Source organism: Kribbella lupini, from assembly GCF_039529595.1.
In the GTDB taxonomy this organism is placed as follows: Bacteria; Actinomycetota; Actinomycetes; order Propionibacteriales; family Kribbellaceae; genus Kribbella; species Kribbella lupini.
Genome location: NZ_BAAANC010000003.1, coordinates 302,401 through 358,230, shown reverse-complemented (window position 1 = coordinate 358,230; position 55,830 = coordinate 302,401). Strand labels below are relative to the sequence as shown.

57 protein-coding genes (1 of these 57 only partly in view) are annotated in these 55,830 nt (G+C 70.0%); 31 read left to right on the top strand and 26 right to left on the bottom strand.

Annotated features, from left to right (window positions below):
- The first annotated feature begins 150 nt into the window (after positions 1-150).
- Positions 151-1,497, top strand: a complete 1,347-nt coding sequence (locus tag ABD235_RS27885; protein ID WP_344179472.1) for an HD-GYP domain-containing protein — start codon at positions 151-153, stop codon at positions 1,495-1,497.
- Positions 1,494-2,777 carry an HD-GYP domain-containing protein gene (locus tag ABD235_RS27880; RefSeq protein WP_344179470.1) on the top strand — a complete coding sequence of 428 codons (1,284 nt, stop codon included), beginning with the start codon at positions 1,494-1,496 and terminating at the stop codon, positions 2,775-2,777. The genes ABD235_RS27885 and ABD235_RS27880 overlap by 4 nt, the downstream gene beginning before the upstream one ends.
- On the opposite strand, the gene ABD235_RS27875 is transcribed toward ABD235_RS27880, so the two are convergent.
- The 3 genes from ABD235_RS27875 to ABD235_RS27865 form a co-directional block, all read right to left on the bottom strand.
- Positions 2,739-3,320 carry a DUF5317 family protein gene (locus ABD235_RS27875; RefSeq protein WP_344179468.1) on the bottom strand — a complete coding sequence of 194 codons (582 nt, stop codon included), beginning with the start codon at positions 3,318-3,320 and terminating at the stop codon, positions 2,739-2,741. The genes ABD235_RS27880 and ABD235_RS27875 overlap by 39 nt on opposite strands.
- Positions 3,321-3,450: 130 nt before the next feature.
- A complete protein-coding gene (gene mctP, locus ABD235_RS27870) occupies positions 3,451-5,109 on the bottom strand; it encodes a monocarboxylate uptake permease MctP (RefSeq protein ID WP_344179466.1) in 1,659 nt (552 codons plus the stop codon).
- On the bottom strand, positions 5,106-5,369 hold the full coding sequence (locus ABD235_RS27865; RefSeq protein ID WP_344179464.1) for a DUF3311 domain-containing protein: 264 nt from the start codon (positions 5,367-5,369) through the stop codon (positions 5,106-5,108). The genes mctP and ABD235_RS27865 overlap by 4 nt, the downstream gene beginning before the upstream one ends.
- A gap of 84 nt (positions 5,370-5,453) precedes the next feature.
- Between ABD235_RS27865 and ABD235_RS27860 the strand changes: the two genes are divergently transcribed.
- Positions 5,454-6,521, top strand: coding sequence for an endonuclease/exonuclease/phosphatase family protein (locus tag ABD235_RS27860; RefSeq protein ID WP_344179462.1), 1,068 nt, complete (start codon positions 5,454-5,456; stop codon positions 6,519-6,521).
- A gap of 28 nt (positions 6,522-6,549) precedes the next feature.
- Here the strand turns inward: ABD235_RS27860 and ABD235_RS27855 are convergent, their stop codons facing one another.
- The gene (locus ABD235_RS27855; protein ID WP_344179460.1) at positions 6,550-7,458 is read right to left on the bottom strand and encodes a DUF2785 domain-containing protein; all 909 of its coding nucleotides are present in this window, start codon (positions 7,456-7,458) and stop codon (positions 6,550-6,552) included.
- A 97-nt stretch (positions 7,459-7,555) separates the two neighbouring features.
- Between ABD235_RS27855 and ABD235_RS27850 the strand changes: the two genes are divergently transcribed.
- Positions 7,556-9,031 (top strand): sensor histidine kinase, encoded by a 1,476-nt coding sequence (locus ABD235_RS27850; RefSeq protein WP_344179457.1) that lies wholly within the window; start codon positions 7,556-7,558, stop codon positions 9,029-9,031.
- Positions 9,032-9,272: 241 nt separating this feature from the next.
- Here ABD235_RS27850 and ABD235_RS27845 read toward each other — a convergent pair whose 3' ends face one another.
- Positions 9,273-9,524 (bottom strand): WhiB family transcriptional regulator, encoded by a 252-nt coding sequence (locus ABD235_RS27845; protein WP_012922773.1) that lies wholly within the window; start codon positions 9,522-9,524, stop codon positions 9,273-9,275.
- 627 nt (positions 9,525-10,151) lie between these two features.
- Between ABD235_RS27845 and ABD235_RS27840 the strand changes: the two genes are divergently transcribed.
- On the top strand, positions 10,152-10,430 hold the full coding sequence (locus ABD235_RS27840) for a hypothetical protein (RefSeq protein ID WP_344179454.1): 279 nt from the start codon (positions 10,152-10,154) through the stop codon (positions 10,428-10,430).
- Positions 10,431-10,435: 5 nt separating this feature from the next.
- On the opposite strand, the gene ABD235_RS27835 is transcribed toward ABD235_RS27840, so the two are convergent.
- Both ABD235_RS27835 and ABD235_RS27830 read right to left on the bottom strand, forming a co-directional pair.
- Positions 10,436-11,230 carry an RNA polymerase sigma factor SigF gene (locus tag ABD235_RS27835; protein WP_344179452.1) on the bottom strand — a complete coding sequence of 265 codons (795 nt, stop codon included), beginning with the start codon at positions 11,228-11,230 and terminating at the stop codon, positions 10,436-10,438.
- Positions 11,227-11,619, bottom strand: coding sequence for an ATP-binding protein (locus ABD235_RS27830; protein WP_344179450.1), 393 nt, complete (start codon positions 11,617-11,619; stop codon positions 11,227-11,229). Before ABD235_RS27830 ends, ABD235_RS27835 begins: the two co-directional genes overlap by 4 nt.
- Before the next feature lie 159 nt (positions 11,620-11,778).
- On the opposite strand from ABD235_RS27830, the gene ABD235_RS27825 reads away from it, so the two are divergent.
- Positions 11,779-12,120, top strand: a complete 342-nt coding sequence (locus ABD235_RS27825) for a cupin domain-containing protein (protein WP_344179448.1) — start codon at positions 11,779-11,781, stop codon at positions 12,118-12,120.
- Positions 12,121-12,179: 59 nt separating this feature from the next.
- Here the strand turns inward: ABD235_RS27825 and ABD235_RS27820 are convergent, their stop codons facing one another.
- The 3 genes from ABD235_RS27820 to ABD235_RS27810 are packed head-to-tail and all read right to left on the bottom strand — an operon-like array spanning position 12,180 to position 14,595.
- The gene (locus ABD235_RS27820) at positions 12,180-12,932 is read right to left on the bottom strand and encodes an amino acid ABC transporter ATP-binding protein (RefSeq protein ID WP_344179446.1); all 753 of its coding nucleotides are present in this window, start codon (positions 12,930-12,932) and stop codon (positions 12,180-12,182) included.
- Positions 12,932-13,753: an amino acid ABC transporter permease gene (locus ABD235_RS27815; protein ID WP_344179444.1), complete on the bottom strand. Its 822-nt coding sequence runs from the start codon at positions 13,751-13,753 to the stop codon at positions 12,932-12,934. Before ABD235_RS27815 ends, ABD235_RS27820 begins: the two co-directional genes overlap by 1 nt.
- Positions 13,750-14,595: an ABC transporter substrate-binding protein gene (locus ABD235_RS27810; RefSeq protein WP_344179442.1), complete on the bottom strand. Its 846-nt coding sequence runs from the start codon at positions 14,593-14,595 to the stop codon at positions 13,750-13,752. Before ABD235_RS27810 ends, ABD235_RS27815 begins: the two co-directional genes overlap by 4 nt.
- A gap of 303 nt (positions 14,596-14,898) precedes the next feature.
- On the opposite strand from ABD235_RS27810, the gene ABD235_RS27805 reads away from it, so the two are divergent.
- From ABD235_RS27805 to ABD235_RS27775, 7 genes are all read left to right on the top strand, one after another.
- Positions 14,899-16,101: an NAD(P)-dependent malic enzyme gene (locus tag ABD235_RS27805; protein WP_344181328.1), complete on the top strand. Its 1,203-nt coding sequence runs from the start codon at positions 14,899-14,901 to the stop codon at positions 16,099-16,101.
- Between the two features lie 182 nt (positions 16,102-16,283).
- Positions 16,284-16,871, top strand: coding sequence for a DUF1349 domain-containing protein (locus ABD235_RS27800; RefSeq protein ID WP_344179440.1), 588 nt, complete (start codon positions 16,284-16,286; stop codon positions 16,869-16,871).
- Between the two features lie 52 nt (positions 16,872-16,923).
- Positions 16,924-17,892: a zinc-binding dehydrogenase gene (locus ABD235_RS27795; RefSeq protein WP_344179438.1), complete on the top strand. Its 969-nt coding sequence runs from the start codon at positions 16,924-16,926 to the stop codon at positions 17,890-17,892.
- Entirely contained in the window at positions 17,893-18,408 is a 516-nt protein-coding gene (locus ABD235_RS27790) for a GNAT family N-acetyltransferase (RefSeq protein ID WP_344179435.1), read from the top strand.
- A gap of 63 nt (positions 18,409-18,471) precedes the next feature.
- Positions 18,472-19,347: an AurF N-oxygenase family protein gene (locus ABD235_RS27785; RefSeq protein WP_344179433.1), complete on the top strand. Its 876-nt coding sequence runs from the start codon at positions 18,472-18,474 to the stop codon at positions 19,345-19,347.
- A complete protein-coding gene (locus ABD235_RS27780) occupies positions 19,348-20,523 on the top strand; it encodes an FAD-dependent oxidoreductase (protein WP_344179430.1) in 1,176 nt (391 codons plus the stop codon).
- 136 nt (positions 20,524-20,659) lie between these two features.
- Positions 20,660-20,959: a WhiB family transcriptional regulator gene (locus ABD235_RS27775; RefSeq protein WP_344179428.1), complete on the top strand. Its 300-nt coding sequence runs from the start codon at positions 20,660-20,662 to the stop codon at positions 20,957-20,959.
- 55 nt (positions 20,960-21,014) lie between these two features.
- Here the strand turns inward: ABD235_RS27775 and ABD235_RS27770 are convergent, their stop codons facing one another.
- Entirely contained in the window at positions 21,015-22,247 is a 1,233-nt protein-coding gene (locus ABD235_RS27770; protein WP_344179425.1) for a sodium:proton exchanger, read from the bottom strand.
- A 114-nt stretch (positions 22,248-22,361) separates the two neighbouring features.
- Here ABD235_RS27770 and ABD235_RS27765 point away from each other — a divergent pair, with 114 nt between their 5' ends.
- Together ABD235_RS27765 and ABD235_RS27760 are read left to right on the top strand one after the other, a co-directional pair.
- The gene (locus ABD235_RS27765; RefSeq protein ID WP_344179422.1) at positions 22,362-22,715 is read left to right on the top strand and encodes an ArsR/SmtB family transcription factor; all 354 of its coding nucleotides are present in this window, start codon (positions 22,362-22,364) and stop codon (positions 22,713-22,715) included.
- Between the two features lie 325 nt (positions 22,716-23,040).
- Complete coding sequence (locus ABD235_RS27760) at positions 23,041-24,324, top strand: multidrug effflux MFS transporter (protein WP_344179421.1); 1,284 nt, start codon at positions 23,041-23,043, stop codon at positions 24,322-24,324.
- 40 nt (positions 24,325-24,364) lie between these two features.
- Here the strand turns inward: ABD235_RS27760 and ABD235_RS27755 are convergent, their stop codons facing one another.
- From ABD235_RS27755 to ABD235_RS27740, 4 genes are all read right to left on the bottom strand, one after another.
- Positions 24,365-25,084 carry an AAA family ATPase gene (locus ABD235_RS27755; RefSeq protein ID WP_344179419.1) on the bottom strand — a complete coding sequence of 240 codons (720 nt, stop codon included), beginning with the start codon at positions 25,082-25,084 and terminating at the stop codon, positions 24,365-24,367.
- Between the two features lie 25 nt (positions 25,085-25,109).
- The gene (locus ABD235_RS27750; RefSeq protein ID WP_012922754.1) at positions 25,110-25,286 is read right to left on the bottom strand and encodes a DUF6104 family protein; all 177 of its coding nucleotides are present in this window, start codon (positions 25,284-25,286) and stop codon (positions 25,110-25,112) included.
- A gap of 1 nt (position 25,287) precedes the next feature.
- Positions 25,288-29,124, bottom strand: coding sequence for a multifunctional oxoglutarate decarboxylase/oxoglutarate dehydrogenase thiamine pyrophosphate-binding subunit/dihydrolipoyllysine-residue succinyltransferase subunit (locus ABD235_RS27745; RefSeq protein ID WP_344179416.1), 3,837 nt, complete (start codon positions 29,122-29,124; stop codon positions 25,288-25,290).
- A 414-nt stretch (positions 29,125-29,538) separates the two neighbouring features.
- Positions 29,539-29,949 carry a DUF3052 domain-containing protein gene (locus ABD235_RS27740; RefSeq protein ID WP_344179414.1) on the bottom strand — a complete coding sequence of 137 codons (411 nt, stop codon included), beginning with the start codon at positions 29,947-29,949 and terminating at the stop codon, positions 29,539-29,541.
- Between the two features lie 52 nt (positions 29,950-30,001).
- Here ABD235_RS27740 and ABD235_RS27735 point away from each other — a divergent pair, with 52 nt between their 5' ends.
- The gene (locus tag ABD235_RS27735; RefSeq protein WP_344179412.1) at positions 30,002-30,673 is read left to right on the top strand and encodes a FadR/GntR family transcriptional regulator; all 672 of its coding nucleotides are present in this window, start codon (positions 30,002-30,004) and stop codon (positions 30,671-30,673) included.
- 155 nt (positions 30,674-30,828) lie between these two features.
- On the top strand, positions 30,829-32,409 hold the full coding sequence (locus ABD235_RS27730; protein ID WP_344179410.1) for an ABC-F family ATP-binding cassette domain-containing protein: 1,581 nt from the start codon (positions 30,829-30,831) through the stop codon (positions 32,407-32,409).
- 155 nt (positions 32,410-32,564) lie between these two features.
- Here the strand turns inward: ABD235_RS27730 and ABD235_RS27725 are convergent, their stop codons facing one another.
- Positions 32,565-33,266, bottom strand: a complete 702-nt coding sequence (locus tag ABD235_RS27725) for an 8-oxoguanine DNA glycosylase OGG fold protein (RefSeq protein ID WP_344179408.1) — start codon at positions 33,264-33,266, stop codon at positions 32,565-32,567.
- Positions 33,267-33,332: 66 nt separating this feature from the next.
- Positions 33,333-33,635 carry a hypothetical protein gene (locus tag ABD235_RS27720; RefSeq protein ID WP_344179406.1) on the bottom strand — a complete coding sequence of 101 codons (303 nt, stop codon included), beginning with the start codon at positions 33,633-33,635 and terminating at the stop codon, positions 33,333-33,335.
- A 272-nt stretch (positions 33,636-33,907) separates the two neighbouring features.
- On the opposite strand from ABD235_RS27720, the gene ABD235_RS27715 reads away from it, so the two are divergent.
- On the top strand, positions 33,908-35,185 hold the full coding sequence (locus ABD235_RS27715; RefSeq protein WP_344179404.1) for a neutral zinc metallopeptidase: 1,278 nt from the start codon (positions 33,908-33,910) through the stop codon (positions 35,183-35,185).
- Positions 35,186-35,224: 39 nt separating this feature from the next.
- Here ABD235_RS27715 and ABD235_RS27710 read toward each other — a convergent pair whose 3' ends face one another.
- From ABD235_RS27710 to ABD235_RS27700, 3 genes are read right to left on the bottom strand one after another with little or no spacing between them, the layout of a single operon-like run.
- Positions 35,225-36,190 (bottom strand): aldo/keto reductase, encoded by a 966-nt coding sequence (locus tag ABD235_RS27710; RefSeq protein WP_344179403.1) that lies wholly within the window; start codon positions 36,188-36,190, stop codon positions 35,225-35,227.
- Between the two features lie 51 nt (positions 36,191-36,241).
- Positions 36,242-36,994 carry an SDR family NAD(P)-dependent oxidoreductase gene (locus tag ABD235_RS27705; RefSeq protein WP_344179401.1) on the bottom strand — a complete coding sequence of 251 codons (753 nt, stop codon included), beginning with the start codon at positions 36,992-36,994 and terminating at the stop codon, positions 36,242-36,244.
- Positions 36,991-38,307, bottom strand: coding sequence for an L-fuconate dehydratase (locus ABD235_RS27700; protein WP_344179400.1), 1,317 nt, complete (start codon positions 38,305-38,307; stop codon positions 36,991-36,993). Before ABD235_RS27700 ends, ABD235_RS27705 begins: the two co-directional genes overlap by 4 nt.
- A gap of 138 nt (positions 38,308-38,445) precedes the next feature.
- Between ABD235_RS27700 and folP the strand changes: the two genes are divergently transcribed.
- The 3 genes from folP to ABD235_RS27685 are packed head-to-tail and all read left to right on the top strand — an operon-like array spanning position 38,446 to position 40,725.
- Positions 38,446-39,321, top strand: coding sequence for a dihydropteroate synthase (gene folP, locus ABD235_RS27695; RefSeq protein ID WP_425553207.1), 876 nt, complete (start codon positions 38,446-38,448; stop codon positions 39,319-39,321).
- Positions 39,321-40,049, top strand: a complete 729-nt coding sequence (locus ABD235_RS27690; protein ID WP_344179396.1) for a pyrimidine reductase family protein — start codon at positions 39,321-39,323, stop codon at positions 40,047-40,049. The genes folP and ABD235_RS27690 overlap by 1 nt, the downstream gene beginning before the upstream one ends.
- Before the next feature lies 1 nt (position 40,050).
- A complete protein-coding gene (locus ABD235_RS27685; protein WP_344179393.1) occupies positions 40,051-40,725 on the top strand; it encodes a class III extradiol dioxygenase subunit B-like domain-containing protein in 675 nt (224 codons plus the stop codon).
- 34 nt (positions 40,726-40,759) lie between these two features.
- Here the strand turns inward: ABD235_RS27685 and ABD235_RS27680 are convergent, their stop codons facing one another.
- Positions 40,760-41,422 carry a hypothetical protein gene (locus ABD235_RS27680; RefSeq protein WP_344179391.1) on the bottom strand — a complete coding sequence of 221 codons (663 nt, stop codon included), beginning with the start codon at positions 41,420-41,422 and terminating at the stop codon, positions 40,760-40,762.
- A 10-nt stretch (positions 41,423-41,432) separates the two neighbouring features.
- Entirely contained in the window at positions 41,433-42,407 is a 975-nt protein-coding gene (locus ABD235_RS27675; RefSeq protein WP_344179388.1) for an ABC transporter substrate-binding protein, read from the bottom strand.
- A gap of 127 nt (positions 42,408-42,534) precedes the next feature.
- On the opposite strand from ABD235_RS27675, the gene ABD235_RS27670 reads away from it, so the two are divergent.
- The 8 genes from ABD235_RS27670 (at position 42,535) to egtD (ending at position 50,425) form a co-directional block, all read left to right on the top strand.
- Positions 42,535-43,530 carry a FecCD family ABC transporter permease gene (locus ABD235_RS27670; RefSeq protein WP_344179385.1) on the top strand — a complete coding sequence of 332 codons (996 nt, stop codon included), beginning with the start codon at positions 42,535-42,537 and terminating at the stop codon, positions 43,528-43,530.
- Positions 43,527-44,555 carry a FecCD family ABC transporter permease gene (locus ABD235_RS27665; RefSeq protein ID WP_344179382.1) on the top strand — a complete coding sequence of 343 codons (1,029 nt, stop codon included), beginning with the start codon at positions 43,527-43,529 and terminating at the stop codon, positions 44,553-44,555. Before ABD235_RS27670 ends, ABD235_RS27665 begins: the two co-directional genes overlap by 4 nt.
- Positions 44,556-44,558: 3 nt before the next feature.
- Positions 44,559-45,335, top strand: a complete 777-nt coding sequence (locus tag ABD235_RS27660) for an ABC transporter ATP-binding protein (protein ID WP_344179381.1) — start codon at positions 44,559-44,561, stop codon at positions 45,333-45,335.
- A complete protein-coding gene (locus ABD235_RS27655; protein WP_344179380.1) occupies positions 45,332-46,009 on the top strand; it encodes a (2Fe-2S)-binding protein in 678 nt (225 codons plus the stop codon). The genes ABD235_RS27660 and ABD235_RS27655 overlap by 4 nt, the downstream gene beginning before the upstream one ends.
- Before the next feature lie 150 nt (positions 46,010-46,159).
- A complete protein-coding gene (locus ABD235_RS27650; protein WP_344179378.1) occupies positions 46,160-47,386 on the top strand; it encodes a glutamate-cysteine ligase family protein in 1,227 nt (408 codons plus the stop codon).
- A complete protein-coding gene (egtB, locus tag ABD235_RS27645) occupies positions 47,383-48,717 on the top strand; it encodes an ergothioneine biosynthesis protein EgtB (RefSeq protein ID WP_344179376.1) in 1,335 nt (444 codons plus the stop codon). The genes ABD235_RS27650 and egtB overlap by 4 nt, the downstream gene beginning before the upstream one ends.
- Before the next feature lie 11 nt (positions 48,718-48,728).
- A complete protein-coding gene (gene egtC / locus ABD235_RS27640; protein ID WP_344179374.1) occupies positions 48,729-49,463 on the top strand; it encodes an ergothioneine biosynthesis protein EgtC in 735 nt (244 codons plus the stop codon).
- Positions 49,460-50,425: an L-histidine N(alpha)-methyltransferase gene (gene egtD, locus ABD235_RS27635; RefSeq protein ID WP_344179373.1), complete on the top strand. Its 966-nt coding sequence runs from the start codon at positions 49,460-49,462 to the stop codon at positions 50,423-50,425. Before egtC ends, egtD begins: the two co-directional genes overlap by 4 nt.
- Positions 50,426-50,467: 42 nt before the next feature.
- Here egtD and ABD235_RS27630 read toward each other — a convergent pair whose 3' ends face one another.
- Genes ABD235_RS27630 through ABD235_RS27620 form a run of 3 tightly spaced genes read right to left on the bottom strand, consistent with a single transcriptional unit; the run spans position 50,468 to position 53,574 of the window.
- The gene (locus ABD235_RS27630; RefSeq protein ID WP_344179371.1) at positions 50,468-51,766 is read right to left on the bottom strand and encodes an ABC transporter substrate-binding protein; all 1,299 of its coding nucleotides are present in this window, start codon (positions 51,764-51,766) and stop codon (positions 50,468-50,470) included.
- A gap of 7 nt (positions 51,767-51,773) precedes the next feature.
- A complete protein-coding gene (locus ABD235_RS27625; RefSeq protein WP_344179369.1) occupies positions 51,774-52,691 on the bottom strand; it encodes a carbohydrate ABC transporter permease in 918 nt (305 codons plus the stop codon).
- Positions 52,672-53,574 (bottom strand): carbohydrate ABC transporter permease, encoded by a 903-nt coding sequence (locus ABD235_RS27620; protein ID WP_344179368.1) that lies wholly within the window; start codon positions 53,572-53,574, stop codon positions 52,672-52,674. The genes ABD235_RS27625 and ABD235_RS27620 overlap by 20 nt, the downstream gene beginning before the upstream one ends.
- Before the next feature lie 166 nt (positions 53,575-53,740).
- Between ABD235_RS27620 and ABD235_RS27615 the strand changes: the two genes are divergently transcribed.
- Complete coding sequence (locus ABD235_RS27615) at positions 53,741-54,763, top strand: LacI family DNA-binding transcriptional regulator (RefSeq protein ID WP_344179366.1); 1,023 nt, start codon at positions 53,741-53,743, stop codon at positions 54,761-54,763.
- Positions 54,764-54,823: 60 nt separating this feature from the next.
- Here the strand turns inward: ABD235_RS27615 and ABD235_RS27610 are convergent, their stop codons facing one another.
- Positions 54,824-55,516 carry an SH3 domain-containing protein gene (locus ABD235_RS27610; RefSeq protein WP_344179364.1) on the bottom strand — a complete coding sequence of 231 codons (693 nt, stop codon included), beginning with the start codon at positions 55,514-55,516 and terminating at the stop codon, positions 54,824-54,826.
- A gap of 96 nt (positions 55,517-55,612) precedes the next feature.
- Between ABD235_RS27610 and ABD235_RS27605 the strand changes: the two genes are divergently transcribed.
- A protein-coding gene (locus ABD235_RS27605; protein ID WP_344179362.1) for an NBR1-Ig-like domain-containing protein crosses the window boundary here: on the top strand, positions 55,613-55,830 show its beginning. The gene runs 466 nt beyond the window's last position; the window shows 218 of its 684 coding nt (coding positions 1-218); its start codon is at positions 55,613-55,615; its stop codon lies beyond the right edge, outside the window.

The following is a 55,830-nucleotide window of genomic DNA, read 5'->3' as shown; positions in this document are numbered from 1 at the left end:
AAACTTAAGACTAGTCAGCGAGTGCTGTCTGCCCCCTGTGACTGCTTTCCGGCGATCACAAGACCGCGAGCCGCTGATCGGAGGTGTTTGATATGCCAGACTTCTGGGAGTGGTGAGCCGACTGTCGTGGACGGAGCAGGTGGTCGAGGCATGAGGAAGCACGTCCTTCACGTGTTTGTCGCCTCGTCGGCGCTTCTCGCTCTTTCGGTTCTTGTACTGGCCATCAGCCAGGTCGCAGCCAGTTGGACGCTTTTGGCCTTGTGCCTGCTCATGCTCGTCAGCGCGTTTCTGCGTTTCTCCGTGACGCCGAACTACCCCGCTTCGCTGGACTCCGTCGTGCTGATGGCTGTCTATGTTGTCGCTGGGCCCTGGGCGGCACTGATCGCAGTCGCCGCCTACATCCCCCAGATCGGTCACGGCAGCCCGCCGATTCGCCGGGTCTTCAACATCGCGCAGCGGATCCTGGCCACCGCTGCCGGTGGTCTCGCTTACACACTGGCCTCCGGCCCGGTTGGTCTCGACGCGCTCGACCACGAACTGCGCGCCATCGTGGCAACGATGGCCGCTACCGCGGCGACGCACGTTGCGAACGCGGCGCTGGTCAGCCTGGTGATCTGGATCGACGGCAAGGCCAACCCGATCGAGTTCTTGAAGCGAGTGGTCGTCCCCACCTTCTTCCCGATGGCCGGGTACGGCTTCCTCGGTCTGTTGCTCGCGGTGGTCTGGCTCGGCGGCCTGGGCCCGTTGGCGGGTCTTCTCGTCCTTGTCCCGCTGCTGGTCGCCAGGTGGGCGTTGTCACAGTACGAAGTCGAGAAGCAAGCCCAAGCCGCCACCCTGCGCGCGTTCATTCACGTCATCGAAACGAAGGACCTCTACACCAGAGGGCATTCGGAACGGGTGAGCGAAGGCGTCGGGCTTCTCGGCCGAAAGCTCAACCTCGGCGACGATCGGCAGACCGCCCTCGAGCATGCCGGGCTCCTGCACGACGTCGGCAAGGTCGGCGTACCGACCAGCATCATCCAGAAGCCCGGCCGGCTCGAGGACTTCGAGATGGACGCGATCCGGCTCCACCCCGCGCGGGGTGTCGAGCTGATCGGCAACATCCCGTTCCTGGAAGAAGTGAAATCGGCGGTGCTGCACCACCACGAGAAGTTCGACGGAACCGGGTACCCGGCCGGGCTGAGCGGGCAGAACATTCCGTACTTCGCCCGGATCATCGGCATCGTGGACGCGTTCGACTGCCTGACGTCGACCCGCTCCTACCGGCCGGCGAAGAGCATCGACGAGACCCTGGCGATCCTGGTCCAGGACAAGTACACGCACTTCGATCCGCATCTGGTCGATGCGTTCGTCGACGTGATCAAGGTCAACGGCTGGAAGTCTGCCGAAGCCGACCAGCCGGCACCGGACTCCACGATCGCGGCGGCCATCGACCACGACGACCTCAGCCTCGGGAGCGGCGGCGGCGCCTCGGGGTCCGCTGCGGGTCCCGCATGAGCCAAGGCGTCGACACCGAAGGGGTCGAGCTGCGCAGACTCGGTTCCGGTGTGGTCATCGTGCTCGCCGGGGTCGTGCTCGGGCTGGCGGCGGTACTGATCACCGCTCGCAACGGGGTCACCGAGTGGCCCTTCGTCCTGGTCTTCGGCCTCCTGATCGCGCTCGGCGAGATGGTGCAGTTCAAGGTCGACCGGAGCCGGAACCGGGCCCCGATCGCGACGAGTGCGGCACTCGCGTACGCGATGCTTCGCGGGCCGTCGCTGGAGATCGCACCGGACGTGGCCCAGGTCATCGCCGTGACATCTGTGGCCACTCTTCTCGGCGTGGCGCCGCGCGCGATCGCCGGGCTGCGGTGGGATGTGGTGGTTTCCTGCCGCAGGGTGCTGTCCGTTGCGTGCGCCGCGGCAGTCTTCTCGGCGGTCATCCCGGGCGATCTGTGGTGGAACGGGTCCTGGCGGCACGCCTTCCCGTTGGTCCTGGCCATGTTGCTCGGGGTGCTGACGGCTGGAGTCGTCGACGCTCTGGTCGGTGCGGGACAAGCGACCGAGCGCTACAACAAGCCGTTCCCGGCATCGCTGCGGGACGAACTGAAGGTGATGGCGCAGATCGGCATGGCGATGGGGATCGGTGGCGTGCTGCTGGCCGCCGGTACGTCGTTGCTCGGTCTCTGGGCACCGCCGTTGGTGATCGTGCCGTTGTTCCTGACCCAGTTGGCGTTCCGGCGGTTTGCTTCGGCACAGCGGACTTATCGCGCCACCGTCCGGTCGATGGCGCGCAGCACCGAGATCGCGGGGTTCAGCAGTCCCGGCCAGAACGCCCGCACCGCCGCGCTCGCCGTCGCTTTGGGCAACGACCTCGGCCTGAAGCCCGACCGCATGGAGGCTCTCGAGTACGCCGCCTTGCTGTCGGGCGTCGGGCAGCTCGCGTTGGCGGATCCGAGCCCGGGCGGCGCCTCGCTCTTGCGGAACAGGGCCGAGCGGCAGCGGGCGGCCGAGATCGGGGCTTCGGTGATCGAGCGGTCCGGCGTACTGGATCACGTGGCGGAGATCGTTCGGCACTCCAACGATCCCTACCGGCAGGGGCGGGCGAACAACTCGCAGATCCCGGTCGAGAGCGGGATCGTCAACGTCGCGCTGGCGTACGAGCAGCTGGTCGGTGAGGGGTCAGGGCAGACGCCGGAGAAGGCGATGGAGTCGATCGGGCTGGGGATCGGTGCGGAGTACGACCCGGTGGTCGTGGAGTCACTGCGCCGGGTGGTCGGGCGCGGGTTCCGCTTCTAGGTCGGCCCAGCTGGGCGTGGAGTCGGTCGGGACGCGGCCGGTGCCGCCCAGGCCGGCGTACAGGAGGAGACCGGCGCCGGCGGCGATCAGGACGTCGCCAGGGCTGACGGCCTGACCGACCCAGGGGAGTGCGACCGGTACGACGTCGCCAAGCCAGGGGAGCAGGGTCTGCGGGCCGGACAGCTCGTGGCGTGGGTCCTCGACGAAGGACCGCAGTCCGGCCTGTGCGAGGGCGTCACGGGAGACCGGCATCGCGCCGTTCAGTACGACGACCAGGGCGTTGGCCGCAAAGCCCAGAGCGAGCAGCGCGACGCCGGGACGGCGAAGGTTCTGGCGCAGGAACACCGCGATGCAGACCGCCGAGCCGAGCAGGCCGACCGGGTACGCGATGCCGCCGGTGATCGAACCGAGCAGCTGACCGATCGCCGCGGCCACGAGCCAGTGCAGGCCGGACAGGCCGTTGTCGGCGAGGGAGACGAGGCGGCCACCGGTGAGCAACGCCGCCCCGGCGGCCAGCACCAGAACGAGGAGGACCAGCAGCACCCTCGCGATTCTGCCCCGCGCGTTGCCCGAATCCGGGCACCGCCGGACTTCCGAGCGTGTCGACATAACCGCAAAGCGTGACGGGCGGCCTCCCGCGATGGGAGACCGCCCGCCGGAAAAGCCGGTCAGGTCAGGGCTTCGCGGCCGCCGGGCCGGTCCCGCCACCTTCCAGCAGCTCGTCCAGGTCCTTCACGCCCGGGTCCCCGGCGTCGGCCAGGTAGTCGGTCTTGTGCGTCGAGTCCTTGCCCTCAGCCACCTTCAGGGCCCGCAGCACCAGCGTCAGCACGATGACCACGACCAGGTTGAGCCCGAAGGCGACCAGCCCGATGTAGGCCTTGGTGTCGGTGAACGGGATCATCGCCAGCGAGCCGCCGAAGTGCTTGCCGGTCGCCGGGTTCACCACGTTGTACGCCGTGATGGTGCCCCAGACCATGCCGACCGCCCAGCCGGCCAGCAGCGCCCAGCGGTGGAACCACCGGGTGAACAGGCCGACCACGATCGCCGGGAAGGTCTGCAGGATCCAGATCCCGCCGAGCAGCTGCAGGTTCAGCGAGATGGTCTTGTCCATCCCGAGCACGAAGACCAGCGCGCCGAACTTCACCAGCAGCGACGCGAGCTTGGAGACCTTGGCCTCCTGGGCCGGCGTCGCGTCCTTCTTCAGGAAGTCGCGGTAGATGTTGCGGGTGAACAGGTTCGCCGCCGCGATCGACATGATCGCCGCCGGCACCAGCGCACCGACCGCGATCGCCGCGAACGCGATCCCGGCGAACCAGGCCGGGAACTCCTGGTCGAACAGCCGCGGGATCGCCAGCTGCGGGTTGGCCAGGCCGTCCAGGCCCTTGATGTTCACGTTCGCCTTGATCGCCATGAAGCCGAGCAGCGCGAGCAGGCCGAGCAGCAGCGAGTACGCCGGCAGGATCGCCGCGTTGCGCCGTACGACGTTGCGGTTCTTGGTCGACAGCACCGCGGTCACCGAGTGCGGGTACATGAACAGCGCCATCGCCGAACCGAGCGCCAGCGTCCAGTACGACGAGTAGCCGGCCTCGCCCGGGATGAACGCGCCGACCGGCTGGCCGGTCGTCGGCGACGTCGACTCCATCTTGGTCTTGGCCGCGTCGAAGATGCTGTCCCAGCCGCCGAGCTGGCCCGGCAGGTAGAGGATCGCGGCGCCGATCACCAGGTAGATCAGCCCGTCCTTGACGAACGCGATCATCGCCGGCGCCCGCAGGCCGGAGGAGTAGGTGTACGCCGCGAGCACGGCGAACGCGATCAGCAGCGGCAGGTCCTTGGCCAGCAGGTTGTCGCCGCCGAGGCCCATCACCTCGAAGACGGCCTGCATGCCGACCAGCTGCAGCGCGATGTACGGCATCGTCGCGAGGATGCCGGTCACCGCCACCGCGAGCGACAGCCCGCGGCTTCCGTACCGGCCGCCGACGAAGTCCGCGGGCGTCACGTAGCCGTTGCGGTGCGAGACCGACCACAACCGAGACATGAACACGAAGATGATCGGGTAAACCACGATCGTGTAGGGCACCGCGAAGAAGCCGCTGATCGCACCCGTCGCGTACATCGCGGCCGGGACCGCGACGAACGTGTACGCCGTGTAGAGGTCCCCGCCGAGCAGGAACCAGGTGATGAAGGTGCCGAAGCCCCGCCCACCCAGGCCCCACTCGTCCAGGCTGTCCAGCTCACCGGTCTTGCGCCAGCGGGCCGCCATGAACCCCATCACGGTGACCGCGACGAAGATCACCACGACGATGATCAGCTGGACCCAGTCGACGTCGTTCACCGGTCGTCCTCCTTGACTGCGCCGAGACCCTCGGCGGCCCGTCGTTTCTTCTCCACACCGATCACCAGCCAGTACGAGATGCTCACCGTGATCGCGGAGATGAACACCCACAGCAGCTGGTACCAGTAGAAGAACGGGAAGCCCCACAACCGGGGTTCGTCCTTGGCATAGGTGGAGACCAGGAGAGGAACCACGACTGAGGCCGCCAGCAGAACGCCGGCGATCCAGTACGCGGGTCTCACCGCGGACAGCTTGGACACAGCTACCTCCTCGGGACACGGGCTGGCGCAACGCTGAACGCTACCGTTCGTTGGCAGACAGGCACTAGATGGAGGGGGCCACCGATGGACAACGAAACCGCGTGGCGGGTTCGCAGTGTCGTACTGTCCACGCTCTTCCTGCTGGTGGTTGCCGTGCCGCTCTATCCCGAGCTGTTCGGGCTGGACGAGGTGACGCCGTTCCCGCAGCTGGTCGCGTTCCGCCCGCAGCTGCTCGCCGTCGTGCTGCTCCTCGCGCTCGTGATGCTCGTACGACGGAACTGGCGGCTGGCGTCGGCCCTCGTCGTGCTGCTCGTGCTGACCGGCGCCGTACTGACCGCTCCGCGGGCGATCTCCGACCCGAACCCGCCCCAGCCCGGGTCACGAGCACTGACCGTGATGGTCGCCAACGTGCTCGGCGGCGGCGCCGACCCGGAGCAGGTCGGCAAGCTGATCCGGTCCCAGCGCCCCGATCTCGTGTCGTTGCCCGAGGCCCAGGTCAACGTGCGCGAGCGGATCCAGGAGGAGCTCAAGGGCCTTGGTTACAACGGGTACACGGTCCAGGCCAACTCCGCGCCGGAGAGCGCGACCAGCGTGCTGGTGTCGGCCTCGCTCGGCAAGGTCGAGTTCACCGCGGACACGCTCGACCCCGGCCGGGTGAACGCCTCGGTGGGCAGCACCGAGCCGGAGACCGGCAAGCCCGAGCCGGACAAGGCGGGCGTCGTGCAGCAGACGACGACGCGCTTCGGGCACATCGTCGTGACCGGCGGGACGCTCGGCAAGCTGCGGCTGATCGCCTACCACGGCTACCCGCCGCTGCCGTCGGAGGTGACCACCTGGAAGCAGGACCTCGTCGTACTGCGGAAGTGGTGCTCGTCCGGCGTACCGACGGTCGTCGCCGGGGACTTCAACGCGACGACCGATCACGCGGACTTCCGGGACGCGCTCGGCAAGGACTGCCGCAGCGTCGGGCCGGCCGTGGGGGAGGGCCTGCAGGGGACCTGGCCGGCCGACCGGCCGGCGTTCGCGCGGACGCAGATCGACCACGTCGTCGCCGGCGTGGGCGTGGAGCCGAGCCGCTTCAAGACCTACGAGCTCGACGGGTCCGACCACCGCGCAGTCGTCGCGACGGTCGCCGTCGCGAAGGCCGGCTAGCCGCCGTCGCCAAGGCGGGCGGAGCCGGTCAGCTGGAGGACGGGGCCGGCCGGTAGATGTAGGGCTGCGACGCCCTGACCGCCTCGGTGACCATCAGCAGCAGGTCGGCGCGGGCCTCGATCGGGCGGCCGAACAGGTCGTCGTCGCCGGGGATCGGGAAGCCCTTCACGCCGATCGCGAGCTGGCTGAGCAGCACGTGCAGCACGCCGCGGGCGTTGAACACGTTCGGTGTCGGCCACTCCGGCAGCGTCTCGTGCATCATCGGCTGCTGGGCCGCCGTTGCCGCCACCGGCTTCAGCCAGCGCTCCAGCTCGTCGCTGGTCAGCATGTTGCGGTGCAGGATCGTCATCACCGCGTGGGCGACCCGGTCGTGCTCCTCGTGCACCCACCGGTACTGGGTGTCCTTGACGATCCGGTCGGCCAGTACGTCGAGCAGCGCGCGCAGCACCCCGGCGTCGCAGTGCCGCGAGCGGGCCAGCGCGCCGATCGCGTCGGCGCCGTGCGCGACGGCGTGCGCCCAGCCGCAGTCCGCGACGTACCCGCGCAGGTCGCGCTCGCGCAGCAGCCAGGTGGCCAGCCGGTCGCCCCACCGCATCACGACCTCGTCGTGCACCAGGAACTCGGCGTTGTCGCGGTGGATGACCTCGGCCAGCGTCAGCGCGGTGAACGAGCGCCGGAAGACCGTGTCGGTGCCGTCCTCGCCGAGCCCGTAGTTCAGCCCGGCGCAGAGGCCGTCACCGAAGCCGGGCAGCAGGTCGTCGTACACGCCGCGTTCGAGCCAGGTGGCCAGCGTGGGGTAGGCCAGGGCGTCGCGGATCTGCGGGTTGGTACTCGCCAGGCCGCGGACGAGCTCCTCGGTGAGGTCGGTCAGCGCACGGTCGTGGGGTACCGCATAGTCCGCGGCCATCACGTCCTGCCAGTACGACGTCGACTCCACCGAGACATCCTTTCACTCGCGTCCTGGTTCGGCACAGATCAATCAACACCCAATGCGCAAATCTGTCGAGCCGGGCCCAACGGATAGTCTCAACGACGTGCCCTCGCTGAGTGACGTGGCCCGCAACCACACGACCCTGGACGCCGCCGACCTGGACCGGCTGCAGTTGCTGGTCTCGGACTGGCAGATGCTGGCCGACCTGTCCTTCGCCGACCTGGTCCTCTGGCTGCCCGACACCGAAGGCCTCGGGTTCTGGGCCGGTGCGCAGATGCGCCCGACCACCGGGCCGACGGCGTACCTGGACGACATCGTCGGCAGCTTCATCCCGCGCGACCGGCGGCCGCTGCTGGACCAGGCCTACGACGGCGGCCGGATCTGCCGCGAGGGCGATCCGGAGTGGCGCGACGACGTGCCCGTGCGGGTCGAGACGATCCCGGTCCGGCGCGGCGACCGGGTGATCGCGGTGATCGCCCGCAACACCAACCTGCTCGGCGTCCGGACGCCGTCGCGGCTGGAGATCGCCTACCTGCAGAGCGCGACCGACCTGGCCCGGATGATCACCGACGGCATCTTCCCGTACGGCGGGGAGCGGCTGCTGTCCACCACGCCCCGGGTCGGGGACGGGTGCATCCGGGTCGATCGGCACGGGATGGTGACGTTCGCCAGCCCCAATGCGTTGTCGGCGTACCGAAGGATGGGACTGGTCACCGATCTGGTCGGCAGCCGGCTCAAGGACGTCACCGGCGAGCTGCTGCACACCGGGCACAAGGTCGACGACGTGCTCGCGTCCGTGCTGACCGGGCGGGCGGCCAAGGAGCTGGAGATCGAGAACGCCGACGCGACGCTGTTCCTGCGCGCGATCCCGCTGCGGGCCGGCGGTGAGCACGTGGGCGCGCTGATCCTGCTCCGCGACGTCACGGAGCTGCGCAGCCGGGAGCGGGAGCTGGTCACCAAGGAGGCGACCATCCGGGAGATTCACCATCGTGTGAAGAACAACTTGCAGACCGTCGCCGCGTTACTCCGGATGCAGGGCCGGCGCATCACGGTGCCCGAAGGGCAGGCGGCGCTGGCCGAGGCGGTCCGCCGCGTCGGGTCGATCGCGATCGTGCACGAAACGCTGTCGGAGTCCTTCGACGAGCACGTGGACTTCGACGACGTCGCGGACCGGGTGGCGGCGATGGTCGCGGACGTGTCGACGGTCGCGACCTCGGTGGAGATCCGGCGGAGCGGGAGCTTCGGCGTACTGGACTCGGAGGTCGCGACGCCGCTGGCGATGGTGCTGACCGAGCTGATGCAGAACTCCGTCGAGCACGCATTCGGCGCCCGCGACGGCGAGGATGCCACCGGCACGATCGAGCTGGAGGCGCACCGGGCGGTCGGGCGGCTGCACGTCGTCATCACTGATGACGGCAAGGGTTTGCCGGCGGACTTCGACTCGGAGACGTCGGGCAACCTCGGGCTGTCGATCGTGCGGACGCTGGTCCTCGGCGAGCTGGACGGGACGCTGGACTTCCAGGCCCGGACGAGTGGGCCGGGTACGACGGTGACGCTGGACCTGCCGATCAAGGACTGACGTCGGCGGGTGCGGGGCAGGGGCTGGGGTTGCTTGTCGGCTGATCGGCTGGCTTAGGTCGCTTGCCTGTGACGGCCGGGGGTGTTCGTTGGCTGGGAACAACCGTGGGGGGACTCAACTGTTGGTGGTCACCCATGGTTCTTCGCAGGCTACGTCGGGTGCCTGGGGCAACCGGCTGGGGTCGATCGCCTGGAAATCAAAAGGCCCCGCGGATCCCGCGGGGCCCCATCGTGTAGCTGCGTCAGGCGGTACGGATGCGGGCGCGGGCGTTGCGGCGCTTCAGCGCACGACGCTCGTCCTCGCTCAGGCCGCCCCAGACACCGTGGTCCTGGCCGGCTTCCAGTGCCCAGGCGAGGCACTGCTCACGCACGTCGCAACGACGGCACACCTGCTTGGCCTCCTCGATCTGCATGATCGCGGGCCCGGTGTTGCCGATGGGGAAGAACAGTTCCGGGTCCTCATCGAGGCAAACGGCCCGGTGGCGCCAATCCATGGCGGATCCCATCTCTCTCGGTAGTCGAATTACGCTGAAGGCTGGTCTGTGCCCGATCAGCGGTGAAGTAATCGCACGGGGGGTGGTGCGAAGCGTTGTGAACGTTTTCACGAACGACACCATGTTCCCAATCTCGCGCTGGCGAAACAAGGGTTATGGACTTGTCGATCCGATCACAACGCTTCCTTTACACTTCGAACCGGTGCAGAGCGGACCGCCACGTCCGTTATCCGAACGCGGGGTTCGAGCTGCGATCACCCGTTCACTGCAAGTAACCGATCGAACAGCCTCGGGGTTACGCAAAACCTGGAATCCCTGTGGGGAAAGGCTCTCCGACCCACCACCGCACCTGAGGCAAGGTGGGCCCAGGTACGACGTGCCCTGCGCCGGGCTGCTCCTCACAGCAGCCCGCCGGGGCGTCGAGTTGCCACGCGACGGACGTTCCGCCGGACCGGCGAACCGCACCGGTCCGTCCGAACCTCCGCCGCGTAGGCTTGCGGTGTGCCGACCGATTCCTCTGCAGCCGCACCGCGTCCGCTCAAGTTAGCCGCGGCTGTGGTCGCTGCGGAAGGGCTTGTGGTCGTCGTTCTCGGATTTGCCGAAGCGTTAACGCTCGACTCCGGACGGTTGGTACTCGGACTGACCACGACCCTGTTCCTGCTCGCGTACGGCGGCGGCCTGCTGCTGGTCGCGCGCGGACTGTTCCGCGCGTCGACGTGGAGCCGCGGGCCGGCGGTGTTCACCCAGCTGATCCAGGTCCTGATGGCCTACAGCTTCTGGGGCGGTTCGACCAAGGCGATCTCGGTGGTCCTCGCGGTCGCGGCCGTCGGCGTACTGGCCGCGATCTTCCAGAAGGCCTCCACCGAGGCCCTCCGGGACGACCCGACCCACCCGCCGGTGCTCTGAAACCCCTACTCCTTCAGCAAGCCTGCCCTCAGCTCGGTCAGCGTCCGGGCCAGCAGCCGGGAGACGTGCATCTGCGAGATGCCGATCTCCTCGGCGATCTGGGACTGCGTCATGCCCCGGAAGAACCGCAGGGTCAGGATCCGCTTCTCCCGGGTGTCCAGCTGGGCCAGCAGCGGCTTGAGGGACTCCCGGTACTCCACGCTCTCCAGCGCCTCGTCCTCGCCGCCGAGCCCGTCCAGCACGGTCGTCGCGTCGGCCTCGTTCTGGTCCGGGGCGTCCAGCGAGAGCGTGTTGTACGCGTTCGCCGACTCCAGCCCCTCGATCACCAGGTCCGGGGCGAGCTCGAGACGGGTCGACAGCTCCGCCACCGTGGGCGCCCGGCCGAGCTCCTGGGTCAGCTCGGCGGTCGCCGCGGTCAGCGACAGCCGCAGCTCCTGCAGCCGGCGCGGGACCCGGATCGCCCAGCCCTTGTCGCGGAAGTAGCGCTTGATCTCGCCCAGGATCGTCGGCGTCGCGTACGTCGAGAACTCGACCCCGCGCTCGAGGTCGAAGCGGTCGACCGCCTTGATCAGCCCGATCGTCGCGACCTGCACCAGGTCGTCGTACGGCTCGCCGCGGTTGCGGAACCGGCGGGCCAGGTGCTCGACCAGCGGCATGTGCAGCGAGACGAGGCCGTCGCGGGCCAGGGTGTGGGCCGGGTCGCCGACGGGGGCGGCCCCCAGTGCGGCGAAGAGTTCGGCGGTGCGGGTACGCAGGTCGGTAGGTTCCTGGGGTTCACCCAGGAATCGGTCGTCGGTCACGCCTTCTCCGCGGCGGTGGCGGTCGCCGTCACGGTGATGGTCAGGCGGCCGTCCACGGTCTCCGCCCCGGCCGACTCCACCAGCGCGGTCAGCACGGTCCACCCGAACGAGTCGGTGTCCGGCGTCCACCCGGCCGGTACGGCGGCCGACGTGCGCACGGTGAGCTGCGGCGGGTCGATGGCGAAGACGCACTCCAGCACACCGTCGGTGGCCTGGGGGAGCAGCAGCGAGCAGGCCTCGTCGACGGCGATCCGCAGGTCGTCGATCGCGTCGACGGTGAAGTCGTTGCGGGCCGCGAGGTTGCCGGCCACCGAACGCGGGACGGCGATGTAGGCGCTGTCCGCGGGAATGCTGAGGCGTACCTCGGCGGCTGGTCCGATGCTGCTCACTGTGTTGCCTCCCTGGCGGGCTGAACTCCTGGGCGGTCGGCCCACCGCGTACATCTTCCCCGCTCCAGGCCGCCTATGCACACCGAGGCCCGGATCTCCTGGGAAAACCGTCCCGGTCGACCGATCCCGCCCCGAGGCCGGACCGTGTTACTTTGCGGAATGGACCTCGACCCCGTCGTCACCAACCCCGACGCCTACCGCGTCCTGTTCGAGAACGACCGGGTCCGGGTGCTGGAGTACCGGGACACACCCGGCCACCGCACGCAGCCGCACCGGCATCCCGACAGCGTCATGTACACGCTGAGCTCGTTCCGCCGGCGTCTCGGGTCCGGCGACCGTGAGGTCGATGTCGAGCTCCCGGCCGGCGAGGTCCGGTGGCTCGGCGCGCAGGAGCACTACGGCGAGAACACCGGCGACACCGAGACGCACACGATCTTCGTCGAGCTGAAGGAGCCGGCCGCGCCGACCACGGGCGACCAGCCGCTCGGTCCGGCAGACTGACGACAGCGCAACGGCCGGCCCCCTGGCAGGGGACCGGCCGTTCGTCGTACGGCGAACGACTACGTCGGCTCGACGTGGGTCGGGTTGAGCACCCGGCGCAGGAAGTCCTGCGTCCGCTGCTGCTGCGGGTTCCCGATCACCTCGGCCGGCGGGCCCTGCTCGACGATCACGCCGCCGTCCATGAAGACCACCCGGTCGGCCACCTCGCGGGCGAACGCCATCTCGTGGGTGACCACCAGCATCGTCATCCCGTCCAGGGCGAGCTTGCGCATCACCGTCAGGACGTCGCCGACCAGCTCCGGGTCGAGCGCCGAGGTCGGCTCGTCGAACAGCATCAGCGCCGGGTCCATCGACAGCGCCCGCGCGATCGCGACTCGCTGCTGCTGCCCACCGGACAGCTGCGCCGGGTACGCCGTGACCTTGTCGTCCAGGCCGACCCGGGACAGGTTCGCCCGGGCGATCTGCTCGGCCTCGGACGCCTTGCGCCTCAGCACGGTCGTCTGGGCGACCATGCAGTTCGCCAGCACCGACAGGTGCGGGAACAGGTTGAACTGCTGGAACACCATCCCGATGCCCTGCCGGGCCGCGTCCAGGTGGCAGTCGGGGTCGGTGATCTCCTCGCCGCGGACGATCACCTGGCCCTCCTGCGGGATCTCCAGCAGGTTGACGCAGCGCAGCAGCGTCGACTTGCCCGAGCCGGACGGCCCGATCACGCAGACCACCTCGCCCTGCTCGACGGTGAAGTCGATGCCGCGCAGGACGTGGTTGCTGCCGAACGACTTGTGCAGGTTCTTGATCTCGACCAGTGCCATCAGCGCGCCCTCGCAGCCTTCGCCTCGAGCCGGCGGACCAGCAGGCCAAGCGGCAGCGTGATGACCAGGTAGCAGAACCCGGCCGTGACCAGTGGGGTCAGGTTGGAGTACGTGTTGGCCAGGTCCCGGCCGAACCCGGTCAGCTCGTACGCCGACGCCGTCGTACCGATGATGAACACCAGCGACGAGTCCTTCACCAGCAGGATCAGGTCGTTGGTCAGCGGCGGCAGCACGATCCGGAACGCCTGGGGCAGCACGATCTTGCGGGTCGCCAGTCCCGGCGGCATGCCGAGCGAGCGGGCCGCCTCGACCTGCCCCTTCGGCACCGCCTGGATGCCGGCCCGGATCACCTCGGCCATGTAGGCGGCCGCGACGATGCCGAGCGCGAGCCAGACCGTGCCGTACGGGTCGAGCGGAATGGTCATCCCCTCGAAGGCCAGCGGCAGCAGGCTGAACGCGATGAACACCACGATCGCCGGCAGGCCGCGGAAGAACTCGATGTAGGCCGTCGAGATCCACCGGTACGGTCCGACGCTGGACAGCCGCATCAGCGCCAGCAGCGTCCCGCCGAGCAGGCCGATCACGAACGCGCCGGCGGTGTACTCCAGCGTCTTCAGCAGCGCGGTCAGCAGACCGTCCTGGAACGCCGACTTGATGTACTGCGGCTTGAAGAAGACGCTGCCGATCTGGCCCCAGTCGGCGGAGAAGGCCGCGACCAGGACCAGCACGATCAGTACGCCGTACTGGATGTACCGGGAGCGCTGAGACCGTTGCCGCGGACTCAGCCCCTTACGGACGACCGTGTCGTTGGGTGTGCTCACTTCTTCGGCTCAACCCCGAACCACTTCTTGTAGATCTCGTTGTACTTGCCGTCGGTCTTGGCCGCGGCCAGCAGCGTGTTGAACTTCTCCACCAGCTTCGGGCCGCTGCCGTCCTTGAGCGCGCCGAACCCGTACTGCTCGCCGGTGTTGAACTCGGCCACCACCGCGGTGTCGGGGTTCTCCTTGACGAAGTCGTACAGCACGCCGTTGTCGTTGATGCCGGCGTCCACGCGGCCGGACTTGACGTTGTTCTCCTGCAGCGCGAGGTCGTTGAACACGACCACCTCGAAGCCGATCTTCTTGGCCTGCTCGGTGGCGAAGTCCTTGCCGGTGGTGTCGGCCTGGACCCCGACCTTCTTGCCCTTCAGGTCCTCCAGCGACCTGTACGGCGCGTCCTTCTTGGTCAGCAGCACCTGGGTGGCGTCCATGTACGGGGCGGTGATGCTGATCGCGGCCTTGCGCGAGTCGGTGATCGTCATCGCGCCCATGCCGACGTCGCACTTCTTGGCCTGGAAGGCGGCTCCCGAGGTGACCTGCGCCCACTCGATGTTGACCACCTCCTGCTCCAGCCCGAGGTCCTTGGCCAGCAGGTCCAGCAGGTCGACGTCGAACCCGACCACCTTGGTGCCGTCCTTGTATTGGAACGGCTTGTACGGCAGGTGGGTGCAGATCGTCAGCTTGCCCGGCTTCACCAAGGTGATGCCGGCGGCCGCGGCCTTGTCCTCGCTACCACCGCTGCCCGAGTCGTCGCTGCCGCAGGCGGAAAGGGCGAGCGCGAGCGCGGCGACCGTTGCGGTGGCGGCCGCGAAACGACGTTTACGGAGGGTGGGAACGATGTTCATCGCGAATACTCCTCGACACTGGTTGTAGTCGTCCTGTGCCGGACGTTACCGGCCAGGATTCCCGCATCCTGACACAGCAGGCAGCACACTGTCGGCCGGTAACCCCGCCCGAGACTCGATCGTCACCCCGCCGTTGCTCTGTGGGGGGCCTCACAGAGCAGACCAGTGCTCGCTGTGGTTTACTCGTGGCGACGGGTGACCCCCTGACCGCGGCGTTGTTCGAGCACCCTTTCCGAACCGCCACCCCGCACACTCTCCGCGCACGCCTGCCTGCTCTCCGCCGGGCTGATGAAGGGTCTCCTCATGGTTGCCGAAGCCGTTCCCACCGAAACTCCCGTCTCCGATCCGTACGCCGGCGATCCCGTCTTCGAGCTGCACCGCGGCGGCAAGATCGAGGTCACGTCGTCGATCCAGGTCCGCGACGCCGACGACCTGTCGATGGCCTACACGCCGGGCGTGGCCCGGGTCTGCACCGCGATCCACCAGGACCCGTCGCTGGTCCGCACGTACACCTGGAAGTCGAACGTGGTCGCCGTGGTGACCGACGGGACCGCCGTCCTGGGCCTGGGCGACATCGGACCGGCCGCGGCGCTGCCGGTGATGGAGGGCAAGGCGCTGCTGTTCAAGGAGTTCGGCGGCGTCGACTCGGTGCCGATCGCGCTGGACTGCACCGACGTGGACGAGTTCGTCGACACCGTCGCGCGGATGGCGCCGACGTTCGGCGGGATCAACCTCGAGGACATCTCCGCGCCGCGCTGTTTCGAGATCGAGCGCCGGCTGAAGGAACGGCTGGACATCCCGGTCTTCCACGACGACCAGCACGGTACGGCGGTCGTCGTCCTGGCCGCGCTGCGCAACGCGCTGCGGGTGACGGGCAAGTCGATCTCGGACATCCGCGTGGTGATCTCCGGCGCGGGTGCGGCCGGGGTCGCGTGCGCGCGGATCCTGCTGCAGGCCGGCGTCGGTGACCTGGCCGTTGTCGACAGCAAGGGTGTGCTGCACGAGGACCGCGCCGACCTGAGCCCGGTCAAGCTGTCGCTCGCCCGCGACACGAACACCGCCCAGCTGTCCGGCCGGTTGGTGGACGCTCTGGATGGCGCGGACGTCTTCCTCGGCGTCTCCGGCGGAACGGTCCCGGAGGACGCGATCGCGCGGATGGCGCCCGGCGCGATGATCTTCGCCCTCGCCAACCCGAACCCGGAGGTCCACCCGGACCTGGCCCACCGCTACGCCGCGGTCGTCGCCACGGGCCGGTCGGACTTCCCCAACCAGATCAACAACGTCCTCGCCTTCCCCGGCATCTTCCGCGGCGCCTTCGACGCGAACGCCGGCCGAATCACCGAAGGCATGAAACTCGCCGCCGCCGAGGCCCTCGCCGCCCTGATCGCCGACGACGAGCTGCGCCCCGACTACATCATCCCGTCCCCCTTCGACAAGCGCGTGGCCCCGGCGGTCGCCGCCGCAGTCGCCAAGGCCACCCACCAGGACGGCGTAGCCCGCGCCTGACGCGCGCGGGTAGGCCGGGCCTGGCGCGTGCCCGGCTCTGCCGGCACCGCCGGTCCAACCTGGCCCCGCCGCGGTCGGCCCAGGCCTCACGCCCGGGCGCTGGCTCTGCATTCCGCCTTCCTTCCCTTCCCGCTCCTCCTTCGCCGCAGGCGAAGGAGGAGCGGGTGTTCTAGGGTTGGCTCGTGGAGAACCGGCGTGCGATCGAGTGGTCCGAGGCGGCGTGGCTGAACCCGCCTGAGGGTGTGCTTGCTGATGGCAACGACTTGCTGGTGTCGGCGCGGGAGGGGAGCGACTTCTGGCGGACGACGAGCTACGGGTTCGTGCACGACGACGGGCACGCGTTGCTCACCGACTTCCCTGTGGACACGGCGATCGAGGTCGGGTTCGTGGCCGCGTTCGACGAGCTGTACGACCAGGCGGGTGTACTGATCCGGGTCGACGAGGAGAACTGGATCAAGGCCGGTGTGGAGTTCACCGACGGAGCACCGCAGTTGGGTGCCGTGGTGACGCGCGGGGTGTCGGACTGGTCGATGGCGCCGGTGCCGGACTGGGCCGGGCGCGAGGTGACCATTCGCGTGAGCCGCTCGGGCGACGCGGTGACCGTCCGGGCACGCGTCGAAGACGAGCCGTGGCGGATGGTGCGACTGGCACCACTCGACCCGAGCGCCGAGGCCGCAGCGGGCCCGATCTGCTGTGCGCCGACCCGCAGCGGCCTGACCGTCCGCTTCACGTCGTACGCCGTGACCGATGCCGACGCCGGCCTGCACTGAGCCGGTGACGTTGCTAACTGACGGAGTGCAGACCAGCGCTTAGTGTGGGCTCATGCTTGCTGCCTACGCCGCCAAGTTCAACGCCGACGACCCGGTGTCCGCGCTCGAGGTCGGGGAGCGTCCGGAGCCGGTGGCTCCGGACGGGTGGGTGACGATCGACGTGAAGGCGTCGGCGCTGAACCACCACGACCTGTGGTCGCTGAAGGGTGTCGGCCTGGCCGAGAAGAGCCTGCCGATGATCCTCGGCTGCGACGCCGCGGGCGTCGACCCGGACGGCAACGAGGTGGTCGTGCACGCGGTCATCTCGGATCCGTCCTGGAAGGGCGACGAGACGCTCGACCCGAAGCGCTCGCTGCTGAGCGAGCGGTACCAAGGGACGCTGGCCGAGAAGGTCGCCGTCCCCGCGCGCAACGTCGTACCGAAGCCGGCCGGGCTGAGCTTCGAGCAGGCTGCTTGCCTGCCGACGGCGTGGCTCACGGCGTACCGGATGCTGTTCACGCAGTCCGGGCTCAAGCCCGGCGACACCGTGCTGGTGCAGGGCGCCGGCGGCGGTGTCGCGACCTCGCTGATCACGCTGGCGCGCGCGGCCGGGATCCGGGTCTGGGCTACCAGCCGGGACGACGCCAAGCGGACCAAGGCGCTGGAGATCGGCGCCCATGACGTCTTCGAGTCAGGCGCGCGGCTGCCCGAGCGCGTGGACGCGGTGATGGAGACCGTCGGTGAAGCGACCTGGTCGCACTCGCTGAAGTCGCTCAAGCAGGGCGGCACCGTGGTGATCTCCGGCGCGACCTCCGGCCAGGCGCCGAAGTCGGCCGAGCTGAACCGGATCTTCTTCCTCCAACTGCGCGTCCAGGGCTCGACGATGGGCACCCGGCAGGAGCTGGCCGAGCTGGTCCAGTTCATGGCGAACGCCGGCATCTCGCCGCACATCGACACCACGCTGCCGCTGTCCGAGGCCCGCACGGGCTTCGCGAAGATGAACGAGGGCGACGTCTTCGGCAAGATCGTCTTCACTGTGTAGATGGACTTCGAGATCCGCCGCGCCACGGTCGACGACGCCGAGGCCGGCGCCTGGTGCCACCTGCTGTGCTGGCAGGAGGCGTACGCCGGTCTGCTCGACCCGCAGCGCCTGAAGGAGAAGACCGACCCGTCCGGCATCGGCCGCCGCACCGAGCGCTGGCGCGGCGCGATCGAGGCCGGCGTGGTCCGCTGGCTCGCCTTCAATCCGGGGCAGGACGTACCGATTCAGGACCGCGTGATCGGTTTCTCGTCACCCGGCCCCGGCCGCGACGACGATGCGCCGACGCCGCTCGAGCTGTACTCCGTCTACGCCCGGCAGGCGTGGTGGGGGAGCGGCCTCGGTCAACGCCTGCTGGACGTCGCGATCGGGAAGGAAGCGGCCAGCCTCTGGCTGCTGGAGGGCAACGACCGGGCGCTGGCCTTCTACCGGCGCAACGGCTTCGTCGAGGACGGGGCCCGGGCGGACGAGGAGTTCTTCGGCGTTCCCGAGATCCGGATGGTCCGATCCAAGCAGTAGCTCTTGCGGATCAATACATCACTCATGTTACATTGAGGATGTATCGATTCCCGGAGGTGCGTCATGCACGGCACGGACGAAACCGCACATCGCCTGCTCGCCTCGGCGGCGCAGCTGTCCCGCGACCCGGAGACCGAGATCGACTGGGATGCACCCGTCGGCGACGGCTACGGCCTCAGTCCCGAGTGGAGCACGCTCTACGGCACGCCGTATTGGGACGAGCTGACCGAGCCGCAGCGCCGCGAGCTCACCAAGCACGAGGCGGCGTCAGTCGCCTCGACCGGGATCTGGTTCGAGCTGATCCTGCAGCAGATGATCCTGCGCGACGTGTACGACGAGAGCCCCGCGAGCGCGGAGTTCCAGTGGGCGCTGACCGAGATCGCCGACGAGTGCCGGCATTCGATCATGTTCGCCAAGGCCTCGGCCCGGCTGGTCGACGCCCGGTACCGGCCGGGGCTGCTCGCCCGCGAGCTCGGGCGCGGCTTCAAGACCATCGCGACCGGCGCCACGGCGTACGCCGCGATCCTGGTCGCCGAAGAGGTGCTCGACGTGATGCAGCGCGACTGGATGCGCGACCGCCGGGTCGCGCCGCTGGTCCGGACGGTGAACCACATCCACGTCGTCGAGGAGTCCCGGCACATGGTGTTCGCCCGGGAGGAGACCCGGGACCGGATCGCCGGCGCCGGGCCGGTACGGCGCTGGGTCAGCGCGCTGGTGATCGCGCTCGCCGCGGACATGATCGTCAGCAGCATGGTCAGCCCGGCCGTCTACCGGAACGCGGGCCTCGAGGTCGGGAAAGCTGTCCGCCTGGCCCGCGGCAACGAGCACCACCGGTCGCTGCTGCGGTCGAGCTGCGCGAACCTGATGGACTTCCTGGCCGAGGTCGGCCTGCTGACGCCGGCCGCGCGGCGGGTCTACCGGCGTACCGGGCTGCTCTGAATGACGTACGCGATCAGCGGGGAGTGCTGCTCGGACGCGAGCTGCGTCGCGGTCTGCCCGATGAACTGCATCCACCCGTCGCCGGGGGAGCCGGGCTTCGGGACGACCGACGGGCTGTTCATCGATCCGCGGACGTGCATCGACTGCGGCGCGTGTGCCGACATCTGCCCGGTGGACGCCGCGAAGCCGGCCGATCGTTCGGCGGCGGTCGACGTGCAGCTGAACGCGTCGTACTACAAGGAGCGGCCGGTGCTCGACGGGCTCGACCTGGACAGCTGGGAGCCGCCGCGCTTCGACCCGTGGTCGGACGGGCCGCGGCGGGTCGCTGTGGTCGGGGCCGGGCCTGCGGGGATGTACGCGACGCGGGAGCTGCTGCAGCGGAGCAAGGCGGAGATCACGCTCTTCGACCGGCTCCCGGTGGTCGGCGGCCTCGCTCGGTACGGCGTCGCTCCCGATCACCCGCTGACCAAGCAGATCGTGGAGACCTTCGAGCGGATCGTCGACCATCCGCGCGTCTGCTGGCGGCCCAGCACGTCGGTGAGTGTTGACGAGCTCGAGGGCCGGTACGACGCGGTGGTGCACGCGTCGGGTGCTTACGAGAGCCGCCGGCTGGGGATCCCGGGCGAGCTGACCGCGGACGAGGTGGTTGCCTGGTACAACAACCGCCCGGGCGCGCGGCGGCCCGAGCTGAAGGGGCCCCGGGCAATCGTCGTCGGCAACGGAAACGTGGCGCTCGACATCGCGCGCCTGCTGATCACCGTCAGCAGTGTCACCGAAGTCGTGGTCGTCGGTCGCCGTGGGCCGGAAGCTGCTGCCTACACCGCTTCGGCGTACCGGGAAGTCGCCGAGCGGACAGACATCGTCTTCCGGTACGACACGACACCGGTCGCCTGGGACCACCGCGGGCTGACCACGGCCGACGGCGAGCTCATCCCCGCCGACACCCTGATCACCGCGATCGGCTTCACCGGCCGCCCGATCCCCGGGCTGCCCTTCGACGAGCTCCGCGGCGTGGTGCCGAACGTCCGCGGCGCCGTCGTCGGCAAGCCGGGCCACTTCGTCACCGGCTGGATCAAGCGCGGCGCCCAGGGCGGTATCGGCGTCAACAAGGCCTGCGCCCAGGAGACCGTCCGCACACTGCTCGCGGAAGCGTCGGTGTCAGCGGCACTGATGTGACACCTGCTGGCGTGTGACGTTTCATGCCTGAAACATGGACGTCGCACCGGGGCAACGACTCAGGCTCAAGCTGGTGGTGGCGCGGGAAACCCCCGCGCACTCGATCCGCCCGATCGAACGACGAGCAGGAGTGCCCATGAGGCCGACCTTGACGGTGATCGCCGACCCCGCCGACCGCTGGATGTCGAAGGCCGCGTGCGTCGGCATGTCACCGGCGTACGACGAGACCGCGACCCAGTGGGAGCAGCGCAAGGCGCAAGCGGTCTGCCTGACCGCGTGCCCGGTGCTGGAGGAGTGCCGTGCGTGGGCCCGCCGGACCAAGTTCACCGGCACGGCCGCGGGCGAGAAGTTCCTGGACGGCCGCCGGCGTGGACGCCCCGGTCCGACCGAGCGCCGCCGTCCGCCGGTCACCGTCGAGGAGCAGCAGGCCAGCTGACCAGAGCAACCGAAAGGGCCCGCGGAGATCCGCGGGCCCTTTGTCAGTGGGGGAGTCAGACGCCGACCAGCTCGTCCGAGCGCTCCTCGGCGGCCTTCTTCGTCTGGCGGAACGGCCCGGTGAGCGTAGGGACGATCTCCCGCCGGTGGTGCACGAACGCGGCGATCGCCAGTACGGCGTACACGGCGGAGATCACGTACCGCCCGGTCTGACCCGGTACGGCGAACTGCACGGCGAACAGCCCGAGCAGCGTCCAGGCGGCCCAGCGCGGGAAGCGCAGCGCCAGCAGGATCGCGATGCCCAGCATGGTCTGCGTCGCGGTGAGCAGGAACTCCTCGACCTGGCGACCGTCCAGCTGCAGCGCGGGCCCGCCGCCACCGATGCCGTAGGCGATCGGGAGGCTGCCGATCAGCAGGGTCCACTGGTTCACCTTGGCGGAGATCAGCAGGCCGAGCGCGGCCGCGCCCTTGCCGCGCCAGGCGAACAGCAGCGCCACGATGAACTCCGGCGCCTCGGACGCCAGCGGCGCCAGCCACTGGACCAGCAGGAACTGGTCGACGCCGAGCGCGTGCCCACCTTCCACCAGCGAGTCCGCGAACGGCTCGGCCGAGAACAGGATGACCGTGGCGGCCGCCGCGAACATCGCGATCACCGTGATCCGGCGCTGGACCTTCGGCAGGCCGCCGATCCGCGCGGCCGGGCCGACCAGGTCGGGCTCGTCGCCGTGCTCGCTGGCCGCGGCGCGCCACAGGTAGTAGGCGAAGAAGGCCAGCAGGGCGATGCCGAGCAGCAGGTGGATCTGGCCGGTCAGCGGGATGATGAACGCGACCACACCGGCGATCAGCAGGAAGCCGAGCTCGCGCTTGTAGCCCGAGTCGAGCACCAGGGCCTTGACCGTGCGGCCGCTGCGCTTGCTGGCGACGTACAGGCTGAGCAGTACGACGCTGGACCACCCGAGGCCGAGCAGGAGCCGGTTGGAGCCGGTCATGTTGGCGGCGGCGTACTGCACGTACTCCGGGTTGCTGCCGGCGGTGTGGGCGAAGTAGAGGTCCACCGCGTACTCCGGCAGGACGGCGATCACCGCGAGCAGGGCGATCGCGAGACCGCCGGAGATGTCCATCTCCGCGGCCTCGGCGGCCCAGGCCAGGACGAACGACGCCGCGACGACGCCGAGGCCGAAGACCAGGATGCCGAGCGGGGCGAACGGGTGGGTGCCGCTGAGCCGCAGGACGACCGCGGGGATCGCCACGGCGAGAAGGAGCAGCACGGGGCGGAGAGCTCTTGCCATGCCTCCAGGCTGCCACCATTTCGATACTTTCGCAATTGCGAAAGTGTGAGACCGTGCTCACCTTCGGCCTGCCGCCTCCTCAGGACCCGGTGGACCGGTCACAATGACCGCGAGATGACGACCTTCCCCGAACCGACGAAGGCGCAGCTGGAATCCGCCGCCGGCACCTTCGCGATGCTGTCCGCCCCCGTACGGCTGCATCTGGTCTCGCTGGCGGCCCAGGGCGAGTACGACGTGGGCACGCTGGCCGACCGCGTCGGAGTCAGCATCGCCACCGCCAGCCAGCACCTCGGCAAACTCCGCCTGGCCGGCATCATCACCGCCCGCCGCGAGGGCCGCCGCCACATCTACACCGTCGACGACCCCCACGTCCTGAACCTGGTCGACCAGATCTTCGAACACATCGCCCCGGACGGTTCGCTGGCCCCCGACCCACCACTGCGCCGGAGACCACCCCACACCGACTGACCCCCGCTCCACGGGCGGAAGCGGAGGGGAGAGGGGGAGCCGCGCCCCTCCGCCTGCGCTTCGCGCGGCTCAGATCACCCGCGCAACCCGCGCAACCCGCGCACCCGGCGCCCGCTCCGCAGCCGGGAGCGGAGGGGAGAGGGGGAGCTGCGCCCCGCCGCCTGCGCTTCGCGCGGCTCAGATCATTCGCGCAACCCCCGCGCCCGTGCTGGTCCGCAGGGTGGATCGGCGCCGCGCGCTGGGAATAGCACGTGCGGGTGGGTCGTTGTCGGTGGCTGGCGACAGTGACGTCGCGTTCTGTTCGCATGCCCATCATGAGGAACCCATGGCGATCTCTGATCCTCCGACGACGCCCGCTGCCGTGGCGGTCGACGACCCGATTCACCCGATCGGCCGGATTCGGCTGGTGCTGACGCTCGGCTTCATCGTCGCGCTCGGGCCGCTCACCATCGACCTGTACCTGCCGGCGCTGCCGTCGATCACCACCGACCTCGCGGCCTCCGCGACCGCGGTCCAGTTCACCTTGACCGGGACCTTCGCGGGCCTCGCCGTCGGTCAACTGCTGGTGGGTCCGCTCTCCGACACCCTCGGCCGCCGGCGGCCGTTGATCGCGGGAGCGGGGCTGCACGTGCTGGCCTCCGTGCTCTGCGCGGTCTCGCCGACCGTGGAGATGTTGTCGGTGTTCCGGGTCCTGCAGGGGGTCGGCGCCGCCGCGGGCTCCGTGGTCGCACTGGCGATCGTCCGTGACCTGTACGTCGGCCGCGCGGCGGCGACCTTGCTGTCGAGGCTGATGCTTGTCATCGGCGTCGCGCCGGTGTTCGCTCCCACCGTCGGTGGCGCCCTGCTGGTGGCGCTCCCGTGGCAAGGCCTGTTCGTCGTACTGGCCGTGCTCGGCGTCCTGCTGATGCTGCTGGTGGCGCTGACGCTCCCGGAGACCCTGCCGCCGGCCGGCCGTCGGCCGTTCGGGCCGGCGCAGATCGCTCGCACGGCTGGACAGTTGGTCCGCGACCGGGTCTTCGTCGGGCTCACTCTCGTGGCCGGTCTGGCGATGACCGGCGTGTTCGGGTACGTCGCGGGAGCGTCGTTCGTGTTCCAGGAACAGTTCGGCGTGAGCAGCCAGACCTTCGGACTGCTGTTCGGCGTGGGCGGGCTGCTGCTGGTCGCGGCGACCCAGCTCAACCCGGTGCTGCTGAAGCGCTGGGAGCCTGAGCAGGTGCTCACCGCGGGCGCCGTCCTCGCCGCACTGGCCGGGGTCGCACTGCTGCTGACCGCGACCCTGAGCGTGGGCGGTCTGGTCGGCATCCTCGTCCCGGTCTGGGCGGCCCTCTTCGCCGCCAGCCTGGCCCTTCCGAACGCGCCGGCGCTGGCGCTGTCGCGCCACGGCGAGGCGGCGGGCACCGCGGCGGCCCTGCTGGGCGCGGTCCAGTTCGGTATCGGCGCGGTCGCCGCACCACTGGTCGGTGCCCTCGGCACCGACGCGGTCGCGATGGCCGTGGTGATGTCGGGCGGCCTGGCCCTGTCCCTGATCACCCTGCTCGCTGTGGTCAGGCCCTGGCAGCGCGAGTTCCAGCCGCAGCCGGCGGACCAGCAGGTCGTGGTCGTCCACTGAGCACAGGGCGGCACTCCCACCAGGCGCGGCGCCGGACGACTTAGAGGATGTGCCGCAGGTACTGCTCGGGGTGCCGCAGGTAGGCGCGCCAGTTCTGGACCAACTGCAGGTCCTCCCAGGCCGACTCCCGGATGCCCCACTCGCCGACCTCGAGGATCGTCGCCCCCGGCAGGGCGGCGATGACGGGGGAGTGCGTCGCGCACAGCACCTGGGACTTGCTGTCGGCCAGCTGCTTCAGAACGCCGACCACCGCGAGACTGGACGAGAACGACAGCGCCGACTCGGGCTCGTCCAGGCAGTAGAAACCCCGGCGGGTGAAGCGGTCCTCGATCAGCGACAGGAAGCTCTCGCCGTGGCTCAGCTCGTGGAACACCGGTTCCGGGCGCTGACCCGGGTTCTGCTCCAGGTACGTGTAGAAGTTGTGCATCGTCTCGGCCCGCAGGAAGAACCCGGCCTTCGAAGCGCCGGCGCCCCGCGTCAGCACGAGGTCGTCGGACAGTGACGACTCGCTCGCCCGCGTGGTCAGCCGCGCGCCCGTCGACCCGCCCTCCGGCGACATCCCGAACCCGACCGCCACAGCCTCCACCAGCGTCGACTTCCCCGCGCCGTTCTCACCGACCAGGAACGTGACCCCCGGCCCGAGGTCCAGCCCGTCGGTCAGCAGTTGCCGTACGGCGGGAATCGTGTGCGGCCAGGCCCCGGACAGCGAAACGCCCTCCGCCGCGGCCACCCGGCGTACGGGATGGTCGGCGAAGGGCATTCGCTCACCCTACAAACGGAACAGCTCAGTCGTCCTCGTCGTCGAGGCGGGCCAGCCAGGTGGCGAACCGCTCGATCGGCGTCTCGAACTCGGGATTCAGGTCGACGAACTCACGCAGCCGCTCGGCCACCCAGGCCAGCGAGACATCCTCCTCGCCACGCCGGCCCTCGAGCTCCTCGATCCCTCGGTCGGTGAAGTACACGTCAGCTGAACGCCTGCTTCAGCAGCGTCTGCTGCTCGGCCTGGTGCGCGCCCATCGAGCCCACCGACGTCGCCGACATGGCCGGCCGGGACACCCGGTAGAACGGCTTGCCGCCCAGGTGCTCGGTCAGGTTCAGCGCCATGAACGGCCACGGACCCTGGTTGGCCGGCTCGTCCTGCACCCAACGGACCTCGGTCGTGTTCGGGTACTTGGCCAGCTCCGCCTTGATCTCCTCGGCCGGCAGCGGGTAGAGCTGCTCGACCCGGACCACCGCGGTGCTGATCTTGTCGGTCTCGGTCTTCTTCCGCTCCGCGAACAGGTCGTACGCGATCCGGCCGGACGACAGGATGACCCGCTCGACGGTCGCCGCGGTGGCCTCGGCCTCCGTGTCGCCGAGCACCGGCCGGAACGCGCCGCTGGTCAGCTCCTCGGGCTGCGACACCGCTTCCTTGCGCCGCAGCAGCTGCTTCGGCGTGAAGACGATCAGCGGGTTGTGCTCCTCGCCGAGGGTGTGGCGGCGCAGCAGGTGGAAGTACGACGCCGGCGTCGACGGCTGCGCCACGGTCATCGCGTTCTCCGCGCACAGCGCCATGAAGCGCTCGATCCGGGCCGAGGAGTGGTCCGGGCCCTGGCCCTCGTAGCCGTGCGGCAGCAGCAGCACGACACCGGACTTCTGGCCCCACTTCGCCTCACCGGCCGAGATGTACTCGTCGATGATCGACTGGGCGCCGTTCACGAAGTCACCGAACTGGGCTTCCCACAGCGTCAGCGCGTCCGGCCGGGCCACCGAGTAGCCGTACTCGAAGCCGAGGGCGGCGTACTCGCTGAGCAGCGAGTCGTAGACGTAGAAGTTCGCCTGGTTCTCGTCCAGGTTCTGCAGCGGGACGTAGTCCTGCCCGTTGACCCGGTCGATGACGGCCGCGAACCGCTGCACGAACGTGCCGCGGCGGCTGTCCTGACCGGCCAGCCGGACCGGGCGACCGGCCAGCAGCAGCGAACCGAACGCCGTCATCTCCGCGCTGGCCCAGTCGACCGGGCCCTGCGTGATCGCGGCGGCGCGGCGCTGCAGCTGCGGCATCACCTTCGGGTGCGCGGTGAAGCCCTCCGGCAGCGTGGTGTACGCGTCGGCGATCTTCTTCAGCACCTCCGGCGTGGTCGCGGTCGCGTCCGGGCCCTCCGGCTTGTCCGGGTAGACCGGGACGGTGACGTACGGCGCCGGGGTGTCCGGCTGGCTCTTCGCCTCGCGGACCTCGGTGAACACGCGCTCCAGCCGCTGCTGGAAGTCGCGCATCGCCTGCTCGGCCTCCTCGACGGTGATGTCGCCACGGCCGATCAGGGCCTCGGTGTAGAGCTTGCGCACCGAGCGCTTCTGCTCGATCAGGTCGTACATCAGCGGCTGGGTGAACGACGGGTCGTCGCCCTCGTTGTGACCGCGGCGGCGGTAGCAGACCAGGTCGATCACGACGTCCTTGTTGAACGCCTGGCGGTACTCGAAGGCCAGGTCGGCGACCCGGACACAGGCCTCGGGGTCGTCGCCGTTCACGTGGAAGATCGGCGCCTGGACCATCCGCGCGACGTCGGTGCAGTACATCGACGAGCGCGACGAGGCCGGCGAGGTGGTGAACCCGACCTGGTTGTTGACGATCACGTGGATCGTGCCGCCGGTGCGGTACCCGCGCAGCTGCGACAGGTTCAGCGTCTCGGCCACGACGCCCTGGCCGGCGAAGGCCGCGTCACCGTGGACGAGGACCGGCAGCACCGGGAACGCGGCGCCCTGGTCGAGGATGTCCTGCTTGGCCCGGACGATGCCCTCGAGCACCGGGTCGACGGTCTCCAGGTGCGACGGGTTGGCCGCCACCGACACCTTGATCTTGTCGCCGAACTCCGAGACGAACTCGCCCTCGGCGCCCAGGTGGTACTTGACGTCACCGGACCCCTGGACCGTCCGCGGGTCGATGTTGCCGTCGAACTCGCGGAAGATCTGGCCGTACGACTTGCCCACGATGTTCGCCAGCACGTTCAGCCGGCCGCGGTGCGCCATGCCGATCACGACCTCGTCGAGGCCGGCGCCGGCGGCCTCCTCGCAGATCTCGTCGAGCAGCGGGATGGTCGTCTCGCCACCCTCCAGCGAGAACCGCTTCTGGCCGACGTACTTGGTCTGCAGGAAGGTCTCGAACGCCTCGGCCTCGTTCAGCTTGGCCAGGATCCGCAGCTGCTCCTCGCGCGGCGGCTTGGTGTGCGGCCGCTCGATCCGCTCCTGCAGCCACTTGCGCTGCTCGGGGTCCTGGATGTGCATGTACTCGATACCGGTGGTGCGGCAGTACGAGTCGCGCAGGATGCCGAGGATCTCGCGCAGCTTCATGAACCGGCGGTCGGTCGCGGCCCCGAACGAGCCGGTCGCGAACTCGCGGTCCAGGTCCCACAGCGTCAGGCCGTGGGTCGCGACGTCGAGGTCGGGGTGGCTGCGCTGCTTGTACTCCAGCGGGTCGGTGTCGGCCATGATGTGGCCGCGCACGCGGTAGGCGTGGATCAGCTCCAGGATCCGGGCCTGCTTGCTGATGTCCTCCTCGTGGCTGTGCGGGAGGTCGGCGGCCCAGCGGATCGGCTCGTACGGAATCCGCAGGCTCTGGAAGATCTCGTCGTAGAAGCCCTCGGCGCCCAGCAGCAGCTGGTGCAGGCGGCGCAGGAACTCACCCGACTGCGCGCCCTGGATGATCCGGTGGTCGTACGTCGAGGTCAGCGTCATCACCTTGCTGACCGCGAGCTTGGCCATCGTCTCCTCGGCCGCACCCTGGTACTCGGTCGGGTACTCCATCGCGCCGACGCCGATGATGCAGCCCTGGCCGCTCATCAGCCGCGGCACCGAGTGCTGCGTGCCGATCGTGCCCGGGTTGGTCAGGCTGATCGTGGTGCCCTGGAAGTCCGGCAGCGCGAGCTTGTTGTCGCGGGCCCGGCGGACGATGTCCTCGTAGGCCATCCAGAACTCGGCGAACGTCATCGACTCGGTCGCCTTGATCGACGGCACCAGCAGCTGGCGGGTGCCGTCCGGCTTCTGCATGTCGATGGCCAGGCCGAGGTTGATGTGCTCGGGCTGGACCAGCGTCGGCTTGCCCTCGGTCTCGTCGTACGACGCGTTCATCTCCGGCAGCGTCTTGAGCGCCTTGACCAGCGCCCAGCCGACCAGGTGGGTGAACGAGATCTTGCCACCGCGAGCGCGCTTGAGGTGGTTGTTGATGACGATCCGGTTGTCGATCAGCAGCTTGACCGGCACCTGGCGGACGCTGGTCGCGGTCGGGACCTGGAGGCTGAGCTCCATGTTCTGGGCGGTCCGGGCCGGCGCGCCCCGCAGGATCTTCCGCTCCGCGTCCGTGCTGGTCGCGGGAGCGGGCTTGGGCTGCGCTGTGGGCGGTTGGTTCACCGTTCCTCCGGTCGGGGCGCCGCCGGCCGCGGGCGCGGTCTGCTGCTGGGCCGCTGCTGCGGGCTTGGTCTGGGCTGGCTGGGTCTGGCTCTGGGTCGCGGTCGTCGCCGGCGCGGCCGGGGCCGGCGCCGCGGCGGCGGCCTGCGCGGCCGGCTTGCTCGCGGCGGGCGCGGTCGCCGCCGTACCGCGGCCGGCGGCCTCGGGCGTCTTGTTGTCGGACACCGCATCGGGTCGGGGAGCGTCGGACGGGGCGGTGTTCACCGGCTTCGCGTCACCCGGGCTGTAATCCTTGAAGAAGTTGCTCCACGCCGGATCCACGGACTTCGGATCCTGCTGGTACTTCTCGTACATCTCGTCGACCAGCCATTCGTTCGCTCCGAAGGCTGCAAGGGGATTTGTGTCTGATGGCTCGGTGGCCACTGGGCAGTTCGCCTCTTCCGATTGCGGGTCCGGTACCACTGTTATGACTACGGGAGTTATGGGGGTGCTCCCGAGGCAAGGCTAATAGCAGCAGCAACCGATCTACAGCCCGGGACCACCGGACCAGTGTGTCGAGTGGTTCCGCCGCCGTGCGTTGATCGACCGAGCCCTGGAACACCTGTGTTTCGGGTGTTTCAGCGTTGTTGCCCGCGGCACCGCCGCCGGCGCCGGTTTCGTGGGGCGGCCGGACTGCGGGACGCGTTGCAGACGTGGGGTTCCAGGGGTGTTCGCCGATTGTTCCGGAGCCTGCGCTACGCCTGGGTGCCCACTGTATGCAACTGCGCGTTCGCCCCGGGTGATGACCGAGCGTGCGCAAAAGTGTGGTCAACGTCACGCAGCGGATCAGTCCAGTTCTCACCGATTGGCCAGTCGCCGGACCAGTTTGAGCCCGGACCAGGTGGCGTCGACCGCGCACACTTTCACGTCCACGACGCCGAGCGGCAGGGCCAGTTCGCGAACGCCGTTCTCGTCCAGATCGGTCGGTACGCCGGACGACCGCTTCGGCCAGGCGACCCAGATCGTCCCGTTCGTGGTGGTCCTGGCCAGCAGTTGCGGGAGCCGGGTGGCGAGGCGCTTGCGGTCCGGGCAGAAGGTCAGGGTGAGGTCCAGCTCGGCGCGGCCCGGCCTGGTGAGCGGGGTGACGCCGTCCGGGAGTCCCTCGATCACGAAGCCCTCGGGCGCGTGGTCCAGCAGCACGGCGTACCCGGGCTTGATCCCGAGCTTCGCGGCCAGCGGTTTGCCGGAGTAGCCGGGACTGGTCACCACAACTCGATGGTAGGTGCGGGTGACGGCGCCGGTGCGGCGGCATACTGATCCGATGGCGCTGACGGATGAGGCGATCGTCAAGATCAAGGAGATGATCACCTCCGGCGAGCTGGGCCCAGGGGACCGGCTGCCGAAGGAGGCGGACCTGGCCGCCCGGCTCGGCCTGTCGCGGAACTCGCTGCGCGAGGCGGTCAAGGCGCTGACGCTGGTCAACGTGCTCGACGTCCGGCACGGCGACGGCACGTATGTGACCAGCCTGACGTCGGCGCACCTGCTCGACGCGCTGAGCTTCATGGTCGACCTGCACCGCGACGACTCGGTCTTGCAGTTCTTCGAGGTACGCCGACTGCTCGAGCCCGGCGTCGCGGCGCTCGCGGCGGCCCGGATCTCACCGGAGCAGCTCACCAACCTGCGGCTGCTCACCAGCGACCTGTCACCGGCCGCGGACGTCGACGAGCTGGTGGTGAACGACCTGCGCTTCCACCGCGGCATCGCCGAAGCGACCGGCAACGCCGTCGTCTGCTCGCTGCTCGACGGCGTCTCCGGCGCCACCCAGCGCGCCCGCATCTGGCGCGGCGTCACCCAGGCCGGCGCCGTCGAACGCACCCTCGCCGAACACACCGCCATCCTGGACGCGCTCGAACAGGGCGACGCGGAAGCCGCCCGGGCGTGGATGACCGCCCACATCGCGGGTGTCGAGTCCTGGCTCCGCAAAGCGCCGTAAATCTCTTGGCCGGTCGACGTCTGCCTCGCTAGCCTTGGTGGTGTCCTGTTGTCCATGTCAGGGGTGCGGGTTGTCGAACTGAGGTCTCTCTTCAGCAGCGGTTGATCGCCACCGGTCGGTGCGCGGTCTCGTTCGAGATCTCGGAGTACACCCTGATGACTGTCTCTTTGACGTGCAACGACCTCTTCTTCGCCTGGCCCGACGGTGACGTCCTGTTCGACGGCCTGTCCTTCGCCGCCGGACCGGCGCGCTCCGGACTGGTCGGCCGCAACGGCGCCGGCAAGTCGACGCTGCTGCGGCTGATCGCCGGACGCCTGACCCCACAACGCGGCGCGATCCGCGTCAGCGGCGAGCTCGGCTACCTGCCGCAGGACCTCACCCTCGACACCTCGCTGCGCGTCGACGCGGCGCTCGGCATCGCCGACGTCCGGACGGCGATCAGCGCGATCGAGTCCGGCGACGCCTCCGAGGCGAACTTCGCCCGCGTCGGCGACGACTGGGACGTCGAGGAGCGCGCCGAGGCGATGCTCGGCAAGCTCGGCCTCGGAGCGATCACCCTCGACCGTTCGGTCGGCGAACTGTCCGGCGGCGAGACGATCCTGCTCGGCCTGGCCGCCGAACTGCTCCGCCGCCCCGACGTCCTGCTGCTCGACGAACCCACCAACAACCTGGACCTGCGCGCCCGCCGGCACCTGTACGACGCGGTGGACGCGTTTCGCGGCGCGCTGCTCGTGGTCAGCCACGACCGCGAGCTGCTCGACCGCGTCGACCAGATCGGCGAGCTGCGCAAGGGCGACCTGACCTGGTACGGCGGCAACCTCACGGCGTACGAGGAAGCCGTCGCCGTCGAGCAGGAGGCGGCCGAGCGGATGATGCGCGCGGCCGAGTCCGACGTGAAGCGCCAGAAGCGCGAACTCATCGAGGCGCGGACGAAGATCGAACGCCGCCAGGCGGGCGGGCGCCGCGCCTTCGAGTCGGGCAGCGTGGCGAAGATGGCCGCCGGCGCGATGAAACGCTCGTCGCAGGTGTCGGCGGGCAAGCACCTCGGCATGCACAGCGAACGGCTCGAAGCCGCCCAGGACGCGCTGGCCGAGGCCGAGGAGAAGATCCACGACGACGACCACATCCGGGTCGATCTCCCCGACACCGCGATCCCCAACGGCCGCGTCGCCCTGCGCCTGCGGGACCTGGAGCTCCGCACCGGTTTGATCGCGAACCTGGAGATCCGCGGCCCCGAACGGATCGCCCTGACCGGCCCGAACGGCGCCGGCAAGTCCACCCTGCTCCACGCGATCGCCGAGCAGCACCTCCCGCTCGTCCCGTCGCGCCTTCTACCGCAACGCCTGGACCTCCTCCAGGACGACCTCTCGATCGCCGACAACCTGGCGATCCTTGCCCCCGGCACCGACAACAACGACCGGCGAGCACGCCTCGCCCGCTTCCTCTTCCGAGGCCGCTCCGCCGACCAGCCCGTCAGAACCCTCTCCGGCGGAGAACGCTTCCGGGCCACCCTTGCCGCCCTCCTCCTCGCCGAGCCCCCACCCCAGTTCCTCATGCTCGACGAGCCCACGAACAACCTCGACCTGGCCAGCATCACTCAACTCCAGGCAGCCCTGTCGTCGTACCAAGGCGCCCTCCTGATCGCCAGCCACGACCTCCCGTTCCTGCGCGACCTGGGCATCACGCGCTGGCTGTCCATAGAGGACAACCACCTCCAAGAGATCGACCCCCTCTGACATGCGCCGAGCCGGCAGCCTCCGCTGCATCCCCAAAGACCCCACCCAGCAGCCCCACCCGAGCCCGCAACCCTCCCCAGCCCACACCCTCAGGCCGGCACGAGCCCGGCCACCCACGCCCCGCTACTCCCACCGAGGCAACCGCTGACGACGTACTAGGTGAGTGAGTCCCCGTTGTGCCTGAACAGGATCCACTCCAACTCACTCGCCGTCAGACCGAACTCGGGTGACCACGCGTGCATCGCCTCGACGTACGCGTGGTATCGGCGAGCGCGCGACTTCACCCCGGCGAGAGTCTCGGTGCTGACCTCGAGCGTGTCGTTGAGCGTCCTGAACACCCTGCGATCGAGGATCAGCGGTTGCCACTTCCGATGCTCGACGTACCCCGCAAAGGCAAACCACTTGGTGAAGAACGCACGCCCGACCCGGTGCAGCCGCCATGCGTCGTAAACCTCCACCAAGTCGGTGGAGTCCCCGGCGTCCCGGAGCGTCCTCGCTGTCCTGCTGAGCATCTGGTAGGCCCCAGCAGGATCGGCGAGGGCCAGCCGGGTGTTGTAGATCGTCCTGCTGCCCATGCCACCGCCCCAAGCCATCACCAGCACGAAGGTCTGGAGGACGCTGAGCTCGTCGTCCAGATCCATCCGTTGGCATGCCAGCAGCAGGTGCCTGCGGTCGACCGTTCGTCTACCGCGGTCCGCAGGTTCGGTGTGCTCGCCTTGCAGGCTCTGCAAGTAGCGGATGGCGCCGTTCGGCCAGTCCTTCGCCCAGGAGGTGGGCGAGTAGGTCACTGGGCCTTGCGCACATTCCTCGTACTGCTTGACCAGCGGCTTGAGCCGCGGCGGTAATTCCGTTGTCATCCGTGGAACCTAGGCCGACAACCGTCACCTGTCTGTAGGTCAGTCAGATGCCGTACGCCGACTCGCTCAAGGGCGGGGGTTGGTTCGGTGCCAGCGGGGGCCCAGGTCGGAGGCTCGTTTGCCGGCTACGGCGGCGCAGCGGGGGCACTGGCGGCGGACCTCGTCTGCCGCGCCGCCGGTTTCCACGAAGGTGTCCTCCCAGGCGACGTGGGGGAAGCGGCGTAGCCGTGCGCGGTGGAGGGGGAGGCCGCAGACCGTCTGGTTGAGGCCCTGTTCCCAGGCGTGCACCTCGCCGCCGGGCAGGCGGGTGCCCTCCTCGTCGGTCCACTGGCTCGAGGCTGCTACGGCGTACCGTCTGCGTGCTGCCATCTGTCCGCCCTCCTCCGTGCATGAGCTTTCGGCGGGCTTGCGGTACCCCGCGGCCGGTCCTGTTACCAACCGGGCCGCGGTCCTCGCCACCTGGCTGACCACGACCCTCAACGGCACCCGCCGCCAACAGGTCATGCTCGGCGACCCCACTCCACGCCAGACCTCCTGACCCGGCAGCGGCCCGGCAGGACTGCCGAGGCAGGCCTGGCCCCCTGGGCTTCTACGCTTCCGGGACCGGTACTGGGGCCGGGTTCACGGGCGAAGGAGCCGAGTTGTCTGGTCAGCAGTGGGGACCTCCCGGGCAGAATCCGCCGAACCACGGACCGCCGGCTGGTCAGCAGTGGGGGCCGCCTGGGCAGTACGGCCAAGGGGCTGGGTCGCAGGGGGCCGGGCAGTACCCGCCGCCGCAGCCGCCGCCTGGGCAGTACTACCCGCCTCAGCAGGCGCAGTACCCGCCGCCGGGTGGACCGCCGCCGGGGCAGTACGGCGGGCCGCAGTACGCCGCCGCGCCGTACGGGCCTGGGCAGCAGGGGTTCGGGTGGGGGCCGATGCCTCAGCCGCCGAAGAAGCGGCGGGGGGCTGGGATTGTCGTGCTGGCCGTGGTCGGTGGGCTGGCTGTGCTCGGCGCTGTGGTGGTGGGCGTGGGCTTCTCACTGGCGGGGAAGGCCGACTCGTCGGCCACGCCTCCGGTGGCGCAGCCATCGTACGAGCCGACGGTCGAGGACAGCCCTACGGTGCCGGAGGCAACGAGTGAGCCGCCGGTGACGCGGCCGACGACCAAGCCGACGACGCGGCCGACCACGAAGCCGTCGCCCAAGCCGGCGCCGGTGCTGACGCCGTGGCAGATCGCCTCGGCGAACAAGCTCTACCGGACCGGGACGCAGGCCTCGGTCGGATGCCGGGAGTCGAGGTCCGGACTCGGCAACCAGGCCGGCTCCTTGGCGTACTACCGGTCCCTGCGGGCCTGCATGGACCGCGCCTGGCGGCGGCACGTGACCGCGGCCGGGTACCAGTTCCGTCCGCCAGGGCTGATCTCGATCGCGACCAACGGCAGCTCGCCGTGCGGGACCGCCATCCAGGCGCTGGCCTTCTACTGCCCGACGAACCACACGATGTACATGAAGGCCGACCTCGACATCGAGTACTGGAAGCAGTCGCAGACCTTCAGCCGGGCGGTCGGGTCGCACGCGGCGGCGCACGAGTACGGCCACGCGGTGCAGCAGATGACCGGCATCCTGCGGGCGTCACGGCGGCTCGGCTACAACGCCTCGAGCAAGGCGGCCGAGCTCGAGGTGGACCGGCGGCTGGAGCTCCAGGCCTCCTGCCTCGGCAACCTGTTCCTCGGCGCCAACAAGGCCAGCTACGGGATCCGCGGCGCCCTGCGCACCCAGTGGCTGTACGTCGTCAACAACACCGGCGACCGGGCCGACACCGGCGCCCGCGACCACGGCAGCACGCGCAACCACGGCATCTGGTCGCGCCGCGCGTTCGACCGGCCGAACCTTGCCGTCTGCAACACCTACACGGCCCCGTCGTCCCAGGTGAGCTGAGCTCCGGTACGCCGTACCAGGAGCTCAGCCCGTACGAGATCACGCAGGCGTCGGCGCGTCCTCCCGCAGCAACCCCGCCGCCTTCAGATCCGCCCAGAAAGCAGCAGGCACCTCGACCCGCGACAGCGCCGCGTTCGCGTGCACCTCAGCCGCCGACCGGCACCCGACCGCGATCCCGGCCACCGCCGGGTGGAACAGCGGGAACGCCAGCGCGGCCGAGGGCAGCGTTATCCCGTGCGCCTCGCACACGTCCGCCAGCCGGTTGGCCTTCTCGACCAACGGCTGAGAAGCCGGCGCGTAGTTGAACGTCGCGTCCGACGCCGGCCGCGGCTGCGCCATCAGCCCGGAGTTGAAGACGCCGACGGCGATCACCTGGGTGTCGTTCTCGACGCAGGCCGGCAGGACGTCGTCGAGCCCGTCGGGGTCGATCAGCGTGTACCGCCCGGCCAGCATGATCACGTCGACGTCCACCTCGCGGACGAACCGGGTGAGCATCGCGGACTGGTTCATCCCCGACCCGATCGCGCCGATCACGCCCTGCTCGCGCAGTTCGATCAGCGTCGGGAACGCGGTCGCGACCGCCTCCTCGTAGTGGTCGTCGGGGTCGTGCACGAACACGATGTCGAGCCGGTCGGTGCCGATCCGGCGCAGCGAGTCCTCGATGCTGCGCAGGACGCCGTCGCGGCTGAAGTCCCAGCGCCGGCGGCGCTTCGACGTCACCGCGAAGCCCTCGTCGTCGGCCGCCTCGGTGTCGGCCTCGTAGATGATCCGGCCGACCTTGCTCGACAGCGTGTACTCGTCCCGCGGCTTGCCGGCCAGCGCCGCGCCGAGGCGTTCCTCGGCCAGCCCGAGGCCGTAGTGCGGCGCGGTGTCGTAGAACCGCCAGCCCTCCTCCCACGCCGCCTCGACCGTCGCGATCGCGTCGGCGTCGGAGATCGGCGTGAACAGCCCGGCCAGGGGAGCACCGCCCAGACCGATCCGCAGGTCCGTGGGGAAGATCTTCACGAGCACATCACCTTTCCACCGAAGGACAAAGCGACACAGACAGTACGCCGCTCAGTTGCGCGCCGCGGGCAGCCGCAGGTTCTGCATCCCGCCGTCCACCGCCAGCGCCGTACCGGTCGTCGAACCCGACAACGGGCTCGCCAGATAGACGATCGCGTTCGCGACCTCGTCCGCCGAAACCAACCGGCCCATCGGCTGCCGAGCCTCCAGCGCCGCGCGCTCGGCGTCGGGATCGGACGCCGAGTCCAGCAGCCGCCCGACCCACGGCGTGTCCGCCGTACCGGGGTTCACGCAGTTCACCCGCACGCCTTCGCGGACGTGATCGGCGGCCATTGCCATCGTCAACGCCAGGACGGCGCCCTTGCTCGCGCTGTACACCGCGCGGTTCGGCAGGCCGGCCGTCGCGGCGATCGAGCACGTGTTGACGATCGCGGCGGCCGACGAACGCCGCAGGTACGGCAGCACCGCTCGCGTCACCCGCGCGATCCCGACCACGTTCACGTCGAAGACGCGGTGCCACTCCTCGTCGTCGTTCACCGTGACGTCGCCTTGGGCGCCGATCCCGGCGTTGTTCACCAGGACGTCGATCCCGCCGAGCCGCAGCGCCGCCGCGGCGACCGCGTCCCGCACGGACTGGTCGTCGGTGACGTCGGCCGCGATGCCGCTCAGCGGCGCGGGCACGTCCGGCTTGAGGTCGAACACGACCACCTCGGCGCCCCGCGCGGCCAGCTGGGAGGCGGCGGCCAGGCCGATGCCCGACGCGCCACCGGTCACCACGGCCTTGAGGCCGGCGAAATCCGTCACTTCGACTGCTCCTTCGATTCGGTCCAGACCTTGCCCGCGGGGAACCGGAAGTCGCGCAACGTGCCGGCCTCCATCTCCGCGCTGTACCCGGGACGCGTCGGCGCGACGTAGTGCCCCGCCTCGATCACCACCGGGTCGAGAAAGTGCTCGTGCAGGTGGTCGACGTACTCGATCACTCGCTGGTCTGTACTACCACTGACCGCCACGAGGTCGAACATCGACAGGTGCTGGACCAGCTCGCACAGCCCGACGCCACCGGCGTGCGGGCAGACCGGGACGCCGAACTTCGCGGCCAGCAGCAGGATCGCGACGTTCTCGTTCACGCCGGCCACGCGGGCGGAGTCGATCTGCACGAACTCCAGCGACCCCGCCTGCAGCAGCTGCTTGAACACGACTCGGTTCTGCACGTGCTCACCGGTGGCGACCCGGATCGGCGCGATCCCGCGCGCGATCGCGGCGTGCCCGAGGATGTCGTCGGGGCTGGTCGGTTCCTCGACCCACCACACGTCGTACGGCGCCAGCGCCCGCACCCAGGTGATCGCGTCGGCGACGTCCCAGCGCTGGTTGGCGTCGATCGCGATCCGGATGTCCGGGCCGACGGCCTCGCGGGCCAGCCGCATCCGGCGGATGTCGTCGTCGAGGTCGGCGCCGACCTTCAGCTTGATCTGGGTGAACCCGTCGGCCACCGCTTCGCGGCAGAGCCGGACCAGCTTCTCGTCGTCGTACCCGAGCCAGCCGGGCGTCGTGGTGTACGCCGGGTAGCCGCGCTCGCGCAGCTGCTGCTCGCGCTCGGCGCGCCCGGGCTCGGCCTTGCGCAGGATCTCCAGCGCCTCGTCGCGGGTGAGCGCGTCGCTGAGGTAGCGGAAGTCGACCAGGTCGACGATCTGCTCCGGGCTCAGGTCGGACAGCAGCTTCCACAGCGGGACGCCGGCCCGCTTGGCGGCCAGGTCCCAGACCGCGTTGACGACCGCGCCGATCGCCATGTGCATGACGCCCTTCTCCGGGCCCAGCCAGCGCAGCTGCGAGTCGTGCACGAGCGACTTCCAGAACCCGCCGAGGTCGTTCAGCGTCGCGTCGACGTCGAGCCCGACCAGGTGGTCGCGCAGCGCCTCGATCGCCGCGGTCTGCACGTCGTTGCCGCGGCCGATGGTGAACGCGAAGCCGTGGCCCTCGAGCCCGTCGCCGGCGTCGGTGCGCACGATCAGGTACGCCGCGGAGTAGTCCGGGTCGGCGTTCATCGCGTCGGAGCCGTCCAGGTCCCGGGAGGTGGGGAAGCGGACGTCGTACGTCTCGAACTCGGTGAAGCGCGGCATAGGAGACCCGTTCTTGGTGCGGAGGCGGAACGCAAAAGACTGCTCGTCAGAGATCCTATAGGATATGTGGCTCACTCGTCACGGGTTTCCCCGACGGCCTGGAACGCACCGGTTAGAGTCGGCGTCGTGGCGGACGAACTGACGGCGGCGGGCGTGCTGCGGCTGGGCCGGCGCGAGTTCGGGCCGGGGCAGTTCGCGGTGATGGCGATCGTCAACCGGACGCCCGACTCCTTCTACGACCGCGGTGCGACGTTCGCCACCGACAAGGCCTACGACGCGATCGCGCAGGCGGTCGACGACGGCGCCGACCTGGTCGACATCGGCGGCGTCAAGGCCGGGTACGGCGAACCGGTCAGCGAGACCGAGGAGCTGCGCCGGACCGTCGACTTCGTCGCGGGGATCCGTGCTCGTCATCCTGACCTGGTGATCAGCGTCGACACCTACCGCAGCGGCGTCGCCCGCCGGGTCGGCGAGGCCGGCGCGGACCTGATCAACGACACCTGGGCCGGCGCCGACCCCGAGATGGCGGCCGCCGCTGCGGCGACCGGCGCCGGGCTGGTCTGCAGCCACGTCGGCGGCCTGACGCCACGCACCGACCCGCACCGGATGGCGTACGACGACGTGGTCGCCGACGTGATCCGGACGACGACAGCGCTGGCCGAGCAGGCCGTCGCGGCCGGCGTACGGCGGGACGCGATCGTGATCGATCCGACCCACGACTTCGGCAAGAACACGCTGCAGTCGCTCGAGCTGACCCGCCGTCTGGACGAGCTGGTCGCGACCGGCTGGCCGGTCCTGGTCGCGGTGTCGAACAAGGACTTCATCGGCGAGACGCTCGACCTGCCGCCGGGTCAACGCGGGTCCGGTACCTTGGCCGCGCTGAGCGTGTCGGCCTGGCTCGGCGCCCGGGTGTTCCGGGTGCACGACGTACCCGCCGCTCGGCAGGCGCTCGACCTGATCGCCGTCCTGCGCGGCGCGAAGCAACCCGCCGGAACCCGAAGGAGCCTGGCCTGATGCAGCGACTGTCCGACCTCAGCGAGGCGGAGGTGATCGCGGCGTACCAGGTCGAGGACCGGTCGGTGCCGCACCTGCGCAGCAACTTCGTCACCACCCTGGACGGCGCGGTCGAGATCGACGGCAAGTCGAAGGCGCTGTCCGGCCCGGCCGACCAGGAGATCTTCGGCAAGCTGCGGATGCTCAGCGACGTCGTCCTGGTCGGCGCGGGCACGGTTCGCGACGAGCACTACAACGCGCTGCGGCTGAACGCCGAGCGGCGGGCCTGGCGGGTCGAGCGCGGCCTAGCGGAGAACCCGACCCTGGCCATCGTGTCCTCGCGGCTCACCCTCGAACCGTCGGCGCGCTACCTCGCCGACGCGCCGGAGCGGCCGATCATCTTCACGCACCCGGCCTCGCCGGTCGAAGCGCGCGAGGCGCTGAGCGAGGTCGCCGACGTGGTGGTCTGCGGGCACGCCGGGGTCGACCTGCACGACGTCGTCAAGACGCTCGTCGAGCGCGGGCTGCCGCAGATCCTCACCGAGGGCGGTCCGCACCTGCAGGGCGCGCTGACCGAGGCCGACCTGATCGACGAGATGTGCCTGTCGCTGGCGCCGATCCTGGCCGGTCCTGGCTCCGGCCGCATCACCGCGGGCCCGACCGCGACCCAGACGCGCGGGTACGTGCTGCACACGGTCCTGGCCGGCGACGACGGCTACCTCTTCTTCCGCTACCTGCGCGAGGCCTGAAATGCCAGTCGTCGCCGCGGCCGTCTGCCCGCATCCGCCGTTGCTCGTCCCCGAGGTCGCGAGTGGCGCCGCGTCGGACCTCGACGACCTTCGCGCTTCGTGCCTGGCCGCCGTCGACAAGCTGGCGACCGCCGACCGGCTGGTCGTCGTCGGCACCGGGCCTGTTGCCGCCCAGTACGACGCCGACGCGGCCGGCAGCTTCACGCCGTACGGCGCTGCGCTGCAGGTGGGCACCGGTACGCCGACCTTGCCGCTGTCGCTGACGGTCGGCGCCTGGCTGCTCAACCAGTCCAAGGCCGCCGGCCTGCCGCGGAGCTACCGCTCGATCAGCGCGTCCACGCCGCCCGCCGACTGCCTGGCGCTCGGCCGAGAACTTGCCAATAGCAACGATCGGCTGGCGCTCCTCATCATGGGCGACGGCTCGGCCCGCCGCAGTGAGCACTCACCGGTCCACCTGCATCCCCGCGCCGAGATCTTCGACAGCACCGTAGCCGCGGCCCTCCACCTCGCCGACACCACCACGCTGGCCGCGCTCGACCCGGCCCTGGCCGCCGAGCTCCACGCCGCCGGCCGGACCCCCTGGCAGGTGCTGGCGGCAACGACCGGTCTCACCGGAGACCTGCTGTACCACGCGGCGCCGTACGGGGTCGGCTACTTCGTCGCCAGCTGGACCTGACGCCGTCGCGACAGCAGGACAACGGCAGAGCTGGTCAGACGGCGGCTGACTGCTCGACCGGTACCGGATTCCAGCGGGGCTCGGTGTCGGCCAAGTCGGCGTGGCCCCCCGCCCTCAGCTGGTCGGCCAGCTCAACCCGGGCGGCGCGGACGGCGGCTACCGCTTCGTCGGCGGTGGGGTACGGGCCTGACCAGTTGCAGACCGCGTCGCCCGCGGACCAGTCGCCGGTGGGGGACTGGCGGACGTGCGACGCGGCCAGGCGGTCGGCGGGGTAGGTGTCGCCTCGGTCCGCCGCCAGCTGGATGACGGCGTCGACGGCGACGACCTCCGCGGTGAGGTCGAGCTTCGGCTGGAGGCGGACGGCGTCGGTGAGGACGAACTCGTAGCCGTCCGGCGCCAGTGTGCTGAGCCAGGCGAACGCCTCGAGCGCGGTCTGGCGGAGGAGCTCGGCGTTGGCCGGGTCGGCGAGGGTGTGCACGCCGACCAGGCGGGTGTGCGTCGGGCGCAGCTCGTTCTGCCAGAGGCGGACCTGCAGCTCCGCGCGACCGTCGAGGCGCCGGCCGAGGATGCGGGCCAGGCCGACGACGTCGAAGTTCAGCTCGTCAGGAGTACGCCGCTGCCCGGGCTCCAGCGGCGCGCCGACCGCCGTACCGGACGTCGTCCAAGGCCCCACATGCCACCGCTCGAGCACCGTCACCCGACCGAGGCTAGCTCTTGACCGGCGCCGGTACGCCGAAGGTCTTGGCCAGGTCGTCCAGGATCACCCAGGCGCCCTGCAGCCCGACCGCGGTCATCCACGTGATGTCCGGGACCTCGTGCACCTTCGGCGCGAGCGGCTTCCACAGCGGGTTGGCCTTGAACTGCTCCGCGGTCTTCGCGCTCAGCCCCTTCTCGTCGGCGTACGTCGCAACGAAGATCGCGTCCGCGTCGGCGTCCTTGATCCGCTCGGCGCTGATCTCGGCGGCGAAGTCGTCGACGTCCTGCGACTTCGGCCGCTTCAGGCCGGCGTCCTTCAGCACGATCCCGGAGAAGCTCGCGTTCTGGTAGAGCCGGGTCGGCCCGTCGACGAACCGCACCACCGAGATCGTCGGGTTCGAGGCCTTGGCGTTGATCGCCGCACCGACGGTCTTGGCCGCCGCCTCGTACGACGCCAGCTCCTTCTCGGCCAGTTCCTCCTGGCCGAGCGCCTTCGCGGCCAGCCGGATGTTGGCCTTCCAGGTCGGCCCGGTGGTCTCCGACATCACCGTCGGCGCGATCGCCTTCAGCTGCTCGTACTGCTTCTCGTGCCGCACCTTCGCGGTGATGATCAGGTCCGGGTCCAGCGCGGCGATCTTCTCCAGGTTCGGCTCGGCCAGCGTGCCGACCGACTCCGACTCCTTGCCGTACGTCGTCCGGTCGTCGCCCAGGTACTCCGGCAGCTCGCCGTTGATCGTGCGGTAGTCGGTGTAGCCGACGACCGGGGTGTCGAGGATCAGCGTCGCGTCCACGAAGCTCGTGTCCAGCGCGACGACCCGCTTCGGCTTGGTCGGGATCTCGGTCGAGCCCATCGCGTGCTCGACGGTCCGGGGGAAGCCCGCCCCGGCGTCGCCGCCGGCGGCCGGCTCCTCGTCACCGGACGACCCACAGCCGGCCAGCGCCAGCGCGCTCACCACCAGAACGGCACTCAGACGGCGGATCCCCACAAGCACTCCTCAGAACGTCGGTACGAGACGGCAGCACCCTACGGCACCCAGCTAAGGCTGCCCTAACTTCTTCCACGGGATCAAGATCACGCTCACCGACCGGTAAGGCTCACCTAAGATCACCCGGGTGAGGTTTCGGGTGTCGCGGCCGGTGGCCTTGCTGCTGTTGCTCCTGCTCGTCGTCCTCGCGTTCGGCGCGAGCCTCGCGCTCGGCTCCCGCTGGCTCGGCGCGGACGCGGTCGTCAAGGCGCTGTTCGAGCCGTCCGGGTCCGACGCCGACGTGATCGTCCGCGACCTGCGCCTCCCGCGCACGGTCGTCGCCGTCCTGATCGGCTCCTGCCTCGGCGTCGCCGGCGCGCTCATGCAGGGCCACACCCGCAACGCGCTGGCCGAGCCGGGCATCTTCGGCGTGAGCTCCGGCGCCGCGCTGGCCGTCGTCCTGGGTCTGCAGCTCGGCATCGCCGACTCGATCCGTACGACGGTCTGGTTCGCCCTGGTCGGCGCGCTCGCGGCAACCTTCGTCGTCCAGCGGCTGGCGACGCGGGGGAGTGGCGCGACTCCGGTCGGCCTGGCGCTGACCGGTGCCGCCGTGGCCGCTCTGCTCGGTGCGTTCACCTCGGCGATCGTCCTGCTCGACGCGGACACGCTCGACTCGTACAGGTTCTGGGCCGTCGGTTCGGTCGCCGGCCGCGGCCTGGACGTCGCAGTGCAGGTGCTGCCCTTCGCAGTCGTCGGTCTGCTGCTCGCTGTGGTCAACGCGCGCGACCTCGACCTGCTGGCGCTGGGCGACGACGTGGCCGCGGGGCTCGGTCTGTCCATCCGGAGAGCGCGCTTCGTCGGGCTGCTCGCGATCGGCCTGCTGACAGCCGCCGGTGTCGCTGCCTGCGGACCGATCGGCTTCCTCGGCCTGCTGGCCGGTCACGTCGCTCGCCGGGTCTTCGGCGCCCGCAACAGCTGGCTCATCCCAGCCGCTGGCCTCACCGGTGCAGCCGCGCTGATCCTGGCCGATCTGGTCGGCCGGCTGGTCGGCGGAGCCGGCGAGGTGCAGGCGGGCGTCGTACTGGGTCTGGTCGGTGCGCCACTCTTCGTCCTGGTCGTACGACGCCGGGCGGTGGCCCTGTGAAACCACGGACCATCACCCTGGCCACCACCTTCGCCCTGCTCGCCATCGCGGCCGCACTGGTCTCCCTGAGCGTCGGTACGACGAGACTCCCGCTGGCCGACGTCGTCGACGTTCTGCTCGGAGGCGGCCGCCGCGCTACCCGCCTGGTCGTGCTGGAACTCCGCATGCCCCGCGTCGCCACCGGACTGCTCGTCGGCATCGCCTTCGCCGTGTCCGGCGCCCTCCTGCAGACGCTGTCTCGCAACGCCCTGGCCAGCCCGGACATCGTCGGCGTCAACTCAGGCGCCTCGGCAGCAGCCGTCACCGTGATCGTCCTGGCGGGCACCGGCGGCGGCAACATCTCAGGCGTCGCCGCGAAGGTCGGGATCCCACTGGCCGCGGTGCTGGGCGGTCTGCTCGCCACCACGATCGTCGGCCTGCTCTCGATCCAGCGTGGTGTGGTGGACGCCGGCCGGGTCGTCCTGATCGGTGTCGGCATCGCAGCCGCCGCGAACTCCTTGGTGGCCTGGCTCCTGGTGATCGGTGACGTCACCAACGCCGGCCGGGCCGCTGCGTGGCTGGCCGGCTCTCTCAACTCCCGGACGTGGAGCGACGCGGTCCCGGTCGGTCTGGCCGTCCTGGTGCTGCTGCCGATCGCCCTGACCTTCAACCGCAGCCTCGAAGCCCTCGTGCTTGGTGACGACGTGGCCTCCTCGCTCGGCGTACGGGTCTCCCGGGTGCGGATCGCCCTGCTGGTCATCGCGACCGTCCTGGCCGCCATGGCGACGGCCGGGGCCGGTCCGATCGCCTTCGTCGCCCTGGTCGCGCCGCAGATCGCCCAGCGGCTGGCCCAGGCGGAACGCCCGCCGCTGGTCACCACGGCGATGCTCGGCGCGCTCTTCGTCACCGCGGCCGACCTGATCGCGCGGAACGGCCTGGAACTGCTGCAGGTCGGTCCGTACGAGCTGCCGGTCGGCGTGGTCACGGCCGCGTTCGGAGCGCCGTACCTGATCCAGCTCATCGGCCGTCAGCAGAAGGGGCGCTGAACCGTGCACGTCGAGAACCTCACCCTGGCGTACGGCGCCGACGAGCCGGTCGTGGCCGGACTCAGCCTGGAAGTGCCGGCCGGCCAGATGACGGCTGTGGTCGGGCCGAACGGCTCCGGCAAGTCCACACTGCTGCGGGGGATGAGCAGGCTGCTCAAACCGAGCAGAGGCCGGGTCCTGCTCGACGGCAAGGACATCCACGAGCTTCCGGCCCGCGAACTGGCCCGCCAGCTCGGCGTACTGCCGCAGGGGCCGGTGACTCCGGAGGGGATCACCGCGGCCGAGCTGGTGTCGCGTGGTCGGCATCCGCATCGCGGTCTGTTCGCCCGGCTGGCGCCGGAGGACCAGCAGGCGATCGACGCCGCGCTGGACGCGGTGGAGCTCGCTGAGCTGCGGGACCGCCCGGTGGACCAGCTGTCCGGCGGGCAGCGGCAGCGGGTGTGGATCGCGATGGTCCTTGCCCAGGGCACGCAGCACTTGCTGCTGGACGAGCCGACGACCTACCTCGACCTGGCCCACGCCGTCGACGTGATGAACGTCGTCCACGCGGCCGCGCACACCTCCGGGCGCACAGTGGTCACCGTGCTGCACGACCTGACCCTGGCCGCCCAGTACGCCGACCACCTGGTGGTGATGGGCAACGGCAAGATCGCCGCGCAAGGCCGACCGGTCGACGTCCTCAGCGAGCAACTGCTGGCCGACGTGTTCGGGCTGCGGGCCACCGTGGTCGAAGTCGGCGGAGCCCCGGTCGTCGTGCCCGACCGTAGGCTGGCGCCATGACCTACACCGCGAGCCGCCTCGCGGACCTGCTCGACGGGGAGATGGAGTGGCTGTCGGTCAGGGCTGCTGACCGGGTGCCGGGGCCGGAGTGGATCCACTGCGGTCCCCTCCTGCGGGAGCAGTTGGCAGGCGCCGACCCGACGTACGGGTGGCGCAAGGTGCTGCAGGACGAGTACGCCGAGGAGTACTCGATCGAGCCGCCGGTCCAGGTCGCCGCGATGTTCGTGCTGATGTGGTACGTCTCGGTGCCGTCCATCGTGGCCGGACTGGCCACTGCGCTGACCGGTGTCTCACCGGACGTGTCACCGGACGCCCTGGCGTTCCGGCGTCACCCGACTGCCCACTACCCGGTGGAGGTCGCACTGCTGTCGGAGCGGGTCGTCACGACCGAGGAGGCCGCGCAGCAGGTGGAGAGCCACACCAGGGCGTTCACGGACAGCTACCAGCCGGGCGTGAAGCTCAGCTCGCGCCAGCGACTCGGTGCGATCAGCGACGAGCTGCGGGCCGCCGTACGAATGCCCGAAGGGGCACGGCACGCTCTCGCTGCGGCCGCGGCGTTCAGGCTCGATCTGGACCAGACGATGCGGACGTCGTGCTGCTTCGTCTACGCGTTGCCGAACACCCGTCCGTGCAGCACCTGCCCCCGGATTTCCGGCGTGAAAGTGCCGGGCTGAGGGTCTGCGGCAGAAAACTGTCGGTGCCGCCAGGCACGCTGGACGGCATGAATTTCTTCCCTGTACGCGCGGCCGGACCGGCCCCGACGTCATCGAGAGGTAACTCGCTATCGGTTGTCCCGGCCGGTGGCCGGAGTTAGGTTCGCTGACGTGACGGAGCCAGGTTCTTCCCCGGCGACGACTCCGATCGGCTCACGGGCCGAAGCGGAGGGTTACGTCGCGATGGTGTGCTTCAAGCACGGCCCTCCTCGGCTGCACGGTGTCGAGCTGGAGTGGACGGTGCATCACGCGGACGATCCGCACCGGCCGCTCGACGCCGGACTACTGAGCAAGGCCCTGGGCGTGCACGCGCCCCCCACCCTGGTTCGGGGCAGCCCGCAGCTGCCACTGGGCCGGGGTTCTCTGGTCACGGTGGAGCCGGGTGGCCAGGTGGAGATCTCCGGCCCCGCCTCGGCCTCCGTGCCCAGGCTGATCGAGGACACCGCCGCCGACGCGGCCGAACTCACCCAACTGCTCACGTCAGCCGGCCTCGTGCCCGGCGACCACGGCCTGGACGCCTTCCGTCCACCGCGCCGCATCCTCACCGTCCCGCGCTACGCGGCGATGGAGCACGCCTTCCAGCAGCTCGGCCCGCACGGTCCCCGCATGATGTGCAGCACGGCGGGACTACAGGTCTGCCTCGACGCCGGCGAGCCCGGCCAGGCGGCGCTGCGCTGGCGGGCCCTGCACGACATCGGCCCGGCCATGGTCGCCCTGTTCGCCAACTCGCGGCAGCGCACCGGCAAGGACACCGGCTGGGCCTCGGCCCGGACGGAGGCGACCTTCGGCACCTGCGCGCCGTTCACCGAGCCGCCACCGCTCGACGAGGATCCGGCAGCAGCCTGGGCCCGCACGGCGATGGAGGCACCGGTGCTCTGCCTGCGCCGGGGCGACTCCTGGGAAGCGCCGCCCGGTCTGACCTTCGGGGCCTGGGCCGACGGCGCCCTGCCCGGCGACAGGCCGACGTACGACGACCTGGACTACCACCTGTCCACCCTGTTCCCACCGGTGCGACCCCGGGGGTACCTGGAGGTCAGGTACCTGGACGCCCAGCAGGGCGACGGGTGGATCCCGCCGACGCTGCTGCTGATCGCGCTGATGTCCGACCCGGCCGTCACCGACCAGGCACTGGCAGCAGCCGCTCCGGCAGCGGGCCGCTGGTTCCCGGCCGCGCGGGAAGGGCTGGACGACAAGCTCGTGCTCCAGGCCGCCCGCGACCTGGTCGAGCTGGGCACCGGCGTACTGGACCGGACCGGCGTACCGAACGAACTGACTGAGCAGACCGCGACCCGGCTGCACCGCATCGTCGACGACACCCACGGAAGGCGAGCCTCATGAACCACCAACTGTCCGACCTGTCCCCGGAGCAGCTCCGGGCCTTCGTCGCCGGGCAGCTCGAACGCTCCCGCGCTCGGACGGTCCAGCTGACCGACGCCGTCGACACCGACGACCTGGTGCGCCAGCACTCGCGGCTGATGTCCCCGTTGGTCTGGGACTACGCCCACATCGGCAACCAGGAAGAGCTCTGGCTGGTCCGCGACGTCGGCGGGCGCGAGCCGGTCCGGCAGGACATCGACGAGCTGTACGACGCGTTCATGCACGCCCGGGCCGACCGGCCTTCGCTGCCGCTGCTGAGCCCGACCGAGACGAAGTCGTACGTCGTCGAGGTGCGCGACAAGGTGATGGACGTGCTCGACCACGTGAAGTTCGACGGCGGGCGCGAGCTGGTCGACCACGGGTTCGCCTTCGGGATGATCGTGCAGCACGAGCAGCAGCACGACGAGACGATGCTCGCGACCCACCAGCTGCGGACCGGTTCGCCGGTGCTCGACGCGCCGGCGCCGCCTGCCGGGCGACGTTTGCCCGCTGCCGAGGTGTTCGTGCCGGGTGGCGTCTTCGAGATGGGGACGTCGATCGAGCCGTGGGCGCTGGACAACGAGCGGCCCGCGCACGCGGTGCACGTCGCGCCGTACGTGATCGACACCGTGCCGGTGAGCAACGGGGACTACCTGAAGTTCGTGCTCGGCGGGGGCTACCAGGACGAGCGGTGGTGGTCGGAGGCCGGCTGGGCGCACGTCCAGAAGGCCTCGCTGGTCGCGCCGCGCTTCTGGGAGGTTGCCGACGGCAACTGGATGCGGACCCGCTTCGGGCACCGCGAGCCGCTGCCGCTGGACGAGCCCGTCCTGCACGTCTGCTTCTACGAGGCCGAGGCGTACGCCAAGTGGGCCGGCAAGCGACTGCCGACCGAGGAGGAGTGGGAGTTCGCCGCGCGCTTCGATCCCGCCACCGGCCGGACCCGCCGCTTCCCGTGGGGCGACGAGACCCCCGGTCCGCAGCACGCGAACCTGGGGCAGCGACACCTGCGCCCCGCGCCGGTCGGCGCCTACCCCGCCGGCGCTTCGCCGCTGGGCGTCGAGCAGCTGATCGGCGACTGCTGGGAGTGGACCTCGAGCGACTTCACGCCGTACCCGGGCTTCCGCGCGTTCCCGTACGACGAGTACTCGCTGGTCTTCTTCGGCCCCGACTACAAGATCCTCCGCGGCGGCTCCTTCGGCACCGACGAGGTCGTCGCCCGCAGCACCTTCCGCAACTGGGACTACCCCGTCCGCCGCCAGATCTTCGCCGGCTTCCGCTGCGCCCGCGATCCCAAGCCCTCGGAGCTCCACTAGTGTGCCGCCACTTGGCCTACCTGGGCCCGCCGGTAACGCTGGCGTCGCTGGTCCTCGACCCACCCCACTCCCTCTACAAGCAGAGCTGGTCCCCGTCGGACATGCGCGGCGGAGGCACGGTCAACGCCGACGGCTTCGGCCTGGGGTGGTACGTCGACGACGAAGCGGTGCGATACCGGCGGAGTGTGCCGGTGTGGGCGGACGAGAACCTGCCCGGACTGGCCCGGAGCATCCGGTCCGGTGCCGTGCTGGCCGCCGTGCGGAACGGCACCACCGGGATGCCGCTCGGTGAAGGCGCCGCGGCGCCGTTCGTCCACGGACGATGGCTCTTCAGCCACAACGGGCTGATCCGCGGCTGGCCGGGATCGCTGACCAAGCTCGCCGAGGGCCTGCCGGTCACCGACCTGCTGACGCTCGACGCACCGGTCGACTCCGCACTGCTGTGGGCGCTGATCGTCCAGCAGCTCACCGCCGGTGTGCCGGCCGCCGACGCCGTGGCGAGCGTCGTGCAGAACGTCGAGGAAGCCGCACCGGGATCGCGGCTGAACGTCCTGCTGACCGACGGCGAGCAACTGGTCGCGACCACCTGGACGCACTCGCTCTGGGTCCGGCGGACCGACGACTCCGTCGCCGTCAGCTCCGAGCCGTGGTCCAGCGACGACGCCTGGACCGAACTTCCCGACCGCACCCTGCTCACCGCGACCCGGTACTCCTGCTCCACCACCCCGATGGAAGGACGACAGTGACCCTGATCGACGTTCATCTGACCCCGGACTACACCTCCCGTGCCCTCAAGGAGGACGTCCGGGCCGGACTGACCGCGGACCCGAAGTGGCTGGCGCCGAAGTGGTTCTACGACGCCCGCGGCAGCGAGCTGTTCGAACAGATCACCCGCCTGCCGGAGTACTACCCGACCCGCGCCGAGCGCGAGATCCTGCAGGCCCGCGCGGCCGAGATCGCCCAGCTCACCGGCGCCCACACCCTCGTCGAGCTCGGTTCGGGCTCTTCGGAGAAGACCCGCCTGCTGCTCGACGGCCTGCGCGACCACGGCACGCTCAGCACGTTCGTTCCGCTCGACGTCTCCGAGACCGCCCTGCGCGAAGCGGCCGCGGCGATCAACGCCGACTACCCGCAGCTGACGGTGCACGGCGTCGTCGGCGACTTCACCGCCCACCTCGACAAGCTCCCCGGCGAGGCCCCGCGCGTGGTCGCGTTCCTCGGCGGCACCATCGGCAACCTGCTCCCGACCGAGCGCGAGACCTTCTACACCTCGGTCCGCGAGGTCCTCGAACCAGGCGAGTGGCTCCTGCTCGGCACCGACCTGGTCAAGAACCCCGCCACCCTCGTCGCGGCGTACGACGACAGCGCGGGGGTGACGGCCGAGTTCAACCGCAACGTCCTCCGCGTCCTCAACCGCCAACTCGGCGCCGACTTCGACGTCGAGGCCTTCAGCCACGTCGCCGTCTGGGACCCCGAGAACGAGTGGATCGAGATGCACCTGCGCGCCGACCGCGCGATGAGGGTGCTCATCCCCGAGATCCGCCTCGAGGTCGACTTCGCCGAAGGCGAGGAACTGAGCACCGAGATCTCCGCCAAGTTCCACCGCTACGGCGTGGAAGCCGAGCTCGGCAAAGCCGGCTTCACCCCCGGCGCTTGGTGGACCGACACCGAAGAACGCTTCGCCCTGTCCCTCTGGCAAGCGATCTGAGAGCAACTGAGGCCCGGGCGCTGAGCCCGGGCCTCAGTCAGATCAGCCGCCGGACTTGATCAGTCCGTTGATCTTGTCGACGTAGGTCTGGAGCTCCGTGACCGGCTTCTTGCCCTGGAGGACGGGCAGGTAGTGGGCCGTGGTGAGGTCAGCCACCTGCGCGGCCCATTGGGTCGTGAAGCGGACGCCGACGGTCTTCTCCGCGGCCAGGTCGGCCTTGACCGTGTCGACGACCGTGGACTGGCCGGCCTTGGTGAGGGCGGCGAAGTAGCTCTCCTGGGCCGGCGTGTACGCCGGGGGAGCGACGGGCGACGCGGGAAGAACGGCGTCCCACACCTTCGTGTTCAGGTACTCCAGCACCTTGTACGTCGCGTCCTCGTTGGCCGTGTACTGCGGCGTGCAGATGCCGACCGAGTCGTACAGCGTGGTCGGGGTGTCCACCTGCGGGAACGGCGCGAAGCCGTACTTCACCTTCGGCTTGTCGGTCTGGAAGCCGGCCGCGAGCCACTGACCGCCGAACATCATCGGGACCTTGCCCGCCGAGAACAGCGCCTGCACGTTCGACGCGTCGTACCCGGCCGGTGCGACCGCGCCGGACTTGATCGCGTCGACCAGCTTGGTGACGCCCTCCTGGTACTTGGCGTCCGCCTCGGCCTTGGTCGGGTGGTTCACGTTGTCGGTGAACGGCGCGCCGCCGGCCGAGACCGAGTACATGCTCATCGTGAACGGCCCGTCCGCCGACGTCAGCTGGTCGGCGACCAGCCCGTACTTCGCGCCGCCCTTGTTCGCCAGCTTCCCGGCGGCGGCGTACATCTCGTCCCAGGTCCAGCCGGCCTTCGGCTCGGGCAGGCCGGCGGCCTTGAACGCGTCGGCGTTGTACCAGACGCCGTACGTGTTCATCAGCGACGGCAGCCCGCCCATCAGGCCGTCGGCGGTCTTCCAGTTCTCCATCGCCGACCCGACGAAGTTGTCGGCCTTGAAGTCGCCGGAGCCGTCGCCGATCCGCTTCGACCAGTCGACCAGCAGGCCCTGCGAGGTGTACTGCTGCTCGGTGTCGTTGCCGCACCAGAACAGGTCCGGCAGCTTCTTGGCCTGGGTCAGCGACGCGAGCTTGTCGCCGTACCCGCCGCTCGGGGTGTCGATGCGCTGCACCTTCACGTTCGGGTCCTGGAACCCGGCGAGCGCCTTGTCGATCGCCGCGTTGGTCTCGGCGGATTCCCACGTCATCACGGTCACGGTGACGGGTCCGTCGGACGAGCCGCCGGAGTCCGAGCCGCTGCAGGCCGTTGCCACGAGCAACCCCGCGCAGGCCAAGGTGGTGCCGATGATTCGAGTCTTCACGGTGTCCTCACTTCTGGGTCGTGCTGCCGAGCGAGCCGAGGCCCTGGATGAAGTAACGCTGCGCGGCGAAGAACAGGATCAGCGGCGGCAGCATGTAGAGCAGGTTGGTGGCCATGTAGTAGCTCCAGTCGGGCGTCTGGCCGGCGAACGGCGAGATGAACGACGCCATCCCGACCGACAGCGGCCACTTGTCCGCGGAGTACAGGTAGACCAGCGGGTTGAGGAAGTCGTTCCAGGAGGCCTGGAAGGCCAGGATCGCCATCGTGATCCAGGCCGGGCGGGTCAGCGGCAGCATCACGCTGACGAAGATCCGCAGGTGCCCGGCGCCGTCGATCTTGGCCGCCTCGTCGATCGAGTACGGGATGGCCAGGAAGTACTGCCGGGCCAGGAAGATGAACAACGGGTTCCCGCCGAAGAAGGCGGGCACGATCAGCGGCAACCAGGTGTCGTACCAGCCGATGCTCTTGTACAGCTGGAACAACGGGATCAGGCCGACCACGCCGGGCAGCAGCATGCTGCCGACGAACAGGTAGAACCACAGCTTGCGGCCGGGGAAGCGCAGCCGGGCCAGCGCGTAGCCGGCCATCATCGCGGTCAGCACGCCGCCGAGCACGCTCAGCGCCGTGATCACCGACGAGTTCAGCAGCAGCCGGCCGAAGTGGATCGCCTCCGGCCCGTTGACGAAGTTGCTCCAGTTGAACTCGCGCGGGAGCAGCCTCGGCGGGACCTCGAAGACCGCGGTCCGGCTCTTCAGCCCGATGGTGATCATCCACAGCAGCGGCACGACCATCACCGAGCTGACGAACAGCGCGGTGACGTACCAGGACGCCGTCCCGAAGGGCCGTCGTTTCGCCGTACGGCGTGCGGTCGTGGTGGTGAGCGCGGGCGCGACCACCTGCGCGGGGTCAGTCGGGAGTGTTGTCACTGTACGTCCAGAGCGAGGAGAACTTCGCGGTCAGGGCGATGACGGCGATGATGATCACGAACAGCACCCAGACCTGGGCCGAGGCGTACCCGAGCTGCGGGACCCGGCCGAGGTTGGAGAAGCCGTTGTTGTAGATCGACAGCATCAGCACGTTGGTGCTGAAGCCGGGACCGCCGCCGGTCAGGATCTTCGGCTGGTTGAACGTCTGCAGCGCGGCCGTGGTCTGCAGGATCACCTGCAGCAACATGATCGGGCTGATCATCGGCATCGTGATCCGCCAGAACACCGACGCGGGACCCGCGCCGTCGACCCGCGCCGCCTCGTACAGCTCGGTCGGCACCGCCTGCAGCGCGGCCAGGAAGATGATCATCGTGCCGCCGACACCCCACAGCATCACGATCACGATCGACGGCATCGACATCGTCGGGCTGGCCAGCCACGAGCTGGTCGGCAGGTGCAGCTTGTCCAGGATCGTGTTCAGCAGGCCGACCTGCGGGTTCAGGATGAACTTCCACAGCGTGATGGTCGCGACGGCCGGCAGCACGACGGGCAGGTACGCGAGCGTGCGCACGACGCGGACGCCGGCGAAGCGCTGGTTGCAGAACATCGCCAGCGCGAGTCCGAGGGCCAGTGACAGCGGGACGTACAGCACCACCAGGTAGCCGGTGGCCCGCAGCGACGGCCAGAACGCGGGGTCGACGGTGAACAGCCGCCGGAAGTTGCCGAGGCCGACGAACACCGGGTCGGTCAGGCCGTTGTCCCGGGTCAGCGCGAGCATGAACGACCGGATCAGCGGGTAGGCCACGAAGACCGTGAAGCCGATGATCGCCGGCGCGATGAACAGGTACGCCGCGCGGACGTCGGAACCCGCGTTGCGGCTCATCCCGCCGCGACCCGCGCGCGACCCGCCGCGGCTCACCCGGGCCACCGGCCGATCCGCTGCCAAGGCCGGCGGTACGAGGGACGAATCATCCTGCCTCCTGGATGGTAACGTTTCCAACCTCTACTGTCGGGTGACGATGCCGTGCCGTGAGAGGGAAGTCAACCCCGTGACCGAAACGTTTCCACGCAGTCCCGACGCCAAGCCGCCGACGATGATCGACGTGGCCCGCCGCGCCGGGGTGGGGCTGGGCACCGTCTCCCGGGTGGTCAACGGCGGCGCCGGAGTCCGGGCGGAGACCGCCGACCGGGTCCGGGCCGCGATCGACGAGCTCGGCTTCCAGCGCAACGAGGTGGCCCGCGCGCTCCGGCCGGGCAAGAAGTCGTCCAGTCTCGCGCTGGTGCTGGGCGACCTGACCAACCCGTTCTTCGCCACCATCGCGAAGGCCTCGCTGGAGGTCGCCGGGCAGTCGGGCTTCGCCGTCGTGCTGGGCAGCGTGGACGAGGATCCCGAGGGGGAGAAGCGGGCGATCCAGGAGCTGATCGGGCGCCAGGTCGCCGGACTGATGATCGTGCCGGACCAGAGCGACCACTCGTTCCTGGTGTCGGCCGGCGTCCCGGTGGTCTTCGTCGACCGGCCCGCGCACGGGATCGACGCGGACATCGTGATGGTCGACAACGAGGCCGGCGGCAAGGTCGCGACCGATCACCTGCTCCGGCAGGGGCATCGCCGGGTCGCGATCCTGCTGGCGCCGTCGTACTACACGACCGGGCGGCGGTTGCGCGGCTACCGCCGGGCCCACCGGGAGGCCGGCGTACCGGTGGACGAGTCGCTGGTCGTGCTGCTTCCCGAGGGCACCGCCGAGGAGGCCGAGAAGGCGACGCGTCGACTGATGGATCAGGCCGATCCGCCGACGGCGTTGTTCGCGTCCACCAACTTCGTCACCGAGGGCGTGCTGCGCGGGCTGGGCGACAACACGCAGCCGGCCGTCGTCGGCTTCGACGACTTCCGGATGGCCGACATGCTGCCGACGCCGGTCACGGTCGTTGCCTCCGACATCGCCGACCTCGGGCGCACCGCCGCTCACCTGCTGCTGGCGCGGGCCGCCGGCACGGACACCCGTCCGCCGCAGCGGATCGTGCTGCCCGCCGTACTGATTCAGCGCGGGTCGGGCGAACGGCCGCCGGTCTGAGGACGTGCTGAGGCGCCCGGTCGGAGGGGCGGGTGCGACCGGGCGCCTGTCACGGGTGGATCAGAAGTTCGGCCAGGCCCAGCCGAGGTAGCTGCTGAAGTAGGGCAGCTTGGCCAGGCCGATCTTGCCGCCGACGCTGGTGGCCCAGAAGTAGCCGTCCCCGCGAGCGACCCCGACGTGCCCGTACGGCGCCGCGAGGTCCCAGAACACCAGGGCACCCTTCGGCGGGTTCAGGTCGCCGCGGTGAGCGACGCCGCGGGCGACGGCGTCGTTCCAGTCGGCCTTGGCGGAGGCCCAGATGCCGGTCTTGCCGTAGGAGTTCTCGGCCGCCATCTCGCAGTAGCCCTGGAACGCCGTGGAGCCGTTGCGTGCGGCGTACCAGGCGATCGACTTGTCGGCGCGCGGGTTGGTCGTGCACAGCGGGGCGACGAGCCCCGTGCTGCCGGTGTTGACGTAGGCGTCGGAGATGAACCCCTTGCCGGGGATGTGGTCCCAGATCAGGCTGCGGCCGTACTTTCCCGTGACCGGTTCGCCGTACAGCTGGCAGTCGATCTGGACCGTGCCGTTGGGCTGGGTGCCGACCGCGCCGAAGCTGGTCGCGTTGCCGGACCGGATGGTGACACCGGCCCCGCTGTCGGTGACGACGGTGCCGGTCGCGGCGTGCGCGGGAGCGGTGGTGGTCAGCAGTGCGGCACCGCCGAGCAGGGCGGTCACGGTGAGCCGGGCGGTGATGCGCAGGAGGGCGGTACGCATGGTTGCTCCTTTTCGTTGCAGAGTGGCGCGCTGGTACTGATTCACAGAGAATCAGAGCGTTACGGTGTTGTCGCAGGGGGCAACGATCGGAGACCGGTGAGGCCAGCTCAGGCACGGACGGTGATCGGCAGCCGGATGCGCGAGCTGCGGGAGGCAGCCGGCGTCCCGCTGACGCGTGCCGCGGGCCTGTCCGGCTGGGACAAGGGACACCTGTCCCGGGTCGAGCGCGGCCACACCAAACCCAGCCGCGAACTGATCGAATGGTACGACGAACAGTTCGGCGCCGACCGCTCCCTGGTGAACCAGTTGGTCGA

What these genes read in the sequence shown, in the direction of transcription:
- ABD235_RS27885 (WP_344179472.1), top strand. Translation starts at nt 151, where the DNA reads ATGAGGAAGCACGTCCTTCACGTGTTTGTCGCCTCGTCGGCGCTTCTC.
- ABD235_RS27880 (WP_344179470.1), top strand. Translation starts at nt 1,494, where the DNA reads ATGAGCCAAGGCGTCGACACCGAAGGGGTCGAGCTGCGCAGACTCGGT.
- ABD235_RS27860 (WP_344179462.1), top strand. Translation starts at nt 5,454, where the DNA reads ATGGACAACGAAACCGCGTGGCGGGTTCGCAGTGTCGTACTGTCCACG.
- ABD235_RS27845 (WP_012922773.1), bottom strand. Translation starts at nt 9,524, where the DNA reads ATGGATTGGCGCCACCGGGCCGTTTGCCTCGATGAGGACCCGGAACTG.
- ABD235_RS27825 (WP_344179448.1), top strand. Translation starts at nt 11,779, where the DNA reads ATGGACCTCGACCCCGTCGTCACCAACCCCGACGCCTACCGCGTCCTG.
- ABD235_RS27820 (WP_344179446.1), bottom strand. Translation starts at nt 12,932, where the DNA reads ATGGCACTGGTCGAGATCAAGAACCTGCACAAGTCGTTCGGCAGCAAC.
- ABD235_RS27810 (WP_344179442.1), bottom strand. Translation starts at nt 14,595, where the DNA reads ATGAACATCGTTCCCACCCTCCGTAAACGTCGTTTCGCGGCCGCCACC.
- ABD235_RS27805 (WP_344181328.1), top strand. Translation starts at nt 14,899, where the DNA reads ATGGTTGCCGAAGCCGTTCCCACCGAAACTCCCGTCTCCGATCCGTAC.
- ABD235_RS27795 (WP_344179438.1), top strand. Translation starts at nt 16,924, where the DNA reads ATGCTTGCTGCCTACGCCGCCAAGTTCAACGCCGACGACCCGGTGTCC.
- ABD235_RS27790 (WP_344179435.1), top strand. Translation starts at nt 17,893, where the DNA reads ATGGACTTCGAGATCCGCCGCGCCACGGTCGACGACGCCGAGGCCGGC.
- ABD235_RS27785 (WP_344179433.1), top strand. Translation starts at nt 18,472, where the DNA reads ATGCACGGCACGGACGAAACCGCACATCGCCTGCTCGCCTCGGCGGCG.
- ABD235_RS27780 (WP_344179430.1), top strand. Translation starts at nt 19,348, where the DNA reads ATGACGTACGCGATCAGCGGGGAGTGCTGCTCGGACGCGAGCTGCGTC.
- ABD235_RS27775 (WP_344179428.1), top strand. Translation starts at nt 20,660, where the DNA reads ATGAGGCCGACCTTGACGGTGATCGCCGACCCCGCCGACCGCTGGATG.
- ABD235_RS27770 (WP_344179425.1), bottom strand. Translation starts at nt 22,247, where the DNA reads ATGGCAAGAGCTCTCCGCCCCGTGCTGCTCCTTCTCGCCGTGGCGATC.
- ABD235_RS27765 (WP_344179422.1), top strand. Translation starts at nt 22,362, where the DNA reads ATGACGACCTTCCCCGAACCGACGAAGGCGCAGCTGGAATCCGCCGCC.
- ABD235_RS27760 (WP_344179421.1), top strand. Translation starts at nt 23,041, where the DNA reads ATGGCGATCTCTGATCCTCCGACGACGCCCGCTGCCGTGGCGGTCGAC.
- ABD235_RS27755 (WP_344179419.1), bottom strand. Translation starts at nt 25,084, where the DNA reads ATGCCCTTCGCCGACCATCCCGTACGCCGGGTGGCCGCGGCGGAGGGC.
- ABD235_RS27735 (WP_344179412.1), top strand. Translation starts at nt 30,002, where the DNA reads ATGGCGCTGACGGATGAGGCGATCGTCAAGATCAAGGAGATGATCACC.
- ABD235_RS27730 (WP_344179410.1), top strand. Translation starts at nt 30,829, where the DNA reads ATGACTGTCTCTTTGACGTGCAACGACCTCTTCTTCGCCTGGCCCGAC.
- ABD235_RS27725 (WP_344179408.1), bottom strand. Translation starts at nt 33,266, where the DNA reads ATGACAACGGAATTACCGCCGCGGCTCAAGCCGCTGGTCAAGCAGTAC.
- ABD235_RS27720 (WP_344179406.1), bottom strand. Translation starts at nt 33,635, where the DNA reads ATGGCAGCACGCAGACGGTACGCCGTAGCAGCCTCGAGCCAGTGGACC.
- ABD235_RS27700 (WP_344179400.1), bottom strand. Translation starts at nt 38,307, where the DNA reads ATGCCGCGCTTCACCGAGTTCGAGACGTACGACGTCCGCTTCCCCACC.
- ABD235_RS27690 (WP_344179396.1), top strand. Translation starts at nt 39,321, where the DNA reads ATGCAGCGACTGTCCGACCTCAGCGAGGCGGAGGTGATCGCGGCGTAC.
- ABD235_RS27685 (WP_344179393.1), top strand. Translation starts at nt 40,051, where the DNA reads ATGCCAGTCGTCGCCGCGGCCGTCTGCCCGCATCCGCCGTTGCTCGTC.
- ABD235_RS27655 (WP_344179380.1), top strand. Translation starts at nt 45,332, where the DNA reads ATGACCTACACCGCGAGCCGCCTCGCGGACCTGCTCGACGGGGAGATG.
- egtB (WP_344179376.1), top strand. Translation starts at nt 47,383, where the DNA reads ATGAACCACCAACTGTCCGACCTGTCCCCGGAGCAGCTCCGGGCCTTC.
- ABD235_RS27620 (WP_344179368.1), bottom strand. Translation starts at nt 53,574, where the DNA reads ATGAGCCGCAACGCGGGTTCCGACGTCCGCGCGGCGTACCTGTTCATC.
- ABD235_RS27610 (WP_344179364.1), bottom strand. Translation starts at nt 55,516, where the DNA reads ATGCGTACCGCCCTCCTGCGCATCACCGCCCGGCTCACCGTGACCGCC.